This window comes from Pseudorhodoferax sp. Leaf265 (assembly GCF_001422365.1).
In the GTDB taxonomy this organism is placed as follows: domain Bacteria; phylum Pseudomonadota; class Gammaproteobacteria; order Burkholderiales; family Burkholderiaceae_C; genus Pseudorhodoferax.
Genome location: NZ_LMMT01000023.1, coordinates 391,586 through 436,594, shown reverse-complemented (window position 1 = coordinate 436,594; position 45,009 = coordinate 391,586). Strand labels below are relative to the sequence as shown.

The window sequence follows — 45,009 nt, the reverse complement described above, 5'->3', positions numbered from 1 at the left end:
TCTACAGGGACTTCCCACTTCGTCAAGAGCGGCTCATAAGCGTTCTTCCTGAAAAACGGTATTCGCATTCATTGATCGAAGACGCACGATGGATTCAGAAGCCACCGCAAGAGGACAGACTGCACATCTACAGGCGGGCTTGTGTCGGCCAATTGGTCCGATGCCCCAGATACGAACCGCTCGGCAGGACTCCATTCGTTCCTCGTGCTTGAAGCACGGACGAGTTATCGAGCTCACCTGCCGCCGGTCTGACCTGTGGTGGGTATCTGCTATCGCACGTCCAATTCAGGGAATCGATTTACGCTGGTTGCGGCTTTTGGCGGGCTGCCGGGATTTGGGGCACATGGTTGAGGTCGAACACGCCCTCGCGCATGAGCACGGCCCACAAGATGCGCGCATTCTTGTTGGCCAGCGCCACGACAGCCTTTTGCCAGCCCACGCGCTCTTTCAACTGGACCAGCCACTGGCTGATGCGGTCGCTGCGTTTGGCCGCGCTCATGACCGCCGATTTGGCGCCCTGGATCAGCAGCGTGCGCAGGTAGTCGTCGCCGCGTTTGGTGATGCGTCCGAGCCGGGCCTTGCCACCGGTGGAGTTCTGGCTGGGCACCAGTCCGAGCCAGGCGCCGAACTGACGCGCATTGGCGAACTGGCTGAACTCGCCCACGCTGGCGATCAGGGCCGAGGCCGTGGTCGGACCGATGCCCAGCAGCGTGGCCGCCTTGGCCGCCCGCGCGTCCGCGCGCACATGGACCGCAATGCGCTCGTCGCACCAGGCGATCTGCAGGTCGATGTCGATCCAGTGCAGATGCGCGCGCTGCAGCGCCATCCGTGCAACGCCGGGCATCTCGTTGCTGGCATCCTCGATCACGCTGGCCAGCACCAGGCGCAGCGCCTCGGGGCCTTGGGCGAAGAGCAGCCCGAACTCGGCCAGCAGGCCGCGGATGCGGTTGATCAGCGCCGTGCGCTCTTCCTTGAAGCCCTCGCGCAGCCGGTGCACGGCAAGCAGGCCTTGCTGCTCGGCGGTCTTCACCGGCACAAAGCGCATGTGCGGGCGGCCTGCGGCTTCGCAGATGGCAGCGGCATCGTTGGCGTCGTTCTTGCCGCTCTTGCCGGCCATGCGGTACGGCGTGACGAAATGGCCAGCGACCAGCCGGGCATCCAAACCCAGCAGGCGCAAGCGACGGGCCACGTGATGGGCGCCACCACAGGTTTCCATAGCGACGATGCAGCCGCTGGGCAATTCGGCGCACCACGCAAAGAAGCGATCCACCGACATGGCCTTGGCCAGCACGATGCGCCCCTGCGCATCGACTGCATGCACCTGGTAAACCCGCTTGGACAGATCCAACCCTACCCGCGCCACCGGCGCCCGTGTAATCTCCGCCATGGACTTCCCCTTTTCCGTTTCAGATTGAACTTCCGCGAGTCAATCTTGGTGCCTGGACACCGTGTTGGGACTGGGGAAGTCCCTTCGTATTCGCCCGCGCCACCGGCGCCCGTGTAATCTCCGCCATGGACTTCCCCTTTTCCGTTTCAGATTGAACTTCCGCGAGTCAATCTTGGTGCCTGGACACCGTGTTGGGACTGGGGAAGTCCCTTCGTATTCGTTCAACCGGACAACAACGTACTGCGCACATTGCTTCCGGTTAACTGGGGCGTTGGGCATTCAAGAATGAGCGCACCGCTTACCAAGTCTTCCAGAGCACTTGCATGGTTCGGCCTGGTCAATGGTGCTTTCACCATGGCAACGCCAATATTGCTCCCTATGCTGACGGAACATTCATTGCGGACGCCTGGGATTGCGATCTTTTTTACTCTTGGCATTGGTAGCTTGGTCGCCGGGCTCTACGGTCTAAAGGCGCAGCCTTGGGCCTTCTGGCTCCTCTTCGCAACATTTCTTGTTCAGTGTTTCGAGTACATTTCTGACGCATTTTTCGTTTCGTTTATAGGTCCTTTTTCGTTGAAGATTGGGTGGGGATGGAACTCCCCGCCTCGCCATGTCAATCTCAATGTCTTAGCCATTGCGGTTTGCATTCTCGCAATGCGCACGGCCAAGCAGCTTTCCAAAGGGCGGCCTTATGATCGACGTTGAGCAGGCGAAAGCCATTGTTCTTTCGAAATGCGAGAGTTGCTCTCGAAGCGGCGAGAGATTTGCGATTCAGTCCTGTGTCCTCTCGGAGCGAGGCGACTATTGGATCGTTCGCGCAAACAGCGAAGACTTCGTGCTTCGGGGCATTCAAGAGCGGCAGTACGTCGGAGTCAACGCCTATCTCGTCAACACCAGTTCTGGCGAAGTGGAGGCGATCGGGAGCCGGCAGAACGTCCAACAGCATCTCAACGACCGGTACGACTTGGCTGCAGCGGGCGACGGATATTACGTGCTTGCGTGTGCGATCGACCCAGAAGACAAGGCCGCAATAGTTCATCTCAAGAGAAGGCTGGGTTGCACTCTGCAAAGGGCAGTTCATCTCACATCGGCAGAATTTCGGGGTTGGCTTTATGGAAAGCGGAGCGCGCTGCTGCACGCCCAGGCTTTGCTTGAACGTGAAGGTATATCCGTCGTCATTCAACTGATGGAAGAAACTGGGTGCGCGGTGCAAATAGATCATCCGCTTCCGCACTGGGATGCGCTCAAGTCGGCGTTGAGCGGCGCCGGGGCGGGGTGAACCGCCCCCAAGTCTGAGCTGCCCCGCGCAGTTTGGACGGTCACGTTGCCGACCAACCTCAACCCCCACCCAACCCCATGATCGACCACACCGGCATCACCGTCAGCGACTTCCCCAAGAGCAAGTCCTTCTACACATCCGCATTGGCCCCGCTGGGCTACGCCATGGTCATGGAACTGTCGGCGGCCGAAACGGGCCACACCGACACGGCGGGCTTCGGCGAGCCGCCCAAGCCGGATTTCTGGATCAGCGCAGGCCGTCCGAACCATCCGCCGATCCACATCGCTTTCCGCGCCCCGTCGCGTGCCGTGGTCGATGCCTTCTACGCGGCTGCCATGGCCGCGGGCGGCCGCGACAACGGCGCGCCGGGCGTGCGGCCGCACTACCACCCGAACTACTACGGCGCCTTCGTGCTCGACCCGGATGGCCACAACATCGAAGCCGTCTGCCACGCACCCGGGTAGGCGCGTGGCCATCGGCCAGGCACGCGCAGGCGTGGCGTGGATCGGATGGCGGCTTGGCCGGCATCAGCCCTGCGCGGTGCCTGCCAGCCAGCGGTCGAGCGCATCGCCCGGCATCGGCTTGGCCACCAGGTCACCCTGCGCCACCACATACCCCTGCGCCCGCAGCAGCACGTCCTGTCCCATGGTCTCCACCCTCGGTCGGCACTGTCAGCTGGAGGCTGCGCCCGTGTAATCTCTGCGATGGATCTGCCCTTTCCTGTTTCAGATCGAGCTTCCGCGAGTCGATCGTGATGCCTGGACACCGTGCCGGGATTGGGGAAGTCCCTTCGTGTTCCATCGAGGGGGACGTCCAAGAGCCATCGCTCTGGTTCGCCCCTGATGCCGAACGCGAGGCATCGCCAACCCACGCATCGACCCGCTACCCACATGAGACACAGCGAACACCACCGCACGCACCGAACCGGATGGCTCCGCGCATCTGTGCTCGGCGCGAATGACGGCATCATCTCCACGGCAAGCCTGCTCGTCGGCGTTGCTGCGACGGGCGCCGACGCCAAGACGATGTTGATCACAGGCGTTGCCAGCCTGGTGGCAGGTTCCATGTCGATGGCAGCGGGCGAATACGTGTCCGTCAGTTCGCAGGCCGATACGGAGAACGCCGATCTGGCGCGCGAGAAGTCCGAGCTGGCCGCGAATCCAAAGCAGGAGCACGCGGAGCTGACAGCGATCTACGTCAAGCGGGGCCTGGAAAAGAGTCTGGCGGCAAACGTGGCGACCCAGCTCATGGCACACGACGCACTGGCCGCGCATGCGCGAGACGAGCTCGGCATCTCCGACACGCTGGCTGCCAACCCCGTCCAGGCTGCACTGGCGTCCGCCGCCACATTTGCGGTGGGTTCTGCGTTGCCGCTGATCGTGGCTTTGCTTCTGCCGGCGTCTGCGCGGCTATGGGGCATTGCCGCTGGTTCGCTTCTGGCGCTCGCGGTTCTCGGCTTCGTGGCCTCTCGCGTGGGGGGCTCCTCTGCGCTGGTGCCCGTCGCGCGAGTGACCTTCTGGGGCGCATTGGCCATGGGAACCACCGCCTTGGTCGGGGCTCTTTTCGGCGTGGCCGCCTGAGTTGCCGCACGCTCGGCGGCGACCCCACCGCGATCATCCATGCGCCGCCACATCGCCTTTCTTCACACGTCGTCTGTCCACGTCGAAACCTTTGAGCACCTGGCCAAGGCCATCGATCCGGCGCTCGACGTGGAGCACGTCGTCGCCGTAGACCTGCTGGTGGAGGCCCAGCGCGTCGGAGCGGACGACCCCGCACTCATCGCGCGCGTCCATTCGGCGATGGCCGATGCCGCCGCCCGCGGTGCAGCGCTCGTGGTCTGTACCTGCTCCACCATCGGCGCCGCAGCCGAGCGTACGCCCACGGGGGCGGGTTTCGCCGCCACCCGGATCGACCGGGCCATGGCCGACCGCGCCGTCGCGTTGGGGCCGCGCGTCCTGCTCGTCGCCGCTCTCGACAGCACGCTGGCTCCCACGGCGGCGCTCATCCGCACATCGGCGGCCGCAGCGCGGACGCGGGTCGAATTGCAGCCCTGCTCGTTGCCGTTGCGTGGTCGCACTTCCTGCGCGCTGATCGCGCAGCGAATGTTGCGGCGGTCGCGCTGGCCGTCCACGCGGGGGCTTCGGGGGCCGATGTGGTCGTGCTGGCGCAAGCCTCCATGGCGCCGGCTGCGGAACTCCTGAGCGATCTCGGCGTGGAGGTGCTCGCCAGCCCCAAGCTCGGTGTCCAGGCCGCCGTGACGTACCTGCAAGGACGGGCGCTCGCGCGCGCGCCGACGGAGTTCGGGGGGCAGCCCTTCTTCGGCGGCTGAACGCCTCCCCGCGGCCTCAGGCCACGGCCGGCGGCACCACGCCCTGCGCCAGCCAGGCCTTCAGCGCGTTCCCTGGCATCGGCCGCGCCACCAGATACCCCTGCGCCACCGCATACCCCTGCGCCCGCAGCAGCGAGTCCTGCGCCATGGTTTCCACCCCCTCGGCCACCACCGTCAGCTTGAGGCTGCGTCCAATCTCCAGCACCGCATTGCTCAGCGCGCGCGCCGCGCCGTCGCTCTCCAGGTCGGCCACGAAGCTCCGGTCCAGCTTGATCTCGTCCACCGGCAGGCGGCGCAGGTAGCTCAGGCTCGAATAGCCCGTGCCGAAGTCGTCCATGGACATGCGCACGCCCAGCGCGCGCACCTCGGCGATGGTCTGCAGGGTGCTGGGGTGGGTGTCCAGCAGCACGCTCTCGGTCAGCTCCAGCATGAGGTCTTGCGGCGCCAGCGCGTGCTGCGCCAGCGTCTGCGCGATGCTGTGCGCGAGCTCGCGGTCGTGGAAGCTGGTGGGCGAGAGGTTGACCGAGACCGAGGGCACGGTCAGCCCCGCGCCGCGCCACTGCGCCAGCTGGCGGCAGGCTTCGCGCAGGGCCCAGCGGCCCAGCTCGGCGATGAGGCCGCATTCCTCGGCCAGCGGGATGAAGCGCGCCGGCTCGATCTCGCCGAGCATGGGATGGGTCCAGCGCGCCAGCGCCTCCACGCCGTGCAGCCGGCCGCTGGCCATGTCGATCTGCGGCTGGTAGTGCAGCTGCATCTGCGCAGTGCCCATGGCCTGGCGCAGCGCCGTCTCCAGTGCCAGCCGCTGTTGCACCACGTCGTTCATGCCGGCGCTGAAGAAGCAGAAGCGCCCGCGGCCGCCGGTCTTGGCCTGGTACATGGCCATGTCGGCACGCTGCAGCAGTGCGTCCATGGTGCGGCCGTCCTCCGGGAACATGGCCACGCCCACGCTGGCGGTGACCGACAGCGTGGAGCCACCCACGGCCAAGGGCGCGGCCAGCAAGGCCTGCAGCCGCGCGGCGATCTCGGCCGCGTGTCCGGCGTCGCATTGCGGCAGCACGACGACGAATTCGTCGCCCGACAGCCGGCCGGCGATGTCAGAGGCGCGCAGTTCCAGCTGCAGCTGGGCCGCGGCATGGCGCAGCACGGCGTCGCCGGCCGGGTGGCCCAGCGAGTCGTTGACCTGCTTGAAGCGGTCCAGGTCGACGAACAGCACGGCCAGCGTCTCGCGGCTGCGCGCGGCCGCGGCGATGGCCTGGTCGGCCCGGGCGTGCAGCAGGCTGCGGTTGGGCAGGCCGGTCAGGCTGTCGTAGAAGGCGAGTTGGCGGATGTGCTGGCGCGTGCGTTCGCGCTGCAGCGCCAGCGCGCACAAATGGGTGCAGCTGTCCACCAGGCGCTGGTGGAAGGCCGCGCTGGCCCGGTTGCGCGGCTGGCGGAAGTAGAAGGCGAAGGTGCCCAGCACGCCGCCCTGGCTGTTGCGGATGGGGGTGGACCAGCAGCCGGTGTAGCCCAGCGGCAGGATCAGTTCGCGGTAGGGCGCCCAGAGCGGGTCAGTGGCGATGTCGTCGACCATCACGGGCGCGTTGCGCCAGGCGGCCGTGCCGCAGGAGCCGCCGATGGGGCCGATGGCCAGGCCGTCGAGCTGGCGCGAGTAGCCGGTCGGCAGGCTGGGCGCGGCCAGCGGGTGCAGCCGGCCTTGCTCGTCCACCTCCAGGATGCTGGCGCAGACCTCGGGCGCCAGGTGCTCGACCTGCCGGCAGATCAGCTCCAGCACCTCGGTCAGCGGGCGTTCGCGGGCCATGGCCTCCAGCACGCGGTGCTGCAGCGCGGCGTGCACCTTGGCCTGCGTGATGTCGGTGTAGACGGAGACGGTGTAGCGCCGGCCGTCGAGCTCGTCGAAGATCGGGTGGCTGATGACCTTGACCCAGTGGCTTTGGCCGTTCTTGCCCAGGGCGATGCGCTCGCGCTCCACCGGCCGGCCCGTGCGCAGCGTGGCCCGGAAGGCCTCGATGGCCACGGCGTCCTGGTTGGACAGCAGCCAGGCCACCGCATCCTGGCCCGCCACCTCGTCGGCACGCCAGCCGAACAGCCGCGTGAAGCCGGCGTTGACGTAGAGGATGCGGGCCTGCGCGTCCGTCACGACGATGGCCGCATCGCTCGTGTCCGACGCCAGCGACAGGCGCCGCAGGTGGGCCGCGTCGGCGCGCTCGCGCAGCAGGCGCTCGGTCACGTCGGCGGCCACCTCCAGCACCTCGGTGACCTCGCCGCTGGCGTCCAGCACGGGGGCGTAGGTGGATTGCAGCCAGCAGCTGCTGCCGTCCATGCGCTCGCGTTCGATGGGGCCGGCCTGGGCCTGGCCGCGCCGCAGCGCCTGCCACAGGCCGGCGTAGTCGGTGCTGGCGGCCGTGCCCGGCGTGCACCAGCGGCTGTGGTGGCTGCCCACGGCCACGTCGGCCGTGCAGCCCAGCAGCGCCAGGTAATGGGTGTTGGCGCGGCGCAGCGTGCCGTCGGGGGCGAATTCGGCGATCGCCATCACGTCGTCCAGGGCACGCAGCTGCGCCAGCTGCTGCGCAGCCGGGTTGTCGCCTGCCCTGTGGTTCATCGCGCCTCCCGCTGGTGCCGGCACCGCCGCCAGGCGATGCCAGAGGGGCGGCCGTGGCGAAAACTTTTGTGTCGCCATGTTATGCGATGCCACCTCGACGCTGTGCTGCGCCGGGCCCGGCGTGGCTGGCGCGCTCATCTGGCGCCGCGGCCGACATGGCGGCGCAGGGCTTCCAATGCCTCGGTGCTGGCACGGAACAGGGCCAGCGGCAATTCATGGCTGCCGATGGCGGGCAGGGTGGCGGCGGCCGCGGGCACGGCGAAGTCGGGGTCGTGGCGCACATGGCAGCGCATGAGGCGCAGGCCGGCGCGGCCCATGCGCGCGGCGATGGCGCCGACCTGGGCACGCAGCGGCGCGACGCTGGCGGCGTCGGTCACGGTGAGGGTGAGGCCGACCTGCACGTCCAGCACATCCAGCACGAGGCCCACCTGGCCCAGCGGCGCCAGCGTCACCGACATGCACAGCCTGGTGCCGGCGCGGCGGCGTGCGCGGCGGTTGGGGCCGCCGGTCCAGCGCCGCTGCTCCAGCCACAGCGTGAGCGGCCAGCCGTGCCAGGGCAGCACGCGCAGCAGCAGGCCGGCTTCGGTGCCGGGCGGGGCGGGGGGTTCGGTGCCGGCGACGCTGGAATGCGCGGGCGCCAAGGTGGCGGCCTGCTGCAGCGCGGCCAGCGTGCGCTGGCGCCAGTGGGCCGCCAGCGCCATGGTGTCGTTGGCGGCCGCGGCCAGGCGCAGGATGGCCGCCTGGTCGGGCCGCAGCGCGGGCGGTTCGGGGTCCGGGCCTTCGTGCAGGCCGGCGGTGGCGCCGCCCTCGGGTGCCAGCACGCCGAGCACGCGCACTTCCATCGGCGGGCCGGCGCGCAGCACCTGCACCAGCACGGTCTGGCCTTCGCGCCACTGCGGCAGGGCGTCGCCGCCGCCGAGACGGTAGACCTGGCCGTGCTCGCCGCGTGCCAGCTTCTCGCCCGCGGCGCCGGCACCCAGCACCAGGCGCAGCGTCAGCGCCGGGTCCGGCGGGGCGCGCTCCTGCAGGCCCGGGGCGGCGGCGCGCACCACGGCGACGCGGCTGGCGGCGGAGATCGGCTCCAGGCTCATGGCGGCGGACGTGTTGGCGACGCGGTGGCGGGCATGAAAAAGCCAACCGGATCGCGGTTGGCTTCAAGGGAGGGCGTGGCCGCTTACTGCAGCAGCGACAGTGCCAGCTGCGACATCGAGTTGGACTGCTTGAGCATGGAGGTGCCGGCCTGCATCAGCATCTGCTTGGTGGTCATGTTGGCCGACTCGGAGGCGTAGTCGACGTCCATGATGCGGCCACGGGCAGCTTCGGTGTTGGTGCTCATGTTGCCCAGGTTGTTGAACACATGGTCCAGGCGGTTGGCGATGGCGCCCAGGCCGGAGCGGAACGTGCTCAGCTCGGTGATCTTGGTGTCGATCGTCGTGATCGCGGCGGTACCCGTGGCCGCGTCGGTCACGGCCGTGACGGTGCTCGCGAACGTGGTCGGGATGGTCAGGCCGGCCAGCGTCATGGTTTCGGCAGCGGAGGCGCCGATCTGGAACTGCGTCGCGGTGGTCAGGGCGTTGGCGCCCGTGAACAGCGTGCGGCCACCGAACGAGGTATTGGTGAAGATGTTGGTCAGCTCGGCTTCCAGGGCCGTCAGTTCGGCGCTGATCGCGGTGCGGTCGTCGGTGCTGGCGGTGTCGGAGGCGGCTTCGGTCGCCAGATCCTTCATGCGCAGCAGGATGTTGGTGGACTCTTCCAGCGCGCCTTCGGCGGTCTGCAGCATGGAGATGCCGTTCTGCGTGTTGCGCTGGGCCACGGCCATGCCACGGGTTTGCGCATTCAGGCGGGTGGCGATCTGCAGGCCGGCAGCATCGTCCATGGCGGAGTTGACGCGGTAGCCGGTGGACAGGCGCGTCAGCGAGGTGGTCAGTGCCTTGTTGGTCGAGGTCAGCGTGTTCTGACCGGTCAGCGACGCCGCGTTGGTGTGCAGGCTCAGCATGGTGGTTTACTCCTTGCGGTTGATGGGGTACAGGCCACTGGTGCGCCCGTACCAGGACAAGGCGGTCAAGCGAACGAAAAAACTAAATGAAGTTTTCGGGCCTGTCGCGTCGACCGTGAAATCCGTCACACGAAAGGCCAGGCCGCAGCCCACCGCGCCAGCCGTTCGGCCGGGCTGCCGGCCGCCTCGGGCAGGCCCAGCATGCGGGCGGCGGCCTGCAGCGCAGCCGCCGGATCGGCCAGATCCAGGGCCTGGGCGCCGTTCTGCTTGGACAGCTTCTCGCCGTCGGCTCCGCGCACCAGCGGGGTGTGCAGGTAGCGCGGTGTGGGCAGGCCCAGCGCGCGCTGCAGCAGCAACTGGCGGGGCGTGTTGTCGGCCAGGTCCTCGCCGCGCACCACGTCGGTGATGCCCTGGTCGGCGTCGTCCACCACCACGGCGAGCTGGTAGGCCCACAGCCCGTCGGCACGGCGCAGCACGAAATCGCCCACGGCCCGCTCCACATCCTGCTGCTGCGGGCCGAGCCGGCGGTCCGTCCAGGCCACGGGGCCGGGCTGGTCGGTCCGCAAACGCCAGGCGCGTGCCGGCCGGCCGTGCAGGCCCTGGCGGCAGGTGCCGGGGTAGATCAGTTCGCCGTGGCGCCGGACGGGCTGCGCCTGAGCGATCTCGCTGCGCGAGCAGGCGCAGGGGTAGGCATGGCCGCTGGCCACGAGCCGGTCGAGCGCGTCCTGGTAGAGCGCGCCGCGGCGCGATTGCCAAAGGGGTTCCTCGTCGGGCAGCAGCTGGCAGGCGGCCAGTTGCGACAGGATCAGCGCATCCAGGCCGGGCGGGCAGCGCGGTGCATCCACGTCCTCGATGCGCACCAGCCAGCGGCCGCCATGGGCGCGGGCGTCGAGCCAGCTGGCCAGCGCGGCGACCAGGGATCCGGCATGCAGCGGACCGGTGGGCGAGGGCGCGAAGCGGCCGGTGTAGCTCATTGGTGCACCCTTCGGCCTGCGGCCTGTCCCGCCAAGCGGGAGCGCGCTCGCCTGGGGCGGCTCGGCACGGCGGATGCAGCCCCCACGCTCCCCGCTGCGCGAGGTTCGCTGCCCCCCCAAGGGGGAGCGAGCTTGCTTGGGGCGGCCCGGCGCGGCGAATGTGGCCCCCACGCTCCCCGCTGCGCGAGGTTCGCTGCCCCCCAAGGGGGAGTGAGCTTGCTTGGGGCGGCCCGGCGCGGCGAATGTGGCCCCCACGCTCCCCGCTGCGCGAGGTTCGCTGCCCCCCAAGGGGGAGCGAGCTTGCTTGGGGCGGCCCGGCGCGGCGCTCACGCCATCCGCAGCGCCAACTCCAGGCCCGAGACGAAGGCGTCCTCGACCCGGTGGCCCAGGCACCAGTCGCCGGCCACGCCGATGCGCAGCGCGGCGTCCCAGACATGGCTCTCGCCCAGCGGCACCAGGGTCTGGGCCTGGTGCCACAGGTGGGCCGTGGCGAAGGCCGGCTCGGCGCGGATGCCGGTGACTTCGGCGAACGCGCGCTGCAGCTTGGCCTGCACGCGCGCCGGCTCGTCCTGCAGGTGCTCGGCCGACCAGGCGGTGGAGGCCTGCACGGTCCAGCGCTCGATGGCGCCTCGGCCGGGCTTGGAGTTCTCGCGCGCCAGCCAGGCGATGCGGTGGTGCGTGCTGCGCGCCGCGTTCCACTGCGGCCCCAGGTGCGGCAGGCCGGCCTGCTGCGCCTGCGGGAAGGCCAGCAGCAGCGTCCAGCACGGGCCGACGCTGACGGCGGCGATGCGCTGCTGCAGCGCGGGCGCCAGGCCGCTGGCGCGCAGCAGCTGCAGCGCCTGCGCGCTGGGGACGGCCAGCACCACGTCGTCGAAGCCGCCGAACACGCGCTGCGCATCGGGCGTGCCGAGCATGCCCTCGGTGGTCAGTTGCCATTGGGCGGGCTGCAGGCGGTCGGGCGCGATGCCGGTCACGCGCGTGCCGCATTCGATGGAGGCGAGCGGGGCGGCCCAGTGGGCCGGCAGCGCCTGCATGCCGGGCGCAGGCACCCAGTGCCGCTCGCCGGTGGGCAGCGCGGCCGCGGCCACGCGGCCGTAGGGATCGAGCACGTGCACCGTGTTGGCGCTCCAGGGCTTGCACAGCGGCTTGGCGGTCTGCTCCAGCGCCTGGGCGAAGCGGCCATCGCGCACCGTGAAGTACTGGGCGCCGTGGTCGAAGCCGCCGAAGGCCGTGTCGGCCGTGGCCATGCGGCCACCGGTGACGCCATTGGCCTCGAACACCTGGACCGCGTGGCCGGCCTGTGCCAGCGTGCGGGCATTGGCAATGCCGGCCATGCCGGCGCCAATGACGGCGATGCGCCGCGCAGGCGCGGCTGGTGTTGTGGATCTTGTGGGCCGGGTGCGCGTGTTCATGACCTGACTCTACACGGTGGGCAGTGGCCTTTGCCCGCGCGGCACACCCGCATCAACCCGCATGCGGTGCATTGAGCAGGGCGGCGCGCGTGGCCGGGCTCTCCAGTTGCTGCAGCCACCACTGCACGGCGCGGCCCAGGCCCAGTCCGCTGGATGCGGCATGCCAGGCATAGCCCACGTCGACCACGCGCTCGGGCTGCTGCACCCGGCGCGCCACCAGGCGGCCGGTGTCGATGTAGGGGCGGGCCAGGTTCTCGGGCAGGAAGCCGCAGCCCAGGCCGCGCAGCTGGGCCTCGAGCTTGGCGCGCATGGTGGGAACAGTCAGCACGTCCTGCCCGCCCAAGAGGCCCAGCGTGACGTTGGCGCGCTGGGCCGAATCGGCCACGGCCACGGCACGGTGCTGCTGCACCAGCGCATCGGCCAACGGTTCGGCGGCCTGCGCCAGCGGGTGGTGCGGGGCCATGGCGTAGACGAAACGCATCTTGCCGAGCGGGCGGACCTGCAGGTCGCGGATCGCGCCGCCCTGGGTCACGACGCCGATGGCCAGGTCGGCCTGGCCCGTGACGAGGGCTTCCAGCGTGCCGGACAGCACCTCCTCGCGGAGCTTCAGCCGCGTGGGCGGCGCGATCGCATAGAAGGCCTCGCACAGGTCCAGCATGGTGGTGCGCGAGATCACGCTGTCCACGGCCAGCGTGAGCTGCGGCTCCCAACCCGTGGCCACGCGGCGCACGCGGTTGGCCACGGCGTCGATCTCGTGCAGCAGGCGCTGGCCTTCGCGCATGAGCTCGGCGCCGGCCTCGGTCAGCCGGGCCTGGCGCGAGCTGCGGTCGAACAGCAGCACGTCCAGCGCGTCCTCGATCTGGCGCACGCGGTAGGTCAGCGCGCTGGGCACCAGGCCAAGCGCACGGGCGGCCGCGGCGAAGCTGCCGGAGCTCGAGATGGCCTGCAGCATGGCCAGGGCATCGGGCGTCAGCACGTCGCGGGGGCTGGGGGGATGGCTGGGCATGGCTGATTCAGTTGGTTTGAATGATGACGCGAATCCTCGTGCATTGTCTTTGAATGGACGACACCTAAAGTTCTGTCCATGCGCTGCTTGTGGCGCACGTCGAGATCCCAAAGGAGTCCACCATGCTGACACTGCGCAAATCCGCCGACCGGGGCCACGCCGACCACGGCTGGCTCAAGTCCCACCACAGCTTCTCGTTCGCGGGCTACTACGACCCGGCGCACATGGGCTGGGGCAACCTGCGCGTGATCAACGAAGACCGCGTCGCCCCGGGCAAGGGCTTCGGCACGCACGGCCACCGCGACATGGAGATCATCAGCTACGTGCTGGAGGGCAACCTCGCGCACAAGGACACGCTGGGCAACGTCAAGGGCATCCCGCCCGGCGACGTGCAGCGCATGAGCGCCGGCACCGGCGTGATGCACAGCGAGTTCAACCATGCGCCGGACCAGACCACGCACTTCCTGCAGATCTGGATCGAGCCGGCGAAGAACGGCATCGCGCCGAGCTACGAGCAAAAGCACTTCGACGCCGCCGACAAGCGCGGCCGGCTGCGGCTGGTGGCCTCGCCCGACGGTGCCGATGGCTCGGTCACGGTGCATGCCGATGCCGCGCTGTACGCCGGACTGTTCGACGGCGCCGAGACCGCCACGCTGGCGCTGGACCCGGCCCGCAAGGGCTACGTGCACCTGGTGCGCGGCGAGCTGACCGTCAACGGCCAGCGCCTGTCCGGCGGCGACGCGGCCCTGCTGGCCGGGGAGTCGGAGTTGCGCCTGGCCGACGGCAAGGACGCCGAGGTGCTGGTCTTCGACCTGGCGGCCTGATACTGCGCAGGCCCGCGCGCCATGGGGCGCGCGGGCCGTCTTCCCGACCAACCCACAAGGAGTACGCCATGAACACCCATCCCATCCCCCCGAGTCCGGCACAGGACGCGCTGGCCCTGGTCGGCCGCATCCTCATCGCCGTGCTGTTCATCCCGGCCGGTTTCGGCAAGCTGACCGGTTTCGCCGGCACCGTGGGCTACATCGGCTCGGCCGGCCTGCCGCTGCCGCAGGTGGGCGCGGCGCTGGCCATCGTGGTCGAGCTGGGCCTGGGCCTGGCGCTGCTGGTCGGCTTCAAGACGCGGCTCGCGGCACTGGTGCTGGCGGTGTTCACGCTGGCGGCCTCGTTCTTCTTCCACAACTACTGGGCGGTGCCGGCCGACAAGGCCATGGTGCAGCAGCTCATGTTCATGAAGAACGTGGCGATCGCGGGTGGCCTGCTGGCGTTCGTGGCCTTCGGTGCCGGCCGCTTCAGCGTGGACCGGCGCTGACTACACTGGCGCGATCGACGATGCCTGGGGAGTAGCACGCATGCCCATCGAACTGCTGTTGAACGGACACGACAAAGACCTGGGCGGCGGTTTCGCCGTGCGCCGGCTGCTGCCGGCGGCCAAGCGCCAGGCCGTCGGGCCCTTCCTGTTCTTCGACCACTTCGGCCCGGCCGAGCAGCGGCCCGAGGACAACCACGATGTGCGGCCGCATCCGCACATTGGCCTGGCCACCGTGACCTACCTGTTCGAAGGTGCGATCTTCCACCGCGACAGCCTGGGGTCGGAGCAGGAGATCCAGCCTGGCGCCATCAACTGGATGACGGCCGGGCGCGGCATCGCGCATTCCGAACGCCGGCCGGCGCGGCTGGCGCAGCAGCCCTATGTGAACCATGGCCTGCAGCTGTGGGCGGCGCTGCCGGAGGAGCACGAGCGCACCGAACCGAGCTTCGAGCACACGCCGGCCGCCAGCATCCCGGCGCTGGAGGTGGACGGCGTGCAGGTGCGCGTCTTGATCGGCCACGCCTTCGGCAAGGTCTCGCCCGTGACCACGTTCTCCGAGACCGTGTACCTGGACGTGGCGCTCAAGGGTGGCACCAGCTTTGTGCTGCCGCCGCTGGCGCCCGAGCTGGCGGTCTATGCGGTCGACCATGCCCTGACCGTGGACGGCCACGAGGTGGCGCCGCGCCAATTGGCCGTGCTGCGGCCCGGGGCCGGCGTGGCCATCCACAGCACGGCGCCGGCGCGCGTGGCCGTGATCGGCGGCGCGCCGCTGGGCCACCGCCACATGTGGTGGAACTTCGTGGCCAGCCGCAAGGAGAGCATCGTGCAGGCCGCCGACGACTGGGAGGCCGGCCGCTTCGGCCGCGTGCCGGGCGAAAGCGAGTTCATTCCCTTGCCCGAGCGCCGCTTCACGGCCTGAGGGAAGCTCCCACATGGCCGGCGTGCCGTCAGAGCTGCAGCACGCCCTGGACGTGGCTGCGTGTCGCCCCCCGACCCAGACCTGGCCGGCCTGGTCGCGGCCCAGGTGGATGCGGCCCCGCCGGCCCAGCCGCGTGCCCTGCGCCGCAACGTAGTCGCGCTGTGCCACGCCGCTGGCGAACAGCCACTGCGCCAGCGAGGCATTGAGGCTGCCCGTCACGGGGTCCTCGACGATGGCGCCCCGGTGGTCCGAGAAGAAGGCGCGCACCTCGAAGGCCGCGTCTGCGCCCGCGGGGTGTGGGCCGACCACGCCGACATCGATGCGGCCGGGCCAGCGTCGCGCCGGTTCCAGGGCCAGCACCTGCTCGGCCGAGGCCAGCCGGATGCCCAGCCAGCCGGGTCCGTTGTCGACCCAGGCCGCATCGAGGACATCGCGGGCACCGATCCCCAGCATCCGCAGCGCCGCGTCGAGCGCATCGGGTGCGGGCGTGCCGCTGCGGATCAGCGGCGGTGCGGCGAATGCGAGACGGCCGTGGTCGTGCCGGATGGGCACCAGGCCCGCACCGCATTCCTGGATGAACTGCGCCGCGCCCGCAGATGCGCCCTGCGTGGCCAGCCAGGCGTGGCAGCTGCCGAGCGTGGGGTGGCCAGCGAAAGGCATCTCCCGGTCCAGCGTGAAGATCCTGACCCGGTAGTGCGCCTGCGGGTGCGCGGGCGCCAGCAGGAAGGCCGTCTCCGAGAGGTTGAACCAGCGCGTCAGGCGCTGCATGTCGCCCGTGCTGAAGGCGTCGGCGCCGGAGACGACCGCCAGCGGATTGCCCGACAGCGGGCCGGTGCCGAAGACGTCCACGAAATGGATGGACTGGGTCATGGTGTCGTTGCTTGTCGGGGGAGGCATGGTGATGGTCCGGGAGCCGGCGCCTCAGCTGCGCCAGAACAGCAGCTTCAGCCCGGCAAGCGCGAACACCGCTGAGAGCGTGCCTTCTATCCGGCGCCGCCACCGCGCGTAGAGGGCGGTCATCGAGGCCGTCGAGAAGGCGATGGCGTAGCCGCCGAACACCAGGATGCCGAGGCCCACACAGCCACCCACGATCGTCGGCAAGCCGCCCGCCGGGGCACCCGCCTGGACGCCCAGCGAGATGATCGCTGTCCAGGACAGGATGGCCTTGGGGTTGCCGATGTGCATGAGCATGCCCTGGCGGTAGAGCAAGCCATAGCGCCAGGGCCCTTTGTCCGTGCGCGGCGCCGGCATGGCGCTGGCCGGGCCCATGGCCGACCTGCCCGCGCGCACAGCCAGGTACAGCAGATAGGCGCCGCCGGCCATCTTGACCAGCCAGAGCGCCTGGGCATCTGCGGCCAGCAGCGCGGAGACGCCGGTTGCTGCCAGGACCGCCCAGAACAAGGAGCCGCTGACCACGCCGGCCGCCAGTGCGAGCGCGGGGCGGCGGCCGTCGCGCATCGCCGTGCCCATGATGGCCATGTTGCTCGGCCCCGGGCTGGCGGTGGCGATGAGGTAGGTTCCATAGACGAGTGCGGTCTGGCTGACGGCCATGCTGTGCTCCATCGGGTCGGGTTGTCGCCGCATCGGCGTGGATGGCTGCTCGCAAGCAACTGTGCTGACGATACACTCTTGAAGAATCTCAATAGTGTCTCGTGACACTTGTTTTTCGAGGCCGAGAACATGCTGCTGCGCTCCCCCTGGACGCCCCGTCTTGCCAGCACTGGCGCGAGCGCCGGCGAGCGGCTGGCGTTGGCGTTGGCCGACGACATCGTCGAAGGGCGCCTGGCCGGTGGCGACCGCCTGCCTGCGCACCGGGAGCTTGCGAAGTCGCTGCAGATCGGCCTGGGCACGGTGACCAAGGCCTATGCCGTCCTGGAACGCAGAGGCCTGACACGCAGCGTCAAAGGCCGTGGGACCTTCGTCGCGATCGACCGGTCGCAACGCGACCGGCAGATCGACCTCTCCACCAACGCACCACCGGCCGCGCTCCACGCCCGCGTCCTGGCGCGCACCCTGGCGGCCATCGCCCGCCGGGTCGACGTGGACCACGTCACGCTGTATGCACCGCCCGGTGGCCACCTGGAACACCGCCGCGTTCTCGCCCGCTGGCTGGAGGCGATCGGGCTGGCCGTCGATCCCGCGCACCTGGTGCTGACCAGCGGTGCACGCCAGGCGCTGTCAGTGGCCTTCGACCTGGTGTGCGGCCGTGCAGGCCTGCTGCTGACCGAGCGGATCACCTACCCCGGCGCGATCGCGCTGGCGCGGCGCGCGGGCTACCGGATGCAGGGCGTGGAGATCGACGCCGAGGGGATGGTGCCGCAGGCGCTCGCACAGGCGCTGCGCGCAGCCGGGCCCGCCGGCCCCAGGGCGGTCTACCTCACGCCCACGCTGCACAACCCGACGACGGCCACCATGTCCGCGCCGCGCCGGCAGGCCATCGTGGAGGTCTGCCGCCAGGCGGGCGCATGGATCGTCGAAGACGCTGTGTATGCGGCTGCGTTCCCCGACTTGCCCCAGCTGGCTGCGCTGGCGCCCGACATCGCACTGCACGTGAATGGGCTGTCCAAATCGCTGGTGCCGGGCCTGCAGATCGGCGTGCTGGCATTGCCGGCCGGGCTGCGCGATGCCGCGCAAGCGCTGTTGCAGGACCTGCCCATGGCCCCTTCGGCGCTCTCCTGCGCCGTGGTCGACGAATGGCTGGCCACCGGTGTGATCGCCACCATCCAGCGGGACCTGCGCCATGAGGCCCAGCGGCGCGCCAGGCTGGCCGCCGCGCTGCTCGGCGCAGACGGTCTCGTCTGGCATCCCGAGGCCTACAACGCCTGGCTGGCCATGCCACGCGATGCCGCCGATGGTGTCGTCTCCGCGGCGGCGGCCATCGGCCTGAAGCTGACACCGCCACAGGCCATGATGGTGTGCGAGGACGACAGCGCCAGCGGTCTGCGGATCTGCCTGGGCGGCCCCCGCTTCGAAGAACTGACCGACGCCCTGGGGCACCTGGCGGCGCTGCTGGCGCGCGCCTGAGGCCCGGCCGCGTGGGCGCTGCGCGGTACGGCATGCGCGGGCTGGGCGCCCAGGGCAGGGCCGTCAGTCCTCGACGAAGGCCTCCTCGCGCTTGGACTTGACCGAGGGCAGCAGCACCACGATCAGCAGCACGGCAGCAATGGCCAGCAGCGAGGCCGACAACGGGCGCGTGACGAACACGCCCCAGTCGCCGCGCGACAGCAGCAGCGCGCGGCGCAGGTTCTCTTCCATCATCGGCCCCAAAATCAGACCCAGCAGCAGCGGCGCGGGTTCGCAGCCGAGCTTGTGGAACAGGTAGCCGACGATGCCGAAGATGGCGACCATCCAGATCTCGAAGCTGTTGTTGTTCTCCGAGTACACGCCCACCGCGCAGAACAGCACGATGGCCGGGAACAGCCACTTGTACGGAATCGTCAGCAGCTTGATCCAGACGCCGATCAGCGGCAGGTTCAGGATGATCAGCATGGCGTTGCCGATCCACATCGAGGCGATCAGGCCCCAGAACAGCTCGGGGTTGCTGGTCATGACCTGCGGGCCCGGCTGGATGTTGTGGATGGTCATGGCACCGACCATCAGCGCCATCACCGCGTTGGGCGGGATGCCCAGCGTCAGCAGCGGGATGAAGGAGGTCTGCGCGCCGGCGTTGTTGGCCGATTCGGGCCCGGCCACGCCGCGGATGTTGCCCTGGCCGAACGGCACTTCGCCGGCCTTGAGCTTGGTGCGCTTCTCGATGGTGTAGGACGCGAAGGCCGACAGCAGGGCGCCGCCGCCGGGCAGGATGCCCAGGGCCGAACCCAGCGCGGTGCCGCGCAGCACGGCGGGCGTCATGCGCTTGAAGTCTTCCTTCGTCGGCATCAGGCCCGTGACCTTGGCCGTGAAGACCTCGCGCTCAGCTTCGGACTTGCCCAGGTTGGCGATGATTTCGCCGTAGCCGAACACGCCCATGGCGATCGCGATGAAGCTGATGCCGTCGGTCAGTTCCGGGATGTCGAAGCTGTAGCGCGCCACACCCGAGTTCACGTCGGTGCCGACCAGGCCGAAGGCCAGGCCCAGGAGGATCATGGCGATGGCCTTGAGCAGCGAGCCCGAGGCCAGCACCACGGCACCAATCAGGCCCAGCACCATCAGCGAGAAGTACTCGGCCGGGCCGAACTTGAAGGCCACCTCGGTCAGCGGCGGTGCGAAGGCGGCCAGGATCAGCGTGCCCACGCAGCCCGCGAAGAACGAGCCCAGGCCGGCCGCGGCCAGCGCGGGCCCGGCCCGCCCCTTGCGCGCCATCTGGTAGCCGTCGATCACGGTCACGACGGATGAGGCTTCCCCGGGCAGGTTGACCAGGATGGCCGTGGTCGATCCGCCGTATTGCGCGCCGTAGTAGATGCCGGCCAGCATGATCAGCGCCGCCACCGGGGGCAGGGCGTAGGTGGCGGGCAGCAGCATGGCGATGGTGGCCACCGGGCCGATGCCGGGCAGCACGCCGATCAGCGTGCCCAGCAGGCAGCCGACGAAGGCATAGGCGAGGTTCTGGAAGGTGAACGCGACGCCGAAGCCGATGGAAAGGTTGTCGATCAGATCCATGTCAGTGATGCATTGCGCTGCGCGCGGCTTGAAATGTGGGGAGCGATGGCACGCCGGCAGCAGTGCCGACGGCCGCGGAGCAGGCCATGCCAGTGCACCCGCGGAACGGGCTCTGCCCGGCCGCTGGGTGCGCCCCTTGAGGGGTATGGGGTGGCTACACGAAGTGAGCCAGCCAAACGGGGTGGTTTCATTTCAGGCGATGAAGGTCGGCCAGATGGGGAAGTTGAGCTTCAGCGCGAGTTCGAAGGCGACGTAGCTGCCGATGGCCAGCACGGTGGCCAGGATGGCCACGCTCTTCTTGTTGAACTGCTCGCCCGCCATGCTGGCGATGAAGGTCAGCGCGTAGATCGCGACGATCAGGCCCATGGCCGGGATGCCCAGCGACGGCAGACCTGCCAGCAGCACGCCGAAGGCGAGGTTGGCGCCGATCACGTAGCACAGCGGCTTCCAGGCGATCCTGCCGATCGGGTCGCCGTCGGCGCCGCCATGGCGCAGGGCATTGAACATGATCAGCGAGCCGAGGACCGCGATCATCACGCCCACGATCAGCGGAAAGTAGCCCGGGCCCATGCGCGCGGCGTCACCGACCGTGTAGCTCGTCGCGCCCCAGGCGAACGCGACGCCGAACGCACTGAACATGGCGCCCGCATAAAAGTCTCTCTGGCTCTTGATTCCCAAAATTGCCTCCTGCGTGTGGGGAACGGCGCCATGGCGGCGCGCGGGGCGATCGTAGGAATGCCGCTCCTCGCCGTGCATGACGAGAAGATGAATGTTTGGTTAGGTTTGCGGGCCGGTCAGCCGGCCGGCAGTTTCAGGCGCGCGCGCAGGCCGGGGGCAGCGTCTTCGAACGTGAGGCTGGCGCCATGCAGCTGGGCGATGGCGCCCACGCTGGCCAGGCCCAGGCCGGTGCCGGGCAGGCGCTCGTCGAGCCGGAAGAAGCGCTGGCCCAGTCGGGCCAGTGCGGCGGCCGGCACGCCGGGCCCGTTGTCGCAGACCGTGATCTCGACGCTGTCGTCCCTGGCGCGCACGGCCACCTCCACGCGCGCGTCCGGCGTCTGTGCGCTGTACTTGAGCGCGTTGTCCACGAGGTTGGCGATGGCGCTGGCCAGGAGGTCGCGGTCGCCCAGCACCTGGGCCGGGTCGTCGCCGAGCAGGCGCAGCGTGCAGCCCTGGTCCTCGGCGACGGCGGCGTAGAGCTCGACCACGTCGGCCGCAATGGCCTGCAGCGACTGCGGCGTGAACTGCTGGCGCTGCGCGCCGGCCTCGGCCTCGGCGATCTGCAGCAGCTTGTGGAACACGGTGTTGAGCTGTTCGAGCTCGCGGATGGTGGCGGCGCTGGCGGCGCGCAGCGCTGCAGCGTCGCTGCCTGCGCGCTGGGCCTCGTGCAGCCGGGCCAGTGCACGCGTGAGCGGCGTGCGCAGGTTGTGGGCGATCGTGTCGGAGACATGGCGCACGCCCTGCATGAGGCCTTCGATGCGGTCCAGCATGCGGTTGATGTCGTGCTCCAGCAGTGCGAACTCGTCGTCGCGCTCGGAGGGTTGCACGCGCTCGGCGAGCTGGCCGGCCGCGACCTGGGCTGCGGTCTTGCGCAGCGCGCCGATGCGCTGCTCCAGCAGGTCGCGGAACAAATAGGTGCCACCGACGACGAGCAACAGCGCGAGGAAGGTCGCGGCCTTGATCGCATCGCCGACCAGCTCGGCCATCTGCAGCTGCTCGCTGCGGTCGTGGCCGACCACCAGGCGCGAGCCGTCGGGCAACTTGCGCGTGGTCAGGTAGCCGGGCGAGGGGTGGCCGCTGCGCAGCAGGGTCTGCTCCTCGATGTCGCTGCCCGAGGCCGGCGGGTCGGCGAAGCGCGTGCTGCCGGCGATGCGCCGGCCTTCGGCGTCCAGCAGCACCAGCAGTTCGCGGTCGGAGTCCTGGCCGTCGCCCAGCGATTCCTCGATGGCCTGCACCAGGGCGGCGCGGCCGCCCTGGTCGAAGCGTGCTTCCAGCTGCTGCGTGGTGCTGGCGATCTGGCGCAGCGTGCGCTGCTCCAGCAGCACCACGGTGCGGATGTAGAACACCGACAGCGTGATGACCATGGTCAGCATGGCCATGCCGGCGAAGGCCAGCGCGAGACGGAACGCGGCCGAGTGCCGCCAGACGCGGCGCTTTTTCCTCATCCCGGCGGCTGGGCCGCCAGCTGGTAGCCGGCGCCGCGCACGGTGTGGATCAGCGGCTGGCCGAAGCCGTGGTCGATCTTCTTGCGCAGGCGGTTGATGTGCACGTCGATGACGTTGGTCTGCGGGTCGAACTGGTAGTCCCAGACCGACTCGAGCAGCATGGTGCGCGTGAGCACCTGGCCGGCGTTGGACATCAGAAAGGCCAGCAGCCGGAACTCGCGCGGCTGCAGCGCAATCGGCTGGCCGGCGCGCTCCACGCCGCGCGTCATGAGGTCGATGCGCAGGTCGGCCACCTGCAGGTGGCGCACCTCGGGCGCGCTGCCCGAGCGGCGCACCAGCGCCTCGAGCCGGGCCGCGAGTTCGGAGAAGGCGAAGGGCTTGGTCAGGTAGTCGTCGCCGCCGGCCTTGAGGCCACGGATGCGCTCGTCGACAGCGGACAGCGCGCTGAGCACCAGCACCGGCGTCTTCTTGCCCAGGCGGCGCAGCGTGCCGAGGATGGCCAGGCCGTCCACGTCGCCGGGCAGCATGCGGTCGAGCACGACCACGTCCCAGTTTTCTTCCACAGCGCGGGCCAGGCCCGTCACGCCGTCGCGGCAGTGCACGACGGCATGGCCGAGTTCACGCAGGCCGGTGGCGATGTAGCGGGCGTGCTCGGGCTCGTCCTCGATGACCAGGCAGCGCCACATCAGGCGGCGGCGGAGGGATCGGGCTGCAGCGCGCTGTCGACGGCGCGGCGCTCGTCGAACACGAAGCAGCCGCCGCGGTAGTGCTTGCCGTCGGTTTCCTCGAAGTACTTGAGGATGCCGCCTTCGAGCTGGTAGACATGCGTGAGGCCCGCGGCGCGCATGAGCATGGCGGCCTTCTCGCAGCGGATGCCGCCCGTGCAGTAGCTGACCACGGTCTTGCCTTCGAGCTCGGCCTGGTGCGCGGCCAGCGCGGCCGGGAATTCGCTGAACTTGGCGATGCGCCAGTCGATCGCGTTCTCGAAACCGCCGCAGTCCACCTCGAAGGCGTTGCGCGTGTCCAGCGTGACGACCGGGCGGCCCTCGTCATCCACACCGGTGTCCAGCCAGCGGCGCACGGTGGCAGCGGGCACGGCCGGGGCACGGCCGCCGTCGGCGCTGAAGTCGGGGCGGATCTGCGGCTGGTCCATGCGGATGATCTCGCGCTTGACCTTGACCAGCATCTTGCGGAAGGGCTGGGCTTCGGACCAGCTTTCCTTGGGCGCGATGTCGGCGAAGCGCGCGTCGGCGTGCAGCAGCGCCAAGAAGGCGCGCACATCGGCCTCGGGGCCGGCCACGAACAGGTTGATGCCTTCCTCGGCCAGCAGCACGGTGCCCTTGAGCTGATGCTGCGTGGCGCAGGCCAGCAGCCGCTCGCGCAGCGCGGCGGCATCGGGCAGGGGGACGAATTTGTAGGCGGAGATGTTCAGGATGGCAGGCACGGCCGCGATTATCCTTGCCGCCATGACGGCCCTCATGTTTCTGCCCTGGTACGACTGGTTGGCCTTGCTGTGGTTCTTCGGCCTGTGGTTCGGCTATGCGCGGTTCTCGGGCAGCACCTCGCAGGCCACGCTGCTGCAGACCACCAACCGCTACCGCCGCTACTGGATGGAGCAGGCGACCGCGCGCGACCCGCGCGTGCTGGACGGCATCATCGTGCAGGGCCTGTCCAGCAGCCCTTCGTTCTTCGCCTCGACCACCATCATCATCATCGGCGGCCTGCTGGCGCTGCTGGGCGCGACCGACAAGGCGTCGGAGTTCGTGCGCGAGATCCCGTTCGCGGTGCGCACCTCGGTGCTGGTGTTCGACCTCAAGGTGATGCTGCTGGCCAGCATCTTCGTCTACGCCTTCTTCCGCTTCACCTGGTCGATGCGGCAGTACACCTTCGCAGCGCTGGTGATCGGCTCCATGCCCGACCCCGGGGACTTCGCGGCCGGCAAGTTCGACCGCAAGCACTTCGCCGACCGCGCCGGCAAGATGCTGGGCATGGCAGCCGAGACCTTCAACGGCGGCGTGCGCGCCTACTACATGTCGTTCGCGGCGACGGCCTGGTTCTTCTCGTCGCTGGCCTTCGCGGTGGCGACGGCCGCGGTGGTCGTGATCCTGTACAGCCGGGAGTTCCGCTCCGAGGTGCTGCACGTGCTGCGCGACTGATTCAGCCGCCGAGGTTGTCCTGCACGCGGCGCAACAGCGCCAGCAGCTGGGCCCTTTCTTCTTCGGCAAGCCCCACGACCGCCTGGGCCTCCAGCGCCTTGGCCTGCCCGCGCAGCGCGCGCTGGATGGCCTGGCCTTCGGCCGTGAGCTGCAGGCGCACATTGCGCCGGTCGGCCGCATCGGGCTCGCCGTGCAACAGGCCGCGCTCGCGCAGGCCCTTGATGAGCCGCGCGAGCTGGGCCTTGTCGCGGCCCGTGTGCTGCACCAGGTCGCTCTGTGTGGCGCCGGGGCGGTGGGCGTAGAAGCCCAGCACCTTGCTTTCCATGTGCGTGAGCTCGTGCTGCCCCTGGCGCAAGGCCTGGAACAGCTGCGAGCGGAACTGGTGCATGACCCGGTGCACCAGCTCCAGAACCTCGTCGTTGGCAGGGTCTTGGCGACCCAGACGGTTGACCTTATCAACTGATTCGCGCATGATTGGAGACATTATCAACCATCAACAAGAATCCAATGACTGTTGAAGCCATTGCGCCGCGCCAGGTGCAACGTGTGCGCCACGAAATCAAGCGCCGGGAGCTGCAGGTCGCCCGTGTCGAGACCCTGAGCCCGCAGATGCGCCGCGTGGTGTTGCACGGCGAGGCCCTGACGGATTTCGTGAGCGCCTCCTACGACGACCATGTGAAGATCTTCTTCCCGACGGCCGCTGGGGCGGTGGCGCGCGACTACACGCCGCGCCGTTACGACAACGCGGCGCGCGAGCTCGCCATCGACTTCGCGCTGCACGGCGACGGCCCGGCCGCCGACTGGGCGCGCCAGGCCCAGGCCGGCGATCCGCTGACGGTTGCAGGCCCGCGCGGCTCCTTCGTCGTACCGCTGGACTTCGACTGGTATGTGCTGGTCGGCGACGAGACCGCCTTGCCGGCCGTGGCACGCAGGCTGGAGGAACTGCCGGCCGGCAGCCGCGCCATCGTGCGCCTGCACGTCGCCGCGGCCGACCGCCCGGCGCTGGCCAGCGCCGCCACGCTGGACCTGCAGTGGGCCGACAGCGACGACGCCTTGCTGGACGCCGTGCGCGCGCTCGAATTGCCTGCCGGCCATGGCTACGCCTGGTGCGCGGCCGAAGCCGGAGTGGCTGCCGCCGCGCGCCGCATCCTGGTCGACGAGAAGGGGCACGACCGCAAGGCCATCCGCGCGGCCTCGTATTGGAAGCGCGGTGCCATCGCCCACCACGAGAACCTGGAAGACGCCGGTTGAAGCCCGCCTCCTAGAATCCGGCGGATGTTCGTTCACCTGCGCATCCACACCGAGTTCTCCGTCGTCGACGGCACCAACCGCATCGACGAGCTGGTTCCCAAGGCCGCGGCCGACGGCCAGCCCGCACTGGCCATCACCGACCTGAACAACCTGTTCGGGGCCATCAAGTTCTACAAGGCCGCACGCGGCAAGGGCGTCAAGCCCCTCATCGGCGCCGAGGTGCAGATCGAAGGCCTGGGCCAGGACCCGGCCGCCACCTCGCGCGTGCTGCTGCTGGTGCAGAACCACCAGGGCTACCTGAACCTGTGCGAGCTGCTGGCGCGCGCCTGGACCCAGAACGTGGTCCGCGCCCAGGCGGTCACCAAGCTGGCCTGGCTGCAGGAGCTCCATGCCGGGCTGATCTGTTTGTCGGGCGCGCAGGCCGGCCCGGTGGGCCAGGCCCTGGTGCAGGGCGACGCGTCGCGCGCAGGCAGCGTGGCGCTGCAGCTGGCGGGCATCTTCCCGCACCGCTTCTACATCGAGATCCAGCGCGCGGGCCGGCCGGACGACGAGTCGCACGTGGTCGCCGCCGTGGGGCTGGCCGGCCGCTTGAAGCTGCCCGTGGTTGCCACGCACCCGGTGCAGTTCACGGCAGAGGAGGACTACGAGGCGCACGAGGCCCGGACCTGCATCGCCGAGGGCGAGATCCTGGCCAACCAGCGCCGTGTGCGGCGCTTCACGCGCGAGCAGTACTTCAAGAGCGCGGCCCAGATGCAGGCGCTGTTTGCCGACGTGCCCACGGCCCTGGCCAACACGGTGGAGATCGCCAAGCGCTGCAACCTCACGCTGGTGCTGGGCAAGCCGCAGCTGCCCAACTTCCCGATTCCGCTGGTCAACGGCAAGCAGATGACGGTGGAGGAGTACTTCCGCCACGTCTCGCACGAGGGCCTGGAAGAGCGCCTCGCCCACCTGTACAAGGATCCTGCCCAACGCGACGCCGAGCGGCCACGTTACGTGGAGCGGCTGGAGTTCGAGATCAACACCATCCTCAAGATGGGTTTCCCGGGCTACTTCCTGATCGTGGGCGACTTCATCGGCTGGGCCAAGGTCAACGGCTGCCCGGTCGGGCCGGGCCGGGGCTCTGGCGCGGGCTCGCTGGTGGCCTATGCGCTGAAGATCACCGACCTGGACCCGCTGCACTACAAGCTGCTGTTCGAGCGCTTTCTGAACCCGGAGCGGGTGTCCATGCCCGACTTCGACATCGACTTCTGCCAGAGCAACCGCGACCGCGTGATCGACTACGTGAAGCAGAAGTACGGCAAGGAGGCCGTGAGCCAGATTGCCACCTTCGGCACCATGGCGGCCAAGGCCGCGATCCGCGATGTGGGCCGGGTGATGGACATGAGCTACACCTTCTGCGACGGCATCTCCAAGCTGGTGCCGGCCAAGCCGGGCATGTCTTACACGCTGGCCTATCCGCCCGAGCCCAAGAAGGAGGGCGACAAGAACAACTACGCGCTGGAGCTGGAGCCGCAGCTGTACGAACGCGTGCGCAACGAGGAGGACGTCAAGAACCTCATCGAGATGGCGCAGGCGCTGGAAGGCATGACGCGCAACATCGGCATGCACGCCGGCGGCGTGCTGATCGCGCCGGGCAAGCTCACCGATTTTTGCCCGCTGTACCAGCAGCCGGGCAGCGACTCGGCCGTGAGCCAGTACGACAAGGACGACGTAGAGGCCATCGGCCTCGTGAAATTCGACTTCCTGGGGCTGGCCACGCTGACCATCCTGGAGATCGCGCGCGAGTTCATCGTCAAGCGCCACAAGGGCCAGGAAAACTTCGACTACGCCAACATTCCGTTGGACGACAAGCCGACCTACCGCTTGTTCCAGGAGGGCAAGACCGAGGCCGTGTTCCAGTTTGAAAGCCGCGGCATGCAGGGCATGCTGCGCGACGCCAAGCCCACGCGCCTGGAAGACCTGATCGCGCTGAACGCCTTGTACCGGCCGGGCCCGATGGACCTGATCCCGAGCTTCGTGGCCCGCAAGCACGGCCGCGAGGAGGTGGAGTACCCGCACCCCATGGTGGCCGAGATGCTCAGCGAGACCTACGGCATCATGGTCTACCAGGAGCAGGTGATGCAGACCGCCCAGATCCTGGGCGGCTACTCGCTGGGCGGCGCCGACATGCTGCGCCGGGCCATGGGCAAGAAGAAGGCCGAGGAGATGGCCGAGCACCGGCAGATCTTCCGCGCCGGCGCCGCCAAGAACGGCATCTCGCAGGACAAGGCCGACGAGGTCTTCGACCTGATGGAGAAGTTCGCGGGTTACGGCTTCAACAAGTCGCACGCGGCCGCGTATTCGCTCCTGGCGTACCACACGGGCTGGCTCAAGGTCCACTACACGGCCGAGTTCTTCTGCGCCAACATGACCGTGGAAATGGACGACACCGACAAGCTCAAGGTGTTGTACGAGGATGCGCTCAAGATGGGCATCACGTTCGAGTTCCCGGACGTGAACCGCGGCCGCCATCGCTTCGAACCGGTCACCGACAAGGTCATCCGCTACGGCCTGGGCGCCATCAAGGGCACGGGCCAGCAGGCGATCGAGGCCATCGTCGCAGCGCGCGAGGAGGGCGGCGAATTCAAGAGCCTGTACGACTTCTGCCTGCGCGTGGACCGCACCAAGCTGAACAAGCGCACGCTGGAGGCGCTGATCAAGGCCGGCGCCTTCGACAACCTGCAGCGCAACCGTGCGGCGCTGGTGGCCTCGATCGACCAGGCCTTCGTGTTCGCCAACGTGAGCGCGGCCAACGCCAACCAGCACGGCCTGTTCGACATGGAGGACTCGCATGCGTCCAGCACGCAGGAGCCAGACCTGGTCGAGGCCACGCCCTGGGGTATCAAGGAGCAGTTGGTCTACGAGAAGACGGCCATTGGCTTTTACCTCTCGGGCCATCTGTTCGACGAGGTCGCGCGCGAGGTGCGCCAGTTTGTCAAGCGGCCCTTGAGCGACCTCATCGACACACGCGAGCCGCAACTGTTCGCGGGCATCGTGACCGACCTGCGCGTGATCAACGGCCAGCGCGGAAAACTCGCGCTGTTCAAGCTGGACGACAAGTCCGGCGTGATCGAGGCTCGCGCCGACGAGGCCCTCATCAACCAGCACAAGGACCAGCTCAAGGACGACGAGATGATCGTGGTCATGGGCAAGCTGATGCCTGACCGCTTCACGGGCGGCTTGCAGATGACCGTGCAGCAGGTCTGGGATCTGGCCGGCGCGCGCTGCCGCTTCGGCAAGTTTCTGCGCATCAAGGTCGATCGCACGAACGGGCACAAGCCACCGGCCATCGCCCAGCTGCTGCAGGACTACCCGGCCAAGACCGAGATGTCCGAGCACGGCGAACTGCAGCGTGGCTTGCCGCTGCGGCTGTCGATGATGTTCCCGGGTTTCGTGGCCGAAGACGTGGTGCGTCTGGAGGACCGGCGCTGCTTCCCGACCGATGCCGCCTTGGCCGGCCTGCGGGCGCAGGCGCACGAAGGGCAGGCGACCGTCGTCTACGAATGAGGCATGGTTGTGACTGTTTCGTGAATGACACAAAACAGTCACGAATCGACGGGACACTCGGGCTACATTCGCTGCCCTTTTTGCGTGCCTGAGCTCCATGTCCCTTCCGCCCGATCCGAGCAAGCCTGAAGCTGGCGCCGCCCCGCTGGTCCTGCTCGACCGCGACCACAGCATCCTGGCGTTCAACGAACGCGTGTTCGACTGGGCGCGCCGGGACGATGTGCCGCTGCTGGAGCGGCTGCGCTACCTGTGCATCGTGTCGTCCAACCTGGACGAGTTCTTCGAGGTGCGCGCCGCTGCGCACCTGGAGGCGCACAGCGCGCGCGCTGCCGGCAGCATCTACACGCCGGAGTCGTACCGCGCGCTGTCCGAGGCGGCCCACGATCTCGTGACGCGCCAGTACGCGCTGTTCAACGACGTGCTGGCGCCGGCACTCGCGCGCGAGCAGATCCAGATCCTGTCGCATTCCGAGCGCGATTCGGCCCAGCGCGCCTGGGTGCACCAGTACTTCGAGCGCGAGGTGCGGCCGCTGCTGGTGCCGACCGGGCTGGATCCGGCGCACCCGTTCCCGCTGGTGGCCAACAAGTCGCTGAACTTCATCGTGCAGCTGACCGGCCGCGACGCCTTCGGCCGCGAGAACGACATCGCCATCGTCAAGGTGCCGCGCGTGCTGCCGCGCGTGATCCGCGTGCCCGACAAGCTCTCGGGTGGGCGCACCCTGGCGGTGCTGCTGTCCAGTGTGATCCGTGCCCACCTGTCCGAGCTGTTCCCGGGTCGCCAGGTCGGGCAGTTCTCGCAGTTCCGCGTGACGCGCCATTCCGACCTCGCGGTGGACGAGGAGGAAGTCAACAACCTGCGCACCGCGCTGCGCCAGGGCCTGGAATACCGCCATTACGGCCAGGCCGTGCGGCTGGAGGTCTCAGCCAGCTGCGATGTGCACCTGGCCGATTTCCTGCTGCAGCAGTTCAAGCTGCCCGAGCTGGCGCTGTACCGCGTGCACGGGCCCGTGAACCTGGCGCGGCTGACCCAGCTCGTCGACCTCGTCGACGAGCGCCGGCTCATGTTCCCCGAGCACAAGCCGGTCTGGCCGCTGGGCTTCCCGGTCGACGGCTCGCTGTTCGAACGCCTGCGCGAGGGCGACGTGCTCGTGCACCAGCCCTTCGAGAGCTTCGACGCCGTGCTGGCGCTGCTGCGCGAGGCCGTGCACGACCCGGCCGTGCTGGCCATCCGCCAGACCATTTACCGCACCGGGAGCGACCCCGAGCTCATGGGCCTGCTGCGCGAGGCGGTGCGCCGCGGCAAGGAGGTCATGGTGGTGGTGGAGCTCAAAGCCCGCTTCGACGAAGAGGCCAACATCAACTGGGCCGAGATGCTGGAAGGCATCGGTGCGCAGGTGGTGTATGGCGTGGTGGGCCTGAAGACCCACGCCAAGATGCTGCTGATCACGCGGCGCGAGGGCCGCAAGCTGCGCCGCTACGGCCATCTGTCTACCGGCAACTACAACCCACGCACCGCGCGGCTGTACACCGACCTCAGCTACTTCACGGCCGACGACAAGCTCACGACGGACATGGAGCAGGTCTTCGTGCACATCGCCGGCCAGAGTCGGCTGGCCCACATGTCGCGGCTGCTGGTGGCACCGTTCCACCTCCAGAAAGCCATGCTGGAGAGGGTGGCTGCCGCGGGCGAGGCGGCAGCGGCCGGGCAGACGGCGCGCATCATCGTCAAGACGAATGCGCTGACCGACGAGCAACTGGTGCGGGCGCTGCTCAAGGCGGGCCAGCAGGGCGCGCGCATCGACCTGATCGTGCGCGGCGCCTGCACCCTGCCGGCCCAGCTGCCGGGCGTGTCCGACAACATCCGCGTGCGTTCGGTGGTGGGCCGTTTCCTGGAGCACACGCGCGTGTTCTATTTCCGCCAGGGCGAGGAGGAGCAGCTGTTCCTGTCCAGTGCCGATTGGATGAGCCGCAACATGCTGCGCCGCATCGAGCTGGCCTGGCCCGTGACCGACCCGCAGCTGCGCCAGCGCGTCATCGACGAATGCCTGGTGCCCTACCTGCACGATGGCTGTGACGCCTGGGCGCTGGGCCCGGACGGCCGCTACACGCGCGCCGAGAACTGCGTCGGTCCCGACGGCCAGCGCCACAGTGCGCAGCTGGCCCTGGTACAACGCTTTGCCTACCCGAGGGGGCTGTGATGGACCTGATCTTCTGGCGCCACGCCGAAGCGCATGAAGAGAGCGCGGACGGCACCGACCTGGCCCGCGAGCTGACACCGCGCGGCCACAAGCAGGCCAGCCGTGTCGCGAACTGGCTGGACCGCCAGCTGCCCGATGGCGCCCGCGTCATCTGCAGTCCGGCGCAGCGCGCGCTGCAGACTGCCGATGCGCTGGGCCGCAAGTACAAGGTGCGGCCCGAGATCGCGCCGGACGCATCCGCCCAGGCCCTGCTGGACACCGTCCAGTGGCCGGGCGGCAAGGGCGTGGTCGTGGTCGTCGGCCACCAGCCCACGCTGGGCCAAGCCGTGGCCCAGCTGCTGCAGGCGCAGATCGGCGAAATGCCCATCCGCAAGGGCGCGGTCTGGTGGCTGCGCACCCGTGAACGCGACGGCCAGCGCCAAACCGTCGTCGTCGCCGTCCAGGCCCCCGAAACCGTCTGACCGTCCTTCACGCCCGCCCGCCGGGTCGTGAAATCCTGGGCCAGCAGGGCCGTTTTGCGACCGATAGAATGGTTCGCATGGCCACCAAAATTCCCTCCAAACCTGCGCAGCCCAGGGCCAAGCCAGCAGCGCCGGACGACGGCGGATCGGTCGTGCTCGAACGGCGCACCCAGAAGACGAAGCCGCCGCAGATGTACCAGGTCTTGATGCTCAACGACGACTACACCCCGATGGAGTTCGTGGTCGTGGTCATCCAGGAATTCTTCAGCAAGGACAAGGAGACGGCGACGCAGATCATGCTCAAGATCCACCTGGATGGGAAAGCAGTCTGCGGCGTGTATTCGAAAGACGTGGCGGCCACCAAGGTCGACCAGGTCCTGGAGGCGGCTCGTCAGGCGGGTCACCCGCTGCAATGCGTCAGCGAGCCTGTGGAATGACTGGTTGAAAAACCATTTCCCACACCCAAGTAGAGCGCAAGTTAACAGCAAGGTGTCAAAGGAATCTTCATGATCGCCCAGGAATTGGAAGTCAGTTTGCACATGGCCTTCGTGGAAGCGCGCCAGCAACGCCACGAGTTCATCACGGTCGAACACCTGCTGCTTGCCCTGCTGGACAACCCCAGCGCCGCCGAGGTGCTGCGGGCCTGCTCGGCCAACATCGACGACCTGCGCAAGTCGCTGACGAATTTCATCAAGGACAACACGCCGCAGGTGGCGGGCACCGACGATGTGGACACCCAGCCGACGCTGGGTTTCCAGCGCGTGATCCAGCGCGCCATCATGCACGTGCAGTCCACCGGCAGCGGCAAGAAGGAAGTCACCGGCGCCAACGTGCTGGTGGCGATCTTCGGCGAGAAGGACTCGCACGCCGTCTACTACCTGCACCAGCAGGGCGTGACGCGCCTGGACGTGGTGAACTTCATCGCCCACGGCATCAAGAAGAGCGATCCGCCGGAACCGACCAAGTCGAGCGACGCCCAGCCCGAAAGCGAGGAGGGCGCGTCCGAGAAGAACGAGAAGGCCTCGCCGCTGGAGCAGTTCACGCAGAACCTGAACCAGATGGCCAAGGACGGCAAGATCGATCCGCTGATCGGCCGCGAGTACGAGGTCGAGCGCGTGATCCAGATCCTGTGCCGCCGGCGCAAGAACAATCCGCTGCTGGTCGGCGAGGCCGGTGTCGGCAAGACCGCCATTGCCGAGGGACTGGCCTGGCGCATCACCCAGAAGGACGTGCCCGAGATCCTGGCCGAGGCGCAGGTGTACTCGCTCGACATGGGCGCACTGCTGGCCGGCACCAAGTACCGCGGTGATTTCGAGCAGCGCCTGAAGGGCGTGCTCAAGTCGCTCAAGGACAAGCCCAACGCCGTGCTGTTCATCGACGAGATCCACACGCTGATCGGCGCCGGTGCGGCCTCGGGCGGCACGCTGGATGCGTCCAACCTGCTCAAGCCGGCGCTGTCCAGCGGCCAGCTCAAGTGCATCGGCGCGACCACCTTCACCGAATACCGCGGCATCTTCGAGAAGGATGCGGCGCTGTCGCGGCGCTTCCAGAAGGTCGACGTGGTCGAGCCCACGGTCGAGCAGACGGTGGAGATCCTGAAGGGCCTGAAGTCGCGCTTCGAGGAGCACCACAACGTCAAGTACGCTGCTGCGGCACTGCAGGCAGCGGCCGAGCTGTCGGCCAAGTACATCAACGACCGGCACCTGCCTGACAAGGCCATCGACGTGATCGACGAGGCCGGCGCGGCCCAGCGGATCCTGACGGCGTCCAAGCGCAAGAAGACCATCGGCAAGACCGAGGTCGAGGAAATCGTGGCCAAGATCGCGCGCATTCCGCCGGCGAACGTTTCCAACGACGACCGCGGCAAGCTGCAGACGCTGGAGCGTGACTTGAAGAGCGTGGTGTTCGGCCAGGACAAGGCGCTCGAAGTGCTGGCCTCCTCGGTCAAGATGGCGCGCTCGGGCTTGGGCAAGGGCGACAAGCCGATCGGCAGCTTCCTGTTCAGCGGCCCCACGGGCGTCGGCAAGACCGAGGCCGCCAAGCAGCTGGCCTACATCATGGGCATCGAGCTGATCCGCTTCGACATGTCGGAGTACATGGAGCGCCATGCCGTGAGCCGCTTGATCGGCGCGCCTCCGGGCTATGTCGGGTTCGACCAGGGCGGTCTCCTGACCGAAGCCGTCACCAAGAAGCCGCACGCGGTGCTGTTGCTCGACGAGATCGAGAAGGCGCACCCGGACATCTTCAACGTGCTGCTGCAGGTCATGGACCATGGCAGCCTGACGGACAACAACGGGCGCAAGGCCGACTTCCGCAACGTCATCATCATCATGACGACGAACGCGGGTGCCGAGACCATGAACAAGGCGACCATCGGCTTCACGAACCCGCGCGAGGCCGGCGACGAGATGGGCGACATCAAGCGCCTGTTCACGCCCGAGTTCCGCAACCGGCTGGACGCGATCGTGAGCTTCAAGGCGCTGGACGAGACCATCATCCTGCGCGTGGTCGACAAGTTCCTGCTGCAGCTGGAGACCCAGCTGGCCGAGAAGAAGGTGGAGGTCACCTTCACCGACGGCCTGCGCAAGTACCTGGCACGCAAGGGCTTCGACCCGCTGATGGGCGCGCGGCCGATGCAGCGCCTGATCCAGGACATGATCCGTCGTGCACTGGCCGACGAACTGCTCTTCGGCCGCCTGACCGACGGTGGCCGCCTGGTGGTCGACATCGCCCTGTCCAAGGACGAGAAGGGCGTGGAGACCGGCGAGGTGCAGCTGGACATCCAGCCGCTGCCCAAGAAGGAAGGCCGGGCCAAGCCCGAGGCCGAGGAAGCGACGGCTGGCTGAGGCTTCCGCACAACAGAAAGCCGACCCGGCAGGGTCGGCTTTTTTGTTGCCTCGACGCGACGCAGCCACCGCTCATCACATTAACTTGACCGCGCAAGTCTTTGATGTTGTGTGAGCTTTTTGGAGTGGATACACTCCCGCATCCTCGGCGGTTTCAGTAGGTGGGCGCATGACTTCTTCTCGTTTTTCCGGCTTGCAGCGGTTCGCGCAAGCGCTCGTCGTGTTTTCCTGCCTGTTCACGCTGGCTTTGCCCCAGGCCGACGCCGCGCCGCGCAAGAAAAAGGTGGTGGCCGAGAAGCGCCAGGCCGCCGAGCGCAAGACCGCCGCTGTCACGCCCAAGCGCCGGGTCAAGGTGAGCGTCCAGGGCCGCCAGCGCATCGAGACGCCGCGTGCCGCCATCATTCCCCTCAAGCCCTCGTTCGGCCAGTTGGCTGGCCTGCACGCCGCCGACGATCCTCTGGACCTGAAGTCCAGCGTGGCCCTGGTCATCGACCAGGAAACCGACGAAGTCCTGCTGCGCAAGAACGAGAACGCCGTGCTGCCCATCGCCTCGCTGACCAAGCTCATGACGGGCGTGATCGTCAACGAGGCGCAGCTGCCCATGGACGAGGCGATCACGATCACCCAGGATGATGTAGACACCGAGAAGTGGAGCCGTTCCCGACTGGTCGTCGGCGCCAGCCTGAGCCGCGGCGAGCTGCTGCACCTGGCGCTGATGTCCAGCGAAAACCGCGCCGCCCACGCGTTGGGCCGCACCTTCCCGGGCGGCATGGCGACGTTTGTGAGCCGCATGAACGCCAAGGCCATGCAGCTGGGCATGAAGGACACGCGCTACGTCGAGCCGACGGGCCTGTCGCCCAACAACCAGTCCAGCGCGCACGACCTCGCCCTGTTGGTGGGCGCCGCCTACCGCGAGCCGCTGATCCGCGAACTGTCGACCTCGCCGAGCTACGCCGTCGATGTCGGCCGCCGCACGCTGCAGTTCAACACCACCAACCGGCTCATCAAGAATCCGGACTGGGACATCGGCCTGCAAAAGACCGGCTTCATCAACGAAGCCGGCCAATGCCTGGTCATGCAGGCCAGCATCGCCGGCCGCAAGGTGATCATGGTGTTCCTGGATTCGGCCGGCAAGCTGAGCCGCCTGGGCGATGCCGAGCGCGTGCGCAAGTGGGTCGAGTCGACGACCGCTGCAGCCATCACCGCCGGCGGCCACAGCGCCGCCGCAGCGCTGGTGCCGATCTCCACGCACCGCTGACCGGTCGCGCGCCCGGCGCCCGCGTGGATCAGGCGTCGTTGTTGCCGGGGCGGTAGCCCAGCGCGGCAGAGATCTCGTTGGCCGTGTGCTGCAGCTTGGGCAGCCAGGATTCGTCCAGGCGGTCCGCCGGCGAGGAGATCGACAGGCCGGCCACAAGCCGGGCCTGGTCGTCGTAGATGCCGGCGGCCATGCAGCGCACACCCAGTTCCAGTTCCTCGTTGTCGCGTGCCACGCCTGTCATGCGGGCCTTGGCCAGTTCGCGCTCGAGCAGCGGCAGTTGCGTGAGGCTGTTGCGCGTGTGGCCGGCCAGGCCCGTGCGCGTGGCATAGGCGCGCACGCGCTGCGCATCGTCGGCTGCCAGGAACAGCTTGCCGACCGAGGTCAGGTGCAGCGGGGCGCGCCCGCCGATGGCGCGCACCACCTGCATGCCCGAGCGCTCGGACAGCGCCCGCTCGATGTAGACGATCTCGTCGCCCTGGCGCAGGCTCAGGTTCACGGGCTGCTGGATCAGCCGGTGCAGCTCGCGCATGGGTGCCAGTGCCGCGTCGCGCACGCTCAGCCGGCCCTTGACGATGTTGCCCAGCTCCAGCAGGCGCATGCCCAGCCGGTAGGTGCCCGGTTCCGGCCGGTCGACGAAGCGGCCCGTGGCCAGGTCGTTCAGGATGCGGTGCGTGGTCGAGGGGTGCAGGCCGGTCTTCTCGCTGATCTCCTTGAGCGACATGGCCTCTTCGCGCGAGGCCAGCACGTCGATCAGCGCGAACATGCGCTCGATGACCTGGACCGTGGGGGTGCCGCCAGCTTGCTGTTCGGTCTTCTTCATGGCTGGGCAGGGCCGCCCTGCCAATGGCCATCGATCAGCAACTGGTGGGGTTGGAAGCGGGCTTTGTAGTTCATCTTGTCGCTTTGGCCGATCCAGTAGCCCAGGTAGACATGGGGAAGGCCCAGGCTGCGGGCCTGCTCGATCTGCCATAGCACGCTGTAGGTGCCATAGCTGGCATGGGCTTCGGGCTCGTAGAAGGTGTAGACGGCCGACAGGCCGTCGTTGAGGATGTCCAGGATGGACACCATCTTGAGGCGGGGCGGCTCGCCATCCACCCCGGGTTCATGGAATTCGACCAGCCGCGAGTTGACGCGGCTTTGCAGCAGGAACTGGGTGTACTGGTCGATGCTGTCGTGGTCCATGCCGCCCCCCGCGTGGCGGCCGTTCTGGTAGCGCAGGTAGAGCTGGTAGTGCTCGGGCACGAAGCACAGCTTGAGCACGCGCACCTGCAGCGCAGTGTGCCGCGCCAGCGCGCGGCGCTGGCTGCGGTCGGGTTGGAAGCGGTCGACCAGCACGCGCAGCGGCAGGCAGGCCTGGCAGCCGTCGCAATGCGGTCGGTAAGTGAACATCCCGCTGCGCCGAAAACCCTTCTGCACCAGCTCCGAGTAGGTATCGCTCTGGATCAGGTGCCCTGGCGTCGCCACCTGCGACCTGGCCTGCCGGTCCGCCAGATAGCTGCACGGATAGGGCGCGGTCGCATAGAACTGCAGCGTCTGCAGGGGGAGATCGTTCAGGTGGGTCACGCCGTACGGGACACTGGAGTGAACAGTGCGGACCAGTATACGGGGTCGAAACGCCAGGGCGGATCGGCCGCCTGGGCGTCCTGGCGCAGCCGCGACACGAAGTCCGCCCGCGGCATTTCGGCCGCGCCCAGCGAGGCCAGGTGGCGGGTGTTCTGTTGGCAGTCGATCTGCACCACGCCGTGTACCCGGCACCAGGCCACGAGCGCCGCCAGCGCGATCTTGGAGGCATCGGTCGCGCGCGCGAACATGGATTCGCCGAACACCGCGCGCCCCAGGCCGACGCAGTACAGGCCGCCCAGCAGCTCGCCGTCGACCCAGGTCTCCACGCTGTGCGCACTGCCGGCGGCGTGCAGGTCTTCGTAGGCGCGCACCATCTCGGGCACGATCCAGGTTCCGGACTGGCCTTCGCGCGGGCTGGCGGCACAGGCGCGCACCACGTCGCCGAAGGCGCTGTCGAAGCGCACTTCGCAGCCGGGCGTGGCCATGAAGCGCTGCAGCGTCTTGCGCAGCGAGCGGTGCAGCCGGAACGCGCCGGCCTGCAGCACCATGCGCGGGTCCGGGCTCCACCACAGGATGGGCTGGCCTTCGCTGAACCAGGGGTAGACGCCATGGCCGTAGGCGGCGCGCAGGCTGTCCACGTCCAGGCTGCCGCCAGCGGCCAGCAGGCCGGGCGCAGGATCCTCCGGTCCCCAGGCCAGGGACACGGGCGGCAGGGCTTCGCCAGGGGCGAGCCAGGGCAGAGCAGGGCGGCGCGGCTTCATGGCAGGGCTGCGCCCGGCGGAAGTCCGGGCTGGACGAATGGCGCTCCGATCAGCCGCACAGGGCCTGCCCGCGGTCGATGATGCACAGATTGATGCTCACTTGTGTTGAGGTAGTCGCGCCAACGTGCGGTCACGACTGCGTTGTGGCTTGGTTCTGCACAAATAATGGCACATCGCGCCACGCAACCTGTGCGCAGTACATGCGGTGCACGCTTCATTTTCCGGCTGGCTGGTCGCAGACATGGAGTGTGTGGCGCAGGACAAGGACAAAGACCAATGGCGATGGACCTCGTGGGAGATCTGCTGGCCCGGCTGGACCAGCTCAATGCAATCGGCGCCGCCTTGTCCAAGGAGCGCGACACGGATGCCCTGCTCGAAGGCATCCTGATCGCGGCCAAGAACATCACGCATGCCGATGGCGGCACCCTGTACCGCATGACGGAAGACGGCAGCGCCCTGCGCTTTGAGATCATGCGCACGAACTCGCTGGACATCTTCCTGGGCGGCACCACCGGGCGTCCGATCGAATTCCCGCTGCTGCAGCTGGTCAACGCCGACGGCAGCTTCAACGACAGCATGGTGGCCACCTATGCCGCCATCCATGACCGCACGGTCAACATCGCCGATGCCTATGCCGAGGAAGGCTTCGACTTCTCGGGCACGCGCGCCTTCGACCAGCGCACCGGCTACCGCTCGCAGTCCTTCCTGACGGTGCCGATGAAGAACCACGACGGCGAGGTCATCGGCGTGCTGCAGCTGATCAATGCGCAGGAGCCGGACCTGGACCGCGTGGTCACCTTCTCCGAGGCCGACCAGCGGCTGGTGGAGTCGCTGGCCTCGCAGGCGGCCATCGCGCTGTCGAACCGGCAACTGATCATCCAGCTGGAGGAGTTGTTCGAGTCCTTCATCCACCTGATCAACATGGCGATCGACGACAAGTCGCCGTACACGGGCGGGCACTGCAACCGTGTGCCCGAGCTGACCATGATGCTGGCCGACGCGGTGGACGCCACCGAAGATGGTCCGCTGGCCAGCTTCAAGATGAGCGAGCGCGACCGCTACGAGCTCAAGATCGCCGGCCTGCTGCACGACTGCGGCAAGATCTCCACGCCCGTGCATGTCGTCGACAAGGCGACCAAGCTGCAGACCCTGTTCGACCGCATCGTGCTGGTCGACACGCGTTTCGAGGTGGTGCGGCGCGACCTGGAGATCGCGGCCCTCAAGCGCCAGCTGGCGCTGCGGCCCTGCGTCGACCCGGTCGCCGAAGCCCAGGTCGCCGCCGCCTGCACGACGGAGCAGGCCACCCTGGACGAGGAGCGCGAGTTCATCCGCAAGCTCAACCGCGGCACCGAGTACTTCCACGAAGGCACGCTGGCGCGGCTGCAGTCGCTGTCCGAGCGGCGCCGCTGGTCCAGCCCCCAGGGGCAGGACGCGCCCTTCTTCACCGACGACGAGATGGAGAACCTGTCGATCCGGCGCGGCACGTTGACCGCCAAGGAGCGCGACATCATCAACTACCACATCGTCGCGACCAACCGCATGCTGGAGCAGGTGCCCTGGCCCAAGCACCTGCGCAACGTACCGGAGTTCGCCGGCGGCCACCACGAGCGCATGGACGGGCGCGGCTACCCCAAGGGCCTGATGCGCCACGAGATGTCGCTGCAGGCGCGCATGCTGGGCATCGCCGACATCTTCGAGGCGCTGACCGCGGCGGACCGCCCGTACAAGGCGGGCATGAAGGTGTCCAAGGCGCTGGAGATCATGGTGCGCTTCAAGAAGAACGGCCACATCGATCCGGACCTGTTCGACGTGTTCATGCACCAAGCCGTGTACCGGCGCTACGCCGAGCGCTTCCTGGACGCCGACCAGATGGACGTCGTGCCCGCCACCGCGCCGGAGCCGGCGGCCGGGTGATCAGCTGAGCTTCTTGACCAGCACCTGGCTGCGCCGGTCCCAGTTGTACTTGCGCTTGCGCGCCTCGGGCAGCCAGTCCGGGTCCACCGGCTGGAAGCCGCGCTTGATGAACCAGTGCATGGTGCGCGTGGTCAGCACGAAGATGCTGGTGAGGCCCGCCTGGCGCGCGCGGTGCTCGATGCGCTTCAAGACCTTCTCGCCATCGCCCTGGCCCTGGCTCTGCGGCGACACCGTGAGCGCCGCCATCTCGGCCGTCTTGGCCTCGGGGTAGGGGTAAAGCGCCGCGCACGCGAAGATCACGCCATCGTGCTCGATCACGGTATACAGGTGGGCGTCGCGCTCGATCTCGGTGCGGCTGCGCTTGACCAGCGTGCCGTCCTTCTCGAAGGGCTCGATCAGCTGCAGGATGCCGCCCACGTCGTCGCTGGAGGCCTCGCGCACGCTTTCCAGCTTCTCGTCGATGACCATGGTGCCGATGCCATCGTGCACGTAGATCTCCAGCAGCAGCGCGCCATCCAGCGCGAACGGCAGGATGTGGCTGCGCTCCACGCCGGCCTTGCAGGCCTTCACGCAGTGCTGCAAGTAAAAGCCGGTGTCGGTCGGCTGCTGCGGTGTGGGCAGCTGGGCCAGCAGCTGCTCGGCCACGGCCAGCGGCAGCTCGGTGTCGATCGGGTTGTCGTCGGACGCCGGCTCGCCGGGCTGCATGCGGATGCCCGGCACCTCGGTCAGGAAGATCAGCTTGTCGGCCTGCAGCGCGGCGGCCACGCTGGTTGCCACCTCTTCCATGGTCAGGTTGAAGGCCTCGCCCGTGGGCGAGAAGCCGAACGGCGACAGCAGCACCAGCGCGCCCATGTCCAGCGTGCGCAGCAGGCCGGCCACGTCGACCTTGCGGATCGAGCCCGAGTGCTGGAAATCCACGCCATCCACGATGCCCACCGGCCGCGCCGTGATGAAGTTGCCCGAGATCACGCGCACCGTGGCGCCGGCCATTGGCGTGTTGGGCAGGCCCTGGCTGAAGGCCGCTTCGATCTCGTAGCGCAGCTGGCCGGCGGCCTCCTGCGCGCAATCCAGCGCCACCTCGTCGGTGATGCGGATGCCGTGCGAGTAGCGGGCCTCGTGCCCCTTGGCGCGCAGCTGCTCGTTGACCTGCGGCCGAAAGCCGTGCACGAGGACGATGCGCACACCCATGGCCTGGATCAGCGCCAGATCCTGCGCGATCGACTGCAGCTTGCCGGCCGCGATGGCCTCGCCGGCCATGCCGACCACGAAGGTCTTGCCACGGTGCGTGTGGATGTACGGCGCAACCGAACGGAACCACGGGACGAAGGTGAAATTGAAGACAGCGGACATGGGCGGCGGGTCTGCGCGTGGGGCGGGCAGTGCAGGAGCTGCACTGGGATAATCCCGGATTCTCTACGAAGTCCCCGACCGGGACGCGCGCCCCTGTCCATATGCCCGAAGCCCCCGCGGCGCCCCCGGCGCCAGCCTTCACGCTGAGCTTTCCCGAATCGCTGCCCGTCTCCGGCCGGCGCGAGGAGATCATGGCCGCCATCGCGGCCCACCAGGTCGTCATCGTCTGCGGCGAAACCGGCTCGGGCAAGACCACGCAGCTGCCCAAGATCGCGCTGGCCCTGGGCCGCGGCAAGTGCAACGCGCCGCCTGGCCAGGGCCGGCTGATCGGCCACACCCAGCCGCGCCGCATCGCCGCCAGTTCGGTGGCCAAGCGCATCGCCGAGGAACTGAAGTCCCCGCTGGGCGAGGTCGTGGGCTTCAAGGTGCGCTTCCAGGACCGGCTCTCGCGCAACGCCTCGGTCAAGCTCATGACGGACGGCATCCTGCTGGCCGAGACGCAGACCGATCCGCTGCTGAAGGCGTATGACACGCTGATCATCGACGAGGCGCACGAGCGCAGCCTCAACATCGACTTCCTGTTGGGCTATCTGCGCCAGATCCTGCCGCGCCGGCCCGACCTCAAGGTGATCGTGACCTCGGCCACGATCGATGCCGACCGCTTCGCCCAGCACTTCAAGAGCGACAAGGGCCCGGCGCCGGTTCTCTACGTGTCCGGCCGTATGTTCCCGGTGGAGCAGCGCTGGCGCCCGTACGAGGAGTCGCGCGACTACGGCCTGAACGAGGCCATCGCCGACGGTGTGGACGAACTCTGGCGCGACCCGCGCCAGGGTGGCGACATCCTGGTCTTCCTGCCCGGCGAGCGCGAGATCCGCGAGGCCGCCGACCATTTGCGCGGCCACCTGCAGCACCAGCCCGTGCTGCGCGACGCCCAGGTGCTGCCGCTGTTCGCGCGCCTGTCGCAGGCCGAGCAGGACGAGATCTTCGTGCTGCGCGGCAAAAGGCGCATCGTGCTGGCCACCAACGTGGCCGAGACCTCGCTCACCGTGCCCGGCATCCGCTACGTGATCGACGCGGGCACCGCGCGCGTCAAGCGCTACAGCCTGCGCAGCAAGGTCGAGCAGCTGCTGGTCGAGCCGATCAGCCAGGCGGCAGCCAACCAGCGCGCCGGCCGCTGCGGCCGCGTGGCCGACGGCATCTGCATCCGGCTGTACGGCGAGGACGATTTCAACGGCCGCCCGCGCTTCACCGACCCCGAGATCCTGCGCAGCTCGCTGGCCGGCGTGATCCTGCGCATGAAGTCGCTGCACCTGGGCGAGGTGGAGGATTTCCCCTTCGTCGAGGCGCCGTCCAGGCGCGCGATCACCGACGGCTACCAACTGCTCAACGAGCTCGGCGCGGTGGACGACAACAACGTGCTGACCGCTGTCGGCGCCGAACTGGCCCGCTTGCCGCTGGACCCGCGCGTGGGCCGCATCATCCTGGCCGGCCGCGAACGCCAGGCCCTGTCCGAGGTGCTCATCATCGCCTCGGCGCTGTCGGTGCAGGACGTGCGCGACCGGCCCATGGACGCGCAGGCCCAGGCCGACCAGCAGCACGCCAAGTTCGACGACGAGAAGAGCGAGTTCAGCGGGTACCTGCGCCTGTGGCAGTGGATCCACGACAGCCGTGGTGGCCACGGCGAAACCCACAAGCTCAGCAACCGCCAGTACGAGCAACTGCTGCGCCAGAACTTCATCAACATCCGCCGCGTGCGCGAGTGGCGCGACATCCACAGCCAGCTGCTGACGGTGGTGACCGAGCACCGCTGGAAGCTCAACGACCAGCCTGCCAGCTACGAGCAACTGCACAAGGCCATGCTCGCCGGCCTGCTCGGCAACATCGGCTTCAAGCCCGAGGACGAAGACCTCTACCTGGGCGCGCGCGGCATCAAGTTCCACCGCCACCCGGGCGCCCACCTCAAGAAGAAGCCGGGCCGCTGGATCGCGGTGGCCGAACTCGTGGAGACCACGCGCCTGTTCGGCCGCGGCATCGCCAACATCGAGCCGCAGTGGCTGGAGGAGGTCGGCGCCCACCTGCTCAAGAAGCAGCTGCTCGACCCGCACTGGGAGAAGAAGGCCGCCGAGGTCGTGGCGCTGGAGCGCGCCACGCTGTATGGCCTGGTGGTCTACAACAACCGCCGCATGCCCTACAGCCGCGTGGACGCGGCTGGCGCGCGCGAGATCTTCATCCGCCAGGGCCTGGTGGCCGGCGAGTGGGAGACCCAGCTGCCGTTCGCGGCCGCCAATGCGCGCACCATCGCCCAGGTCGAGGCGCTGGAGCACAAGTCGCGCCGGCAGGACGTGCTGGTCGACGAAGAGCTGATCTACGCCTTCTACGACGCCCAGCTGCCGGCCGAGGTGCACAGCGGCCGATTGTTCGAAGCCTGGTGGCGCGACGCCTCCCGCACCAACCCCAAGCTGCTGCAGCTCACGCGCGAAGAGCTCATGCGCCACGAGGCCGCCGGCATCACCACCGAGACCTTCCCGCGCACCGTGCGCCTGGGCGGCGTGGACTGCGCGGCCAGCTACCTGCACGAACCCGGCAACACGCGCGACGGCGTGACCGTGACCGTGCCGCTGTTCGTGCTGAACCAGGTGGCCGAGGAGCGTTGCGAGTGGCTGGTGCCCGGCATGCTCAAGGACAAGATCCAGGCCCTGCTCAAGAGCCTGCCGCAGCGCCCGCGCTCGCGCTTCGTGCCGCTGCCCGAGTCGGCCGCGCGGCTCGCGGCCGAACTGCCGTTCGGCCAGGGCGGCCTGGTCGACGTGCTGCTCAAGGCCGTGCGCGACCAGACCGGCATCGACGTCAAGAAGGCCGACTTCAAGCTCGACATGCTGAGCCCGCATTTGTTCATGAACCTGCAGGTGGTGGACGAGCACGGCCGCCAGCGCGGCATGGGCCGCAACCTGGGTGCGCTCAAGGCCGAACTCGGCACCCAGGCGCGCGGCGCCTTCCAGGCGCTCGCGGCACTGAAGACCACGGCCGCGCCCGCGCCGGCACCGACCGTCGCCAAGGCGGCGCCGGCCCAGAAGGCCGCGCCTGCCGCACCGCCGGCACCCACGCTGCCCGCCAACCAGCGCCACACGCAATGGGACTTCGGCGAACTGCCCGAGCTGCTGGAGATCCGCAAGGGCGGCCAGAGCGTGATCGGCTTCCCGGCGCTCATCGACGATGGCGACGCGGTGCGCATCGAGGTCTTCGACGAACCCGATGTCGCCGCGGCCAAGCACCGCGCCGGCCTGCGCCGGCTGTTCGCGCTGCAGATCCGCGACGCGCTCAAGTACCTGGAAAAGAACATCCCCGACCTGCAGAAGATGGCCGTGGCCTACATGCCGCTGGGCACACAGGAGATGCTGCGCACGCAGATCATCGATGTGGCGTTGGACCGGGCCTTCCTGCTCGATCCGCTGCCCACCGACGCCCTGGCCTTCAAGCGCCGCATCGACGAGGGCCGCGGCCGGCTGACCCTGATCGCCAATGAAGTGGCGCGGCTGGCCGGCACCATCCTCGTCGAGTACGCCGCCGCGCAGCGCAAGCTCAAGGATGCGCGGCCCAACGCCGACGTGGGCGCCGACGTGCAACAGCAGCTGCAGCGCCTGGTGCCCAAGGACTTCCTGGCCGTCACGCCCTGGCCGCAGCTGCAGCACTTCGCGCGCTACCTCAAGGCCGTGGTGCTGCGGCTGGACAAGCTGC

The 45,009-nt window shown here is 68.6% G+C and carries 38 protein-coding genes and 1 pseudogene (1 of these 39 running past the window's edge); 20 read left to right on the top strand and 19 right to left on the bottom strand.

Translation table 11 applies throughout. The annotated features are described in order from the left end of the window. Positions 1 to 298 precede the first annotated feature (298 nt). A complete protein-coding gene (locus tag ASF45_RS20545) occupies positions 299 to 1,387 on the bottom strand; it encodes an IS110 family transposase (RefSeq protein ID WP_056666943.1) in 1,089 nt (362 codons plus the stop codon). A 285-nt stretch (positions 1,388 to 1,672) separates the two neighbouring features. On the opposite strand from ASF45_RS20545, the gene ASF45_RS35490 reads away from it, so the two are divergent. The 6 genes from ASF45_RS35490 (at position 1,673) to ASF45_RS36565 (ending at position 4,995) form a co-directional block, all read left to right on the top strand. Further along, positions 1,673 to 2,092: a hypothetical protein gene (locus tag ASF45_RS35490; protein ID WP_156473104.1), complete on the top strand. Its 420-nt coding sequence runs from the start codon at positions 1,673 to 1,675 to the stop codon at positions 2,090 to 2,092. Then, positions 2,079 to 2,666, top strand: a complete 588-nt coding sequence (locus tag ASF45_RS35485) for a hypothetical protein (protein ID WP_156473103.1) — start codon at positions 2,079 to 2,081, stop codon at positions 2,664 to 2,666. The genes ASF45_RS35490 and ASF45_RS35485 overlap by 14 nt, the downstream gene beginning before the upstream one ends. A gap of 77 nt (positions 2,667 to 2,743) precedes the next feature. Then, positions 2,744 to 3,130, top strand: coding sequence for a VOC family protein (locus ASF45_RS20540; protein ID WP_056666941.1), 387 nt, complete (start codon positions 2,744 to 2,746; stop codon positions 3,128 to 3,130). A 426-nt stretch (positions 3,131 to 3,556) separates the two neighbouring features. Then, entirely contained in the window at positions 3,557 to 4,246 is a 690-nt protein-coding gene (locus tag ASF45_RS20535; RefSeq protein ID WP_056666938.1) for a VIT family protein, read from the top strand. Between the two features lie 39 nt (positions 4,247 to 4,285). Beyond that, positions 4,286 to 4,867 (top strand): hypothetical protein, encoded by a 582-nt coding sequence (locus tag ASF45_RS20530; RefSeq protein ID WP_235580983.1) that lies wholly within the window; start codon positions 4,286 to 4,288, stop codon positions 4,865 to 4,867. Beyond that, positions 4,843 to 4,995 (top strand): hypothetical protein, encoded by a 153-nt coding sequence (locus tag ASF45_RS36565; protein WP_235580982.1) that lies wholly within the window; start codon positions 4,843 to 4,845, stop codon positions 4,993 to 4,995. The genes ASF45_RS20530 and ASF45_RS36565 overlap by 25 nt, the downstream gene beginning before the upstream one ends. 16 nt (positions 4,996 to 5,011) lie before the next feature. Here ASF45_RS36565 and ASF45_RS20525 read toward each other — a convergent pair whose 3' ends face one another. The 6 genes from ASF45_RS20525 to ASF45_RS20500 all read right to left on the bottom strand — a co-directional run bounded on the left by ASF45_RS20525 (position 5,012) and on the right by ASF45_RS20500 (position 12,982). Continuing rightward, on the bottom strand, positions 5,012 to 7,594 hold the full coding sequence (locus ASF45_RS20525; protein ID WP_056666935.1) for a GGDEF and EAL domain-containing protein: 2,583 nt from the start codon (positions 7,592 to 7,594) through the stop codon (positions 5,012 to 5,014). Positions 7,595 to 7,728: 134 nt separating this feature from the next. Continuing rightward, on the bottom strand, positions 7,729 to 8,685 hold the full coding sequence (locus ASF45_RS20520; RefSeq protein WP_056666931.1) for a hypothetical protein: 957 nt from the start codon (positions 8,683 to 8,685) through the stop codon (positions 7,729 to 7,731). An 83-nt stretch (positions 8,686 to 8,768) separates the two neighbouring features. Continuing rightward, a complete protein-coding gene (locus ASF45_RS20515; RefSeq protein ID WP_056666928.1) occupies positions 8,769 to 9,590 on the bottom strand; it encodes a flagellin in 822 nt (273 codons plus the stop codon). A 125-nt stretch (positions 9,591 to 9,715) separates the two neighbouring features. Continuing rightward, entirely contained in the window at positions 9,716 to 10,564 is an 849-nt protein-coding gene (gluQRS, locus tag ASF45_RS20510) for a tRNA glutamyl-Q(34) synthetase GluQRS (protein WP_056666926.1), read from the bottom strand. A gap of 326 nt (positions 10,565 to 10,890) precedes the next feature. Next, a complete protein-coding gene (locus tag ASF45_RS20505) occupies positions 10,891 to 11,976 on the bottom strand; it encodes an NAD(P)/FAD-dependent oxidoreductase (RefSeq protein WP_056666923.1) in 1,086 nt (361 codons plus the stop codon). Positions 11,977 to 12,028: 52 nt separating this feature from the next. Then, positions 12,029 to 12,982 carry a LysR family transcriptional regulator gene (locus ASF45_RS20500; RefSeq protein WP_056666920.1) on the bottom strand — a complete coding sequence of 318 codons (954 nt, stop codon included), beginning with the start codon at positions 12,980 to 12,982 and terminating at the stop codon, positions 12,029 to 12,031. Between the two features lie 122 nt (positions 12,983 to 13,104). Here ASF45_RS20500 and ASF45_RS20495 point away from each other — a divergent pair, with 122 nt between their 5' ends. The 3 genes from ASF45_RS20495 (at position 13,105) to ASF45_RS20485 (ending at position 15,213) form a co-directional block, all read left to right on the top strand. Continuing rightward, complete coding sequence (locus tag ASF45_RS20495) at positions 13,105 to 13,806, top strand: pirin family protein (RefSeq protein WP_056666917.1); 702 nt, start codon at positions 13,105 to 13,107, stop codon at positions 13,804 to 13,806. Between the two features lie 68 nt (positions 13,807 to 13,874). Beyond that, positions 13,875 to 14,294, top strand: coding sequence for a DoxX family protein (locus ASF45_RS20490; protein ID WP_056666914.1), 420 nt, complete (start codon positions 13,875 to 13,877; stop codon positions 14,292 to 14,294). A 40-nt stretch (positions 14,295 to 14,334) separates the two neighbouring features. After that, positions 14,335 to 15,213 (top strand): pirin family protein, encoded by an 879-nt coding sequence (locus tag ASF45_RS20485; RefSeq protein WP_056666909.1) that lies wholly within the window; start codon positions 14,335 to 14,337, stop codon positions 15,211 to 15,213. 28 nt (positions 15,214 to 15,241) lie between these two features. Here the strand turns inward: ASF45_RS20485 and ASF45_RS34710 are convergent. Beyond that, positions 15,242 to 16,083 (bottom strand): annotated as a pseudogene (locus ASF45_RS34710) (PhzF family phenazine biosynthesis protein). A 51-nt stretch (positions 16,084 to 16,134) separates the two neighbouring features. Then, complete coding sequence (locus tag ASF45_RS20480) at positions 16,135 to 16,764, bottom strand: LysE family translocator (protein ID WP_056667083.1); 630 nt, start codon at positions 16,762 to 16,764, stop codon at positions 16,135 to 16,137. Positions 16,765 to 16,893: 129 nt separating this feature from the next. On the opposite strand from ASF45_RS20480, the gene ASF45_RS20475 reads away from it, so the two are divergent. Then, positions 16,894 to 18,237 (top strand): PLP-dependent aminotransferase family protein, encoded by a 1,344-nt coding sequence (locus tag ASF45_RS20475; RefSeq protein WP_056667079.1) that lies wholly within the window; start codon positions 16,894 to 16,896, stop codon positions 18,235 to 18,237. Positions 18,238 to 18,300: 63 nt separating this feature from the next. On the opposite strand, the gene ASF45_RS20470 is transcribed toward ASF45_RS20475, so the two are convergent. The 5 genes from ASF45_RS20470 to ASF45_RS20450 form a co-directional block, all read right to left on the bottom strand. Beyond that, complete coding sequence (locus ASF45_RS20470) at positions 18,301 to 19,812, bottom strand: tripartite tricarboxylate transporter permease (RefSeq protein ID WP_056666906.1); 1,512 nt, start codon at positions 19,810 to 19,812, stop codon at positions 18,301 to 18,303. A 192-nt stretch (positions 19,813 to 20,004) separates the two neighbouring features. After that, a complete protein-coding gene (locus ASF45_RS20465; protein WP_056667076.1) occupies positions 20,005 to 20,490 on the bottom strand; it encodes a tripartite tricarboxylate transporter TctB family protein in 486 nt (161 codons plus the stop codon). Between the two features lie 116 nt (positions 20,491 to 20,606). Then, positions 20,607 to 21,974, bottom strand: coding sequence for a HAMP domain-containing sensor histidine kinase (locus tag ASF45_RS20460; protein WP_056666904.1), 1,368 nt, complete (start codon positions 21,972 to 21,974; stop codon positions 20,607 to 20,609). After that, positions 21,971 to 22,660, bottom strand: a complete 690-nt coding sequence (locus ASF45_RS20455; RefSeq protein ID WP_056666900.1) for a response regulator transcription factor — start codon at positions 22,658 to 22,660, stop codon at positions 21,971 to 21,973. Before ASF45_RS20455 ends, ASF45_RS20460 begins: the two co-directional genes overlap by 4 nt. Continuing rightward, positions 22,660 to 23,418, bottom strand: coding sequence for a sulfurtransferase (locus ASF45_RS20450; RefSeq protein ID WP_056666897.1), 759 nt, complete (start codon positions 23,416 to 23,418; stop codon positions 22,660 to 22,662). Before ASF45_RS20450 ends, ASF45_RS20455 begins: the two co-directional genes overlap by 1 nt. 22 nt (positions 23,419 to 23,440) lie before the next feature. Between ASF45_RS20450 and ASF45_RS20445 the strand changes: the two genes are divergently transcribed. Next, entirely contained in the window at positions 23,441 to 24,130 is a 690-nt protein-coding gene (locus ASF45_RS20445) for a DUF599 domain-containing protein (RefSeq protein ID WP_056666893.1), read from the top strand. A 1-nt stretch (position 24,131) separates the two neighbouring features. On the opposite strand, the gene ASF45_RS20440 is transcribed toward ASF45_RS20445, so the two are convergent. After that, positions 24,132 to 24,518: a MarR family winged helix-turn-helix transcriptional regulator gene (locus ASF45_RS20440; protein WP_235580981.1), complete on the bottom strand. Its 387-nt coding sequence runs from the start codon at positions 24,516 to 24,518 to the stop codon at positions 24,132 to 24,134. 119 nt (positions 24,519 to 24,637) lie between these two features. Between ASF45_RS20440 and ASF45_RS20435 the strand changes: the two genes are divergently transcribed. The 7 genes from ASF45_RS20435 to ASF45_RS20405 all read left to right on the top strand — a co-directional run bounded on the left by ASF45_RS20435 (position 24,638) and on the right by ASF45_RS20405 (position 35,689). Continuing rightward, positions 24,638 to 25,381 carry a siderophore-interacting protein gene (locus ASF45_RS20435; protein ID WP_082551153.1) on the top strand — a complete coding sequence of 248 codons (744 nt, stop codon included), beginning with the start codon at positions 24,638 to 24,640 and terminating at the stop codon, positions 25,379 to 25,381. 24 nt (positions 25,382 to 25,405) lie between these two features. Next, on the top strand, positions 25,406 to 28,927 hold the full coding sequence (dnaE, locus tag ASF45_RS20430) for a DNA polymerase III subunit alpha (RefSeq protein WP_056666887.1): 3,522 nt from the start codon (positions 25,406 to 25,408) through the stop codon (positions 28,925 to 28,927). Positions 28,928 to 29,024: 97 nt separating this feature from the next. Further along, entirely contained in the window at positions 29,025 to 31,124 is a 2,100-nt protein-coding gene (ppk1, locus tag ASF45_RS20425; RefSeq protein ID WP_056666885.1) for a polyphosphate kinase 1, read from the top strand. Beyond that, entirely contained in the window at positions 31,124 to 31,585 is a 462-nt protein-coding gene (locus ASF45_RS20420) for a histidine phosphatase family protein (protein WP_056666883.1), read from the top strand. The genes ppk1 and ASF45_RS20420 overlap by 1 nt, the downstream gene beginning before the upstream one ends. 77 nt (positions 31,586 to 31,662) lie before the next feature. Further along, positions 31,663 to 32,022: an ATP-dependent Clp protease adapter ClpS gene (gene clpS, locus ASF45_RS20415; protein ID WP_056667070.1), complete on the top strand. Its 360-nt coding sequence runs from the start codon at positions 31,663 to 31,665 to the stop codon at positions 32,020 to 32,022. A 69-nt stretch (positions 32,023 to 32,091) separates the two neighbouring features. Continuing rightward, entirely contained in the window at positions 32,092 to 34,431 is a 2,340-nt protein-coding gene (gene clpA / locus ASF45_RS20410; RefSeq protein ID WP_056666880.1) for an ATP-dependent Clp protease ATP-binding subunit ClpA, read from the top strand. Positions 34,432 to 34,600: 169 nt separating this feature from the next. Continuing rightward, complete coding sequence (locus ASF45_RS20405; protein WP_082551152.1) at positions 34,601 to 35,689, top strand: serine hydrolase; 1,089 nt, start codon at positions 34,601 to 34,603, stop codon at positions 35,687 to 35,689. Between the two features lie 28 nt (positions 35,690 to 35,717). On the opposite strand, the gene ASF45_RS20400 is transcribed toward ASF45_RS20405, so the two are convergent. The 3 genes from ASF45_RS20400 to aat are packed head-to-tail and all read right to left on the bottom strand — an operon-like array spanning position 35,718 to position 38,013. Further along, entirely contained in the window at positions 35,718 to 36,509 is a 792-nt protein-coding gene (locus ASF45_RS20400) for an IclR family transcriptional regulator (RefSeq protein WP_056666877.1), read from the bottom strand. Then, positions 36,506 to 37,252: an arginyltransferase gene (locus tag ASF45_RS20395; RefSeq protein ID WP_056666874.1), complete on the bottom strand. Its 747-nt coding sequence runs from the start codon at positions 37,250 to 37,252 to the stop codon at positions 36,506 to 36,508. The genes ASF45_RS20400 and ASF45_RS20395 overlap by 4 nt, the downstream gene beginning before the upstream one ends. Next, positions 37,249 to 38,013 carry a leucyl/phenylalanyl-tRNA--protein transferase gene (aat, locus tag ASF45_RS20390; protein WP_056666872.1) on the bottom strand — a complete coding sequence of 255 codons (765 nt, stop codon included), beginning with the start codon at positions 38,011 to 38,013 and terminating at the stop codon, positions 37,249 to 37,251. Before aat ends, ASF45_RS20395 begins: the two co-directional genes overlap by 4 nt. A 276-nt stretch (positions 38,014 to 38,289) precedes the next feature. Here aat and ASF45_RS20385 point away from each other — a divergent pair, with 276 nt between their 5' ends. After that, positions 38,290 to 39,927, top strand: a complete 1,638-nt coding sequence (locus ASF45_RS20385) for an HD family phosphohydrolase (RefSeq protein WP_200932183.1) — start codon at positions 38,290 to 38,292, stop codon at positions 39,925 to 39,927. Here the strand turns inward: ASF45_RS20385 and argA are convergent, their stop codons facing one another. Next, complete coding sequence (gene argA, locus ASF45_RS20380) at positions 39,928 to 41,277, bottom strand: amino-acid N-acetyltransferase (RefSeq protein ID WP_056666868.1); 1,350 nt, start codon at positions 41,275 to 41,277, stop codon at positions 39,928 to 39,930. It abuts the gene before it with no gap. 101 nt (positions 41,278 to 41,378) lie between these two features. Between argA and hrpA the strand changes: the two genes are divergently transcribed. Further along, positions 41,379 to 45,009, top strand: partial view of an ATP-dependent RNA helicase HrpA gene (hrpA, locus tag ASF45_RS20375; protein WP_056666866.1) — the 5' portion only. It continues 227 nt past the right edge of the window; 3,631 of the gene's 3,858 nt are visible here — the first part of the coding sequence; the start codon lies at positions 41,379 to 41,381; its stop codon lies off the right edge, out of view.

Bases quoted from the DNA above. Each gene is read 5' to 3' on its own strand.
- ASF45_RS20545 (WP_056666943.1), bottom strand. From the start codon at position 1,387: ATGGCGGAGATTACACGGGCGCCGGTGGCGCGGGTAGGGTTGGATCTG.
- ASF45_RS35490 (WP_156473104.1), top strand. From the start codon at position 1,673: ATGAGCGCACCGCTTACCAAGTCTTCCAGAGCACTTGCATGGTTCGGC.
- ASF45_RS35485 (WP_156473103.1), top strand. From the start codon at position 2,079: ATGATCGACGTTGAGCAGGCGAAAGCCATTGTTCTTTCGAAATGCGAG.
- ASF45_RS20540 (WP_056666941.1), top strand. From the start codon at position 2,744: ATGATCGACCACACCGGCATCACCGTCAGCGACTTCCCCAAGAGCAAG.
- ASF45_RS20535 (WP_056666938.1), top strand. From the start codon at position 3,557: ATGAGACACAGCGAACACCACCGCACGCACCGAACCGGATGGCTCCGC.
- ASF45_RS20530 (WP_235580983.1), top strand. From the start codon at position 4,286: ATGCGCCGCCACATCGCCTTTCTTCACACGTCGTCTGTCCACGTCGAA.
- ASF45_RS36565 (WP_235580982.1), top strand. From the start codon at position 4,843: ATGGCGCCGGCTGCGGAACTCCTGAGCGATCTCGGCGTGGAGGTGCTC.
- ASF45_RS20525 (WP_056666935.1), bottom strand. From the start codon at position 7,594: ATGAACCACAGGGCAGGCGACAACCCGGCTGCGCAGCAGCTGGCGCAG.
- ASF45_RS20520 (WP_056666931.1), bottom strand. From the start codon at position 8,685: ATGAGCCTGGAGCCGATCTCCGCCGCCAGCCGCGTCGCCGTGGTGCGC.
- ASF45_RS20515 (WP_056666928.1), bottom strand. From the start codon at position 9,590: ATGCTGAGCCTGCACACCAACGCGGCGTCGCTGACCGGTCAGAACACG.
- gluQRS (WP_056666926.1), bottom strand. From the start codon at position 10,564: ATGAGCTACACCGGCCGCTTCGCGCCCTCGCCCACCGGTCCGCTGCAT.
- ASF45_RS20505 (WP_056666923.1), bottom strand. From the start codon at position 11,976: ATGAACACGCGCACCCGGCCCACAAGATCCACAACACCAGCCGCGCCT.
- ASF45_RS20500 (WP_056666920.1), bottom strand. From the start codon at position 12,982: ATGCCCAGCCATCCCCCCAGCCCCCGCGACGTGCTGACGCCCGATGCC.
- ASF45_RS20495 (WP_056666917.1), top strand. From the start codon at position 13,105: ATGCTGACACTGCGCAAATCCGCCGACCGGGGCCACGCCGACCACGGC.
- ASF45_RS20490 (WP_056666914.1), top strand. From the start codon at position 13,875: ATGAACACCCATCCCATCCCCCCGAGTCCGGCACAGGACGCGCTGGCC.
- ASF45_RS20485 (WP_056666909.1), top strand. From the start codon at position 14,335: ATGCCCATCGAACTGCTGTTGAACGGACACGACAAAGACCTGGGCGGC.
- ASF45_RS20480 (WP_056667083.1), bottom strand. From the start codon at position 16,764: ATGGCCGTCAGCCAGACCGCACTCGTCTATGGAACCTACCTCATCGCC.
- ASF45_RS20475 (WP_056667079.1), top strand. From the start codon at position 16,894: ATGCTGCTGCGCTCCCCCTGGACGCCCCGTCTTGCCAGCACTGGCGCG.
- ASF45_RS20470 (WP_056666906.1), bottom strand. From the start codon at position 19,812: ATGGATCTGATCGACAACCTTTCCATCGGCTTCGGCGTCGCGTTCACC.
- ASF45_RS20460 (WP_056666904.1), bottom strand. From the start codon at position 21,974: ATGAGGAAAAAGCGCCGCGTCTGGCGGCACTCGGCCGCGTTCCGTCTC.
- ASF45_RS20455 (WP_056666900.1), bottom strand. From the start codon at position 22,660: ATGTGGCGCTGCCTGGTCATCGAGGACGAGCCCGAGCACGCCCGCTAC.
- ASF45_RS20445 (WP_056666893.1), top strand. From the start codon at position 23,441: ATGACGGCCCTCATGTTTCTGCCCTGGTACGACTGGTTGGCCTTGCTG.
- ASF45_RS20440 (WP_235580981.1), bottom strand. From the start codon at position 24,518: ATGCACCAGTTCCGCTCGCAGCTGTTCCAGGCCTTGCGCCAGGGGCAG.
- ASF45_RS20435 (WP_082551153.1), top strand. From the start codon at position 24,638: ATGACTGTTGAAGCCATTGCGCCGCGCCAGGTGCAACGTGTGCGCCAC.
- dnaE (WP_056666887.1), top strand. From the start codon at position 25,406: ATGTTCGTTCACCTGCGCATCCACACCGAGTTCTCCGTCGTCGACGGC.
- ppk1 (WP_056666885.1), top strand. From the start codon at position 29,025: ATGTCCCTTCCGCCCGATCCGAGCAAGCCTGAAGCTGGCGCCGCCCCG.
- ASF45_RS20420 (WP_056666883.1), top strand. From the start codon at position 31,124: ATGGACCTGATCTTCTGGCGCCACGCCGAAGCGCATGAAGAGAGCGCG.
- clpS (WP_056667070.1), top strand. From the start codon at position 31,663: ATGGCCACCAAAATTCCCTCCAAACCTGCGCAGCCCAGGGCCAAGCCA.
- clpA (WP_056666880.1), top strand. From the start codon at position 32,092: ATGATCGCCCAGGAATTGGAAGTCAGTTTGCACATGGCCTTCGTGGAA.
- ASF45_RS20405 (WP_082551152.1), top strand. From the start codon at position 34,601: ATGACTTCTTCTCGTTTTTCCGGCTTGCAGCGGTTCGCGCAAGCGCTC.
- ASF45_RS20400 (WP_056666877.1), bottom strand. From the start codon at position 36,509: ATGAAGAAGACCGAACAGCAAGCTGGCGGCACCCCCACGGTCCAGGTC.
- aat (WP_056666872.1), bottom strand. From the start codon at position 38,013: ATGAAGCCGCGCCGCCCTGCTCTGCCCTGGCTCGCCCCTGGCGAAGCC.
- ASF45_RS20385 (WP_200932183.1), top strand. From the start codon at position 38,290: ATGGCGATGGACCTCGTGGGAGATCTGCTGGCCCGGCTGGACCAGCTC.
- argA (WP_056666868.1), bottom strand. From the start codon at position 41,277: ATGTCCGCTGTCTTCAATTTCACCTTCGTCCCGTGGTTCCGTTCGGTT.